The organism is Streptomyces sp. NRRL S-37, from assembly GCF_000721605.1.
Lineage (GTDB): Bacteria > Actinomycetota > Actinomycetes > Streptomycetales > Streptomycetaceae > Streptomyces.
This window is the reverse complement of the sequence record NZ_JOIZ01000017.1, coordinates 230,687-288,357: the sequence shown is the minus strand read 5'-3', so window position 1 is coordinate 288,357 and position 57,671 is coordinate 230,687. Positions and strand designations below refer to the sequence as shown.

General features: G+C 73.3%; 27 protein-coding genes (2 of these 27 running past the window's edge). 23 read left to right on the top strand and 4 right to left on the bottom strand.

The annotated features are described in order from the left end of the window. The 8 genes from IH50_RS0125090 to IH50_RS0125055 form a co-directional block, all read left to right on the top strand. Nucleotides 1–782 carry the 3' portion of a L,D-transpeptidase gene (locus IH50_RS0125090; protein ID WP_030866527.1) on the top strand. Its footprint begins 460 nt before the window's first position, so only the last 782 of its 1,242 coding nucleotides appear in the window; its start codon lies off the left edge, out of view; the stop codon is at nt 780–782. Nucleotides 783–933: 151 nt separating this feature from the next. Then, on the top strand, nt 934–2,184 hold the full coding sequence (locus IH50_RS0125085) for a L,D-transpeptidase (RefSeq protein WP_030866525.1): 1,251 nt from the start codon (nt 934–936) through the stop codon (nt 2,182–2,184). A gap of 589 nt (nt 2,185–2,773) precedes the next feature. Continuing rightward, nucleotides 2,774–3,385 carry a TetR/AcrR family transcriptional regulator gene (locus IH50_RS0125080; protein WP_030866522.1) on the top strand — a complete coding sequence of 204 codons (612 nt, stop codon included), beginning with the start codon at nt 2,774–2,776 and terminating at the stop codon, nt 3,383–3,385. After that, nucleotides 3,382–3,825: a DUF6069 family protein gene (locus IH50_RS37975; protein ID WP_234328237.1), complete on the top strand. Its 444-nt coding sequence runs from the start codon at nt 3,382–3,384 to the stop codon at nt 3,823–3,825. The genes IH50_RS0125080 and IH50_RS37975 overlap by 4 nt, the downstream gene beginning before the upstream one ends. 10 nt (nt 3,826–3,835) lie before the next feature. Beyond that, nucleotides 3,836–4,603, top strand: a complete 768-nt coding sequence (locus IH50_RS0125070) for an enoyl-CoA hydratase/isomerase family protein (RefSeq protein ID WP_030866515.1) — start codon at nt 3,836–3,838, stop codon at nt 4,601–4,603. A 169-nt stretch (nt 4,604–4,772) separates the two neighbouring features. After that, the gene (locus IH50_RS0125065; protein WP_078914089.1) at nt 4,773–5,381 is read left to right on the top strand and encodes an ATP-binding protein; all 609 of its coding nucleotides are present in this window, start codon (nt 4,773–4,775) and stop codon (nt 5,379–5,381) included. A 157-nt stretch (nt 5,382–5,538) separates the two neighbouring features. Beyond that, nucleotides 5,539–5,751, top strand: coding sequence for an EF-hand domain-containing protein (locus tag IH50_RS0125060; protein WP_030866509.1), 213 nt, complete (start codon nt 5,539–5,541; stop codon nt 5,749–5,751). Between the two features lie 75 nt (nt 5,752–5,826). After that, the gene (locus IH50_RS0125055; RefSeq protein ID WP_420709110.1) at nt 5,827–6,516 is read left to right on the top strand and encodes an NADPH-dependent F420 reductase; all 690 of its coding nucleotides are present in this window, start codon (nt 5,827–5,829) and stop codon (nt 6,514–6,516) included. Nucleotides 6,517–6,540: 24 nt separating this feature from the next. On the opposite strand, the gene IH50_RS0125050 is transcribed toward IH50_RS0125055, so the two are convergent. Next, nucleotides 6,541–7,098: a glycoside hydrolase family 25 protein gene (locus IH50_RS0125050; RefSeq protein WP_030866503.1), complete on the bottom strand. Its 558-nt coding sequence runs from the start codon at nt 7,096–7,098 to the stop codon at nt 6,541–6,543. A gap of 225 nt (nt 7,099–7,323) precedes the next feature. Between IH50_RS0125050 and IH50_RS0125045 the strand changes: the two genes are divergently transcribed. The 4 genes from IH50_RS0125045 to IH50_RS41730 all read left to right on the top strand — a co-directional run bounded on the left by IH50_RS0125045 (nt 7,324) and on the right by IH50_RS41730 (nt 13,875). Continuing rightward, nucleotides 7,324–8,373, top strand: a complete 1,050-nt coding sequence (locus IH50_RS0125045; protein ID WP_051767440.1) for a sugar-binding transcriptional regulator — start codon at nt 7,324–7,326, stop codon at nt 8,371–8,373. A gap of 8 nt (nt 8,374–8,381) precedes the next feature. Continuing rightward, nucleotides 8,382–9,044: a type VII secretion system-associated protein gene (locus IH50_RS0125040; RefSeq protein WP_051767439.1), complete on the top strand. Its 663-nt coding sequence runs from the start codon at nt 8,382–8,384 to the stop codon at nt 9,042–9,044. A 92-nt stretch (nt 9,045–9,136) separates the two neighbouring features. Next, entirely contained in the window at nt 9,137–12,526 is a 3,390-nt protein-coding gene (locus IH50_RS0125035; protein WP_051767438.1) for a hypothetical protein, read from the top strand. Between the two features lie 65 nt (nt 12,527–12,591). After that, entirely contained in the window at nt 12,592–13,875 is a 1,284-nt protein-coding gene (locus IH50_RS41730) for a hypothetical protein (protein ID WP_051767437.1), read from the top strand. Between the two features lie 66 nt (nt 13,876–13,941). On the opposite strand, the gene IH50_RS0125025 is transcribed toward IH50_RS41730, so the two are convergent. After that, on the bottom strand, nt 13,942–17,274 hold the full coding sequence (locus IH50_RS0125025; protein ID WP_030866488.1) for a right-handed parallel beta-helix repeat-containing protein: 3,333 nt from the start codon (nt 17,272–17,274) through the stop codon (nt 13,942–13,944). A gap of 73 nt (nt 17,275–17,347) precedes the next feature. On the opposite strand from IH50_RS0125025, the gene IH50_RS0125020 reads away from it, so the two are divergent. Continuing rightward, nucleotides 17,348–18,568 (top strand): S8 family serine peptidase, encoded by a 1,221-nt coding sequence (locus tag IH50_RS0125020; protein WP_234328236.1) that lies wholly within the window; start codon nt 17,348–17,350, stop codon nt 18,566–18,568. Between the two features lie 218 nt (nt 18,569–18,786). Here IH50_RS0125020 and IH50_RS0125015 read toward each other — a convergent pair whose 3' ends face one another. After that, entirely contained in the window at nt 18,787–22,773 is a 3,987-nt protein-coding gene (locus IH50_RS0125015; protein WP_037872829.1) for a type VII secretion protein EccC, read from the bottom strand. A 300-nt stretch (nt 22,774–23,073) separates the two neighbouring features. On the opposite strand from IH50_RS0125015, the gene eccD reads away from it, so the two are divergent. The 10 genes from eccD to IH50_RS0124960 all read left to right on the top strand — a co-directional run bounded on the left by eccD (nt 23,074) and on the right by IH50_RS0124960 (nt 57,024). Continuing rightward, a complete protein-coding gene (eccD, locus tag IH50_RS0125010) occupies nt 23,074–24,471 on the top strand; it encodes a type VII secretion integral membrane protein EccD (RefSeq protein WP_030866482.1) in 1,398 nt (465 codons plus the stop codon). Between the two features lie 18 nt (nt 24,472–24,489). After that, nucleotides 24,490–25,962: a type VII secretion protein EccB gene (gene eccB / locus IH50_RS0125005; RefSeq protein WP_030866481.1), complete on the top strand. Its 1,473-nt coding sequence runs from the start codon at nt 24,490–24,492 to the stop codon at nt 25,960–25,962. A 358-nt stretch (nt 25,963–26,320) separates the two neighbouring features. Next, nucleotides 26,321–26,671 (top strand): hypothetical protein, encoded by a 351-nt coding sequence (locus IH50_RS0125000; protein WP_030866478.1) that lies wholly within the window; start codon nt 26,321–26,323, stop codon nt 26,669–26,671. 68 nt (nt 26,672–26,739) lie between these two features. After that, entirely contained in the window at nt 26,740–27,060 is a 321-nt protein-coding gene (locus IH50_RS0124995) for a WXG100 family type VII secretion target (protein WP_030866475.1), read from the top strand. A 28-nt stretch (nt 27,061–27,088) separates the two neighbouring features. Beyond that, the gene (locus tag IH50_RS38865) at nt 27,089–27,535 is read left to right on the top strand and encodes a type VII secretion system-associated protein (protein WP_051767436.1); all 447 of its coding nucleotides are present in this window, start codon (nt 27,089–27,091) and stop codon (nt 27,533–27,535) included. A 12-nt stretch (nt 27,536–27,547) separates the two neighbouring features. Then, the gene (locus tag IH50_RS41725; RefSeq protein ID WP_051767435.1) at nt 27,548–30,937 is read left to right on the top strand and encodes an AAWKG family protein; all 3,390 of its coding nucleotides are present in this window, start codon (nt 27,548–27,550) and stop codon (nt 30,935–30,937) included. A gap of 19 nt (nt 30,938–30,956) precedes the next feature. Then, nucleotides 30,957–31,433, top strand: a complete 477-nt coding sequence (locus tag IH50_RS0124975) for a YbaB/EbfC family nucleoid-associated protein (RefSeq protein WP_030866469.1) — start codon at nt 30,957–30,959, stop codon at nt 31,431–31,433. A 2-nt stretch (nt 31,434–31,435) separates the two neighbouring features. Beyond that, nucleotides 31,436–31,783, top strand: coding sequence for a hypothetical protein (locus IH50_RS37960; RefSeq protein ID WP_037872826.1), 348 nt, complete (start codon nt 31,436–31,438; stop codon nt 31,781–31,783). Next, nucleotides 31,784–56,401 carry a lonely Cys domain-containing protein gene (locus IH50_RS0124965; RefSeq protein ID WP_030866466.1) on the top strand — a complete coding sequence of 8,206 codons (24,618 nt, stop codon included), beginning with the start codon at nt 31,784–31,786 and terminating at the stop codon, nt 56,399–56,401. Between the two features lie 32 nt (nt 56,402–56,433). After that, complete coding sequence (locus IH50_RS0124960) at nt 56,434–57,024, top strand: type VII secretion system-associated protein (protein ID WP_234328235.1); 591 nt, start codon at nt 56,434–56,436, stop codon at nt 57,022–57,024. Nucleotides 57,025–57,159: 135 nt separating this feature from the next. Here the strand turns inward: IH50_RS0124960 and IH50_RS0124955 are convergent, their stop codons facing one another. Then, nucleotides 57,160–57,671: the final stretch of an L-serine ammonia-lyase gene (locus tag IH50_RS0124955; RefSeq protein WP_030866460.1), read on the bottom strand. Its footprint extends 856 nt past the window's final position; 512 of the gene's 1,368 nt are visible here — the last part of the coding sequence; its start codon lies beyond the right edge, outside the window; it ends in the stop codon at nt 57,160–57,162.

The window sequence follows — 57,671 nt, the reverse complement described above, 5'->3', positions numbered from 1 at the left end:
AGGACCGCTCCACCGTCGGCACCGGGATGATCGTCTCCCTGGAGTTCAACCGGAAGATCACCCGCCGCGCGGCCGTGGAACGCGCCGTCCGCGTCACCGCCCGCCCGCCCGTAGAGATCCGCCCCCATTGGTTCGGCGGCACCCGCCTCGACTTCCGCCCCGAGCACTACTGGAAACCCGGCACCAAGGTCACCGTCGACCTGAACCTGCGCGACGTCGAGGGAGCGCGGGGCGTCTACGGCCTCCAGCACCGCACCTTCACCTTCACCGTCGGCCGCAGCCAGGTGTCGGTGGTCGACGCCGCCGCGCACACCATGCGCGTACGACGGGACGGGGAGCTGCTGACCACCGTGCCGATCACGGCGGGCGCGCGGAAGACACCCACGTACAACGGCAAAATGGTGATCAGCGAGATGCTCGAGGTCACCCGCATGAACGGCGCCACGGTCGGCTTCACCGACGACGACGGCAAGGGCGAGTACGACATCCCCGACGTCCCGCACGCCATCCGCCTGACCAGCTCCGGCACCTTCCTGCACGGCAACTACTGGGCCGACACCGACGTCTTCGGCGACTCCAACGTCAGCCACGGCTGCGTCGGACTGCGCGACGTGAAGGGCGGCGGGGCGGACACCCCGGCGGGCTGGTTCTTCGACCGCAGCCTCGTCGGCGACGTCGTCGAGGTCGTCAACAGCGAGGACAAGAAGGTCGCCCCCGACAACGGCCTCGGCGGCTGGAACATGGACTGGAAGGAGTGGAAGGCGGGCAGCGCGTTGAAGTGACTCCTCCGGCGGGCCGTTGAACTTGGAACGGAACGGTGACAAACCCGTCGCCTCGAACCCCTCTGGCCTGTGGTTACTATGCCCGAGCGCGCGAGGGGCGCGCGGGGGCGCGGGTCCGGCTGGGACTGGGCCCGCCGAGGGGAGAAAACAAGTGAACGTGGGGCCCATATCGGGGGCGGCGCCGGTCGGCGCCCGGGGGCGTGGCGGCCGGAAGCTGGCGGCACTGGCGCTCGGCGTGATGCTGGCGGTGACCGCCTGTGGCGGCGGAGGCTCGGACTCGGGCACCGGCCCGGGTGACGGCAAGGGCAAGGGCAAGGACTCCACCGCGGCGCAGAGCAAGCAGTCCGAGGCCGTGGTCGCCATCGCGCCCGAGGACGGCAAGAAGTCCGTCGAGACCAGCGGCGCGCTGAAGGTGAGCGCGAGCAACGGCAAGCTGACCGAGGTCGTCGTCAAGAACCCGGACGGGGACAAGGTCGAGGGCGAGATATCCGGCGACGGCGCCACCTGGACGCCGTCCACCCATCTGGCCGCCTCCACCAAGTACACGGTGCACGCGGTCGCCAAGGACTCCGAGGGCCGCACCGCGGCCGAGGACTCCAGCTTCACCACCCTGACGCCGAAGAACACCTTCATCGGGCACTTCACCCCCGAGGACGGCTCCAAGGTCGGCGTCGGCATGCCGTTCTCGCTGCGCTTCACCCGGGGCATCACCAACCCCGAGGACGTCGAGAAGGCCATCCGCATCACCACCGAGCCGGCCGTCGAGGTCGAGGGCCACTGGTTCGGCAACGACCGCCTCGACTTCCGCCCGGAGAAGTACTGGAAGGCCGGCACCAAGGTCACCGTCGACCTCAACCTCGACGGGGTCGAGGGCCGCGACGGCGTCTACGGCGAACAGTCCAAGAAGGTCTCCTTCACCATCGGCCGCGAGCAGGTCTCCGTCGTCGACGCCAAGAAGCTCACGATGAAGGTCATGCGCGACGGCAAGCTCCTCAAGACCGTCCCGGTCACCACCGGCGCCCCCGGCTACGAGACCTGGAACGGCAAGATGGTCATCAGCGAGAAGCTGACGGTCACCCGGATGAACGGCGAGACGGTCGGCTACGGCGGCGAGTACGACATCAAGGACGTCCCGCACGCCATGCGCCTGTCCACCTCCGGCACCTTCCTGCACGGCAACTACTGGGGCGGCGACGCCTTCGGCAACCGCAACGCCAGCCACGGCTGCGTCGGCCTGCGCGACGTCCGCGGCGGCTGGGACAAGGAGGCCCCGGCCGCCTGGTTCTTCAACCAGTCCCTGATCGGCGACGTCGTGGTCGTCAAGAACTCCAACGACGCCACTATCGCCCCGGACAACGGCCTCAACGGCTGGAACATGTCCTGGGAGAAGTGGAAGGCGTAAGCCCCACACGAACAGCCCCGCGCCCCGTCAGGGGTGCGGGGCTGTTCGCGCCGTGCGGCTTTACCTGGGACTGTTCCCGGGCTCGGATGCCGACTACGGGACTATCCCCGCAGGTGCGGGGAGCGGACTGGGCCGGCAAGGCCCCCTTGCACGACGAGAGAAGCAGGCCGGGGGTCGGCAGCCTGGCCAGGGACACGACCCGGTGCTGCGCTGGGAATGCCGCCTCGACTGAACTGCGCGGCAGGTCCCGCAAGCCCTCGGCTGGGTGGCCGGGGGCTTGTCGTTTGTGATCACGCGGCAGCCTTCCTCGCTCCAGATCTCTTGGTGCCGGTGAGGCGGAATCACAGAAAGCGCCCGAAAACCGCCTCCGCTCCCGATAAATTGCAGGTCGCTCAGCCTGCTCCCCGCACCTGCGGGGATGGCCCCGGCTTTCCTGCGGGCACGTCCGCCACGATCCGCTGCTCCCCGCACCCGCGGGGATGCTCTCATGCGGCCCCGCCGTCGCCTTTTCCCCTGCCGACCGCGAAAAGGGGCGGAGTGAGTGCTCACTCATTGACGGAGTGAGTGCTCACTCCGTACTCTCGGGGGCATGACAGAACCCAAGGAGAACCAGACCACCCGCCGTCGCGCCGCCGCCATGTCGCCGGAGCGGCGCCGCGAAATGATCATCCAGACCGCGATCCCGCTGATCGCCGAGTACGGCGCCGCGGTGACGACCGCGAAGATCGCCCGTGCCGCGGGCATCGGCGAGGGCACGATCTTCCGGGTCTTCGCCGACAAGGACGAACTGCTGCAGGCCTGCGTGGCCGAGGCGCTCTCCCCCGAGCACGCGGTCCGCGAGCTCGACGCGATCGACGTGTCCCAGCCGCTGCCCGACCGGCTCGCGGAGGCCGCCGAGGCGCTACAGGCGCACATGTCCAGGATGGGCGCGATCATGGGCTCGCTGGGGCATCGCGGCGGCAAGCACCCCGGCACGGTGCGCGGCGCGGGCCGCGACGAGTCGACGGCCCGTATCCGCGCGGCCCTCGCGGAGCTGCTGGAGCCCGAGAAGGCCGCCCTGCGCCGGCCGCCGGAGCAGATCGCGGCCCTCTTCTTCGGGCTGCTCTTCGTCCAGCCGCGTACGCAGGACGAGCCCGACCTGACCCCGCGGGAGCTGGTGGAGGTCTTCCTGCACGGGGCGCTCTCGGGAAGCGCCGAGTGAGCGCGCGCAGAAGGCGCCTGAGGGTCACGGCCCTGGCCGTTCTGGCTCCCGTCCTGGTGTGGCTGGTCACGGACCCGCTGCTGGGGCACCGGCTGCGGATCGCCGACGGCGAGCGGACGCTCGACATCGGCGCCGTGCCCGTGGCGGTCGTCGCCCTGCTCGCGTCGCTCTCCGGCTGGGGACTGCTGGCCGTCCTGGAGCGGTCCGGGGTGCGGCGCGCCCGCGCCGTCTGGACCGGGATCGCCGGTGCCGTACTGGCCGTGTCCTTCCTGCCGCTCACCGGCGACGGCATGGACGGCGGCACCCGGGCCGCGCTGGCCCTGATGCACCTGGCGGTGGCGGCGGTGCTGATCCCCGGCCTGACCGGCAGGGCCTTCGGGGTGGGATCCGGCGCGGAGGCCGGGCGGCCGGAGGTGTCCCCGGGTGTGAACGCCCGCTAACCTGCGGGGCATGACCGTACATCTCGAAGTCGCCGAAGGCGTCGGCACGCTGCGGCTGGAGCGGCCGCCCATGAACGCGCTGGACGTCGCCACGCAGGACCGGTTGAAGGAGCTCGCCGAGGAGGCCGCGCGGCGCGAGGACGTGCGCGCCGTGGTGATCTACGGCGGGGAGAAGGTGTTCGCGGCGGGCGCGGACATCAAGGAGATGCAGGCCATGGATCATGCGGCCATGGTGCTGCGGGCCCGCGCTCTTCAGGACTCCTTCACAGCCGTGGCCCGTATCCCCAAGCCGGTCGTGGCCGCCGTCACCGGGTACGCGCTCGGCGGGGGCTGTGAGCTGGCGCTCTGCGCCGACTACCGGATCGCCGGGGAGAACGCCAAGCTGGGGCAGCCCGAGATCCTGCTCGGGCTCATTCCCGGCGCGGGCGGCACCCAGCGGCTGGCCCGGCTGATCGGTCCCTCCAAGGCCAAGGACCTCATCTTTACGGGCCGCCAGGTGCGGGCCGACGAGGCGCTGGCGCTCGGTCTGGTGGACCGGGTGGTGCCCGCCGACGAGGTCTACGCGCAGGCGCACGCGTGGGCCGCGAAGCTGGCCCAGGGGCCGGCGATCGCGCTGCGCGCGGCCAAGGAGTCGGTCGACACCGGCCTCGAGACGGACATCGACACCGGCCTGGCCGTCGAACGCAACTGGTTCGCGGGCCTGTTCGCCACCGAGGACCGCGAGCGGGGGATGCGCAGCTTCGTGGAGGAAGGGCCGGGCAAGGCGAAGTTCCTGTGAAATCCCGTACGCAACCTTGCAATTGACGAGATGTCTGATTACGGGTCCCTCGATGGGGCGGTTTATGGGAGCCTTAGAGCACCCTTAAGCCGTTCGTGTCGAGGGAGTCCGTCGATTGCCTGATTGCGAGCCGTTTCCCCAGGTCGGGCGGGATTCCGGGGGCTCCGAAATGCCATCGGCATATGCCGAAGGCCCCCTGCCGGACAGGGGCGTACGGGGGGCGTATTCCCCCGGAACGGCCCCCGAGGGTCCCTCGGACGGCCATGATGGGGGCATGGCGGGGCTGGATGGCAGGGAACAGCCGCGGGGAGACGGACGTGCGACCGCGTCGCACTGGTCGCCGACGGTCGAGGACGAACGCGCGCTGAAGGCGCTGGAGTTGTTCGGCAACCCGACGGAGGCCGAAGTTCCGCTCCCGTCCCGTCCCGAGTCCGCCGCCACCGCCCGCCGGCTCGCCCAGGTGGTCATCCTGCGGGAGTGGGGCCTCACCGCCAGGACCGCCGAGGACGCCGTCCTGCTCGTCTCCGAACTGGTCGGCAACGCCGTACGGCACACCGGCGCCCGCGTCTTCGGCCTCCGCATGCGCCACCGGCGCGGCTGGATCCGGATCGAGGTCCGCGACCCGTCCCGAGGACTGCCCTGTCTCATGCCCGTCCAGCCCATGGACACCAGCGGCCGGGGCCTCTTCCTCGTCGACAAGCTCGCCGACCGCTGGGGCGTGGACCTGCTGCCCCGCGGCAAGACCACCTGGTTCGAGATGCGCGTGATGGACCGCTGAGGGTTCCTGCGGGTGTCCGTCCGTCACCCGCGATCCTCGGGCCTCCCCACCGGCGGGAAGGCCCGTCGGTGGGTGGTCGCCGCACTGGAGTCCCAGGTGGCCCGATAATCTGACCTGCGTCAGTGAGACGGCAAAGCACGAGATGAGGGGCGGACCGGTGGCGGACATCGAGGAAGCGCGCAAGCAGTTCGAGCGGATCGACACGGACGGGGACGGGTTCGTCACCGCTGCCGAGTTCAAGACCGCCCTCGCCCAGGGCGGGGACTGGAACGTCACCGAGGCGGTCGCCGAGGCCGTGATCAAGTCCCGGGACCTGAACGGCGACAAGCTCCTGTCCTTCGACGAGTTCTGGGCGCACCTGAGCAAGTAGGTCCGGAACAGCCCGCCCGTTCCGGGGGTTGACGCCGGTCATGGTGGTTCCCGCGGGGAACCGGAGCGGACATCGATCCCCGGAAGGGCGAGGCGAGCGGACATGAGGATCGGCATCATCGGGGCGGGCAACATCGGGGGCAACCTCACGCGGCGGCTCACCGCCCTCGGCCACGACGTCTCCGTCGCCAATTCCCGCGGCCCCGAGACGCTCACGGAGCTGGCCGAGGAGACCGGCGCGACGCCCGTACGGGCCGAGGACGCGGCACGCGGCGCCGAGATCGTCGTCGTCACCGTCCCGCTGAAGGCCGTACCGGACCTGCCGTCCGGCCTGTTCGACGAGGCCGCCGACGATGTGGCCGTCATCGAGACCGGCAACTACTATCCGCGGCGGCGCGACGGCAGGATCGCCGGCATCGAGGACGAGGGCCTCACCGAGAGCCGCTGGACGGAACGGCAGCTCGGCCACCCCGTGATCAAGGCCTTCAACGGTACGTACGCCCAGGACATTCTGGACCGCCACCGCCCCGCCGGCGACCCCGACCGCCAGGCGCTGCCCGTCGCCGGCGACGACGAGGCGGCCAAGCGGAAGGTGCGGGCCCTGATCGACGAGCTCGGCTTCGACACCGTGGACGCCGGCGGCATCGACGACTCCTGGCGCCAGCAGCCCGGCACCCCGGTCTACGGCCTGCGCGCGGGCGTCGAGGCCGTCACCAAGGCGCTGGCGGAAGCCTCCCCGGAGCGCAAGCCGGAGTTCCGCGGCTAGGCGTCCGGGGCCGGGCGTCCGCGGCTAGGCGTCCTCGGCCCACTCCTTCAGCGCCGACCTGCTGGGGAAGTCCGCGACGTTCTTGTCCAGCGGGTCGTCGGTGTACTGGTGGAAGCGCCACTCCGCCTGGATGCGGGGCTTTCCGGCGGTGACGTAGTCGGCGATCCAGAGGCCGTCGCCGTCGTAGGACGTCGTGTCGACGTTCAGCCAGAAATTCCGGTTGCAGTACAGGATCACCCTGTGGTGCGGGCGCAGCTCCTTCACCTTCTTGATGAAGCGGTCCTTCTCCGCGTTGCTCGCATGCGTGCCCTCGCCCGTGGTCTCCCAGTCGACCGCGAGGATGTCGCCCCGCTTCTCCGGGGTTCTGCGCACGAAGTACTCCGCCTGGGCCGTGAGGTTGCCCGGCCAGAGGAAGTGGTAGAAGCCGACGACCAGGCCGGCGTCGCGGGCCCGCTCCGTCTGGGCCGAGAGCTTGGGGTTGGTGTACGAGCGGCCCTCCGTCGCCTTGATGAAGACGAAGGACAGGCCGTCGGTGTCGTACGAGGACGGCTGGTACGCACTCACGTCGATGCCGCGCAGCATGGGGCTCCCTGAGGTGCTGGTGGGGGGAGGGGAGTCGGAATGATGTCTTCCCCACCCTGGCACGGGCGACCCGTCCGGCGGGCGGAAAGTCCGGTCCCGGCGGCCACTCACGCCCCTGGTGTCACTCCGATGTCGGTTTCCCGTCATGTTCCGCTCACTTCGCACAGATGAACTAGCCGGAGAAGTGACGTGAGTCGACGGACGATGAGAGCGCGGAGAGACGACATGGCCGAACCGGCCGAGGTGACGGCGTTACCCGCGCCGATCGACACGCTTCTCGCCGCCGCCGTCGCCCGGCGCTTCTACCTGGAACAGCGGTCGAAGGTGGAGATCGCCAAGGAGCTCGGCATCAGCCGGTTCAAGGTGGCCCGCCTCCTCGACGCGGCCGTGGCCCACGACATCGTGCGCATCGACATCACCGTCCCGGCCGAGATCGACGTCCCGCTCGGACGGGCGCTGGCCGAGCGGTTCGGGCTCCGGCACGGCATCGTCGTCAACCTGGGGCGCGGCGAGGGCGGTACGGCGGCGCCGGACCCGTGGCGGAGCGGGCGCTGGCTCGGCACGGCGGCGGCCCGGCTGATCTCGGAGATCGTGGAGGAGGGCGACGTCCTCGGGCTGGACGGCAGTCAGGCGGTGGACGCGCTCAGTGAGGCGGTCACCCGGCTGCCGCCGTGCGACGTGGTCCAGCTCACCGGGGTGCGCGGGCGGGACCTCGCCCATGACGCCGCGATCACCGCGGTCCGCCGTACGGCCGCGGCGGGCGGGGGCCGGGCGTTCCCGCTCCACACCCCGTTCCTGCTGCCCGACGCGGTGACGGCCGCCGTCCTGCGCAGCCAGCCCGCCACCGCCGAGACACTGGACCGGTTCGGCCGGGTCACCAAGGCCGTCGTCGGCATCGCGGCGTGGGACGCCCCGCACTCCGCGGTGTACGGCGCCCTGTCCGAGCGGGAGCGGGAGACGCTCCGGGAGGCGGGGGCGTGCGCCGAGGTGGCCGGCCACGTCCTGGACGCCGCGGGCCGGGTGATCCCCACCGAGCTGAACGCCCGCACGATCGCCGTCAGCGCCGCCGAACTCCGTGGCGTCACCGAGCTGATCGGCGTCACGGCCGGTGAACGCGGCACCGGGGCGGTCCGTGCCGTACTGGGCTCCGGACTGCTCACGGGAGTCGTCACGGACGCCACGACCGCGCGCCGCCTCCTCTGGCGCGACGACCCGGACGACCCGGACGCACTGATACGGACCGCACCCGCGCCGTCGTCCCGATCCACCGAATGAGGACAGCGATGAGCCAGCAGGACGAGGCGCTTCCGCCCGTTCCGGACGACATCCGCGAGGCGGGCCGCCTCGCCCCGGACCACTGGCTGGGGGTGGTCGACCCGATGTGGTCCGGGGAGGGGAAGCCCCCGGAGTGGGCGATGACCGGCCGGTGGCGCTCCGGACTCGACGGCGAGATCGTCGAGTGGGAGGACAACCCCGACTACCGGCCGTCCCCGCGCGCGCTCGGCTGGCCCGAACCGGAGGACGAGGTGGACCGCGCCGTCCAGCTCGCGTCCACCGGATACGGGCCCGGCGAGGCGGTGCCGGCCGCGCTGGCGGGGCGTGAGGTGGCCGTGCTGACCGCGCCGGGCGGCGGTCCGCTGAGTGCGACGGCGCCGGACGGGACGCCGGTCGTGCCGGTGTTCACCTCGTCGGTGTTCCTGCACACGGCGGGGCGGTTCGGCTTCGAACTCGTCGGCGTCGACGACCTCGTGACGCGTGTCCCCGAGGGGCACGCGCTGTATCTGAACCCCTCGGCCGCGGTGGGCATGCTGCTGGACCTCGACGCCGTACGCGACGCGGTCCGGGGCGGCGCGGGGGAGCGGCCCGTCGCCGCCGCCGCGCCCGCGGGCCGTACCGCGCGGGTGCTGACCGAGGCCGTTCACCCGGTGCGGGAGACGGACGCGTGAGCCGCTGGTCGTCCGTGATGCGGGGGCGTGGGCGCAGGTCAGGATCCGGCAGGGGCGTTACGGCGAACCCGGCCGGCGGTGCGAACGGCACTGTGGCCCGAAGCGTCGGCGGGCCGCCGGTCGAGGACGTCGACGGCGTGCTGCTGGTGCGCTCGGTCGAGGACGACTCGTTCCCGCTGGACGTCGTGGCCGAGGTGGCGGGCGCCGTCGGGCGGGAGGAGGACGTCGTCACGGTGATCGTGGGCTCCGCCGCCGGGGGCGGGGCGCCCGACGCGGACCACTGGGCGCGGCTGGGCGCGCTCCTCGACTCCCTCCGCGCGCGGGGCACCGGCCGGGTCCGGCTCGTGATGTCCGGCGCCGGTGCCGACCGGCCGGACCGGCCCGGTGTCGCCCGCAGGATCGCGGACGCCTGGGAACTGGAGGTGACGGCCCCGGACGGGGCCGTCCTGATCACGCCCGGGGGCACGCTCTTCGTCCACGGCGACGGCCGGACCTGGTGGCGGTTCGCACCCGGCGCGGAGCCCCGGAAGGCGGGCCGGCGCGCACCGGCCCCCGCCTGGGAGGAGGCGCTGGACGGGGTGCCCGCGCGCACGGCCGGCGGCTGTGTCGTGGACCGTGTCCCGGCGGGCGTGGTGATCCGCCCGGCCGAGGCGCCCGGACCGGCCCCCGACGACCTGTGCTTCTCCGTGCCCGTCGACATCGAGCGGCTGACGGTGGTGGTCGGTGCCCCGCAGGCGGAGGACGTCGGCGCCGACGAGGTCGCCGCCGTGCTCGCGGGGCTGCCGGAGGCGGAGCGCGCCCGCGCACGGCTCGCGCCCGGCGGCCGGCGCGACCTGCTGCGGCTCGGGCAGTCGGTCGCCGACCGGCTGGGCTCCGAGGTGGAGGTGCTCACCGGCCTGCCGCTGCTCGACGACCACGCACCGCCCGGAACTCCTCCCCGGCCCACACTGGTCGGGCTGGACGGGAGGCCGAGCTGGCGGCCGTTCGTGTCGTCCGTGGTCTGCGGACCGGTCGACTCCGAGGGGCGGGCCCCCGTACCCAGGCCGGTGGGGCTGCACCCGCCCGACTGGATCCTCGGCGGCGGCGAACGGGGGACGGTACGGCTGACGGACCACTGGCAGGCGACGGTGACCCGGGCCGGTCTCGCCCTGTGGGCACCGGGCGGGCCCCGTCCCGGGCCGCTCGGACCGGCCGTCGACCCGGAGGCGTGCGCCATCGAACTGGGCATGCCGGGGCAGCCGTTGGACGACTCCCTGCTGCCCGCGCTGTCCCGTCTGGTGCGTGGTCTCGGCACCGACGTCCGCGCACGCACCACCCTCCTGGTCCGCGGCAGACTCCTGGCGGGCGACGGCGCCCTCCGCCGCCTGGCCGCCGAACACGGCATACCGAACATCCGTTACGTCACCTCCGGCCGCCCCGCACGCCCCGCCCCGGCGGGCGGCCGGCCGGCCACGGTCACGGAATCCGGCCGTGTACCGCCGCCGTCCGCCGGGGCCGGCGCGGGCAGGGCCGCCGCCGGCCCGTCGGCTGCCGGGTCCGGTGGGGCTTCGCCGACCGTGGCCCACGGGCCCGGTACGGCCACCGCCGCTCCGGCCGCTGGAACTGCCGCCGGGGTGAGGCGTGGGCCCGGCAAGACCGCTGGTGGCGAGTCCGGTGGGGTGGCTCATGGGCCGGGTACGGCCGCTGCCGGGTCGGGTGCTCCCGGTGGGGCCGGTGCCGGCCCGCGGGTCGGTGGGGCCGGCCGTGCTGTGGCGCCTGGTGTTTTGGGCCGGGGGCCGGGTGCTGGTGCCGAGTCCGGTGGGGCTTTGTCGTCCGGTGGGGTGGCCCATGGATCGGATACGGCCGCTGCCGTCCGGTCTGCCGGGCCGGGCGCCGGGGCGGCGCGTAAGCCTGGGACGGCTGAGGGCGGCCCTTCGGCCGCTGAGCCCGGCCGGGTGCTGCCGCCCGGTGAGGCGGGTGCGGCCGCTGCCCGGTCGACTGCCCGCCCTGACGGTGAGGCTGCCGTCGAGCCCGGGGCGCCGGAGGCCGCGTCCGGTGCGTCCCCGGAGGCTCCCCAGAGCGGTGGGGCCGGTGCGGCCGTTGTCCGGCCGACTGCCGGTCCTGACGGTGGGGCCGCCGAAGCGACTGGTTCTTCGGCCGCCGGGTCCGCCGCGTCCCCGGATGTCCGGGTGGACGCGGACGCGCCCGGCCGTCCGGCCACCGGTGCCGGGGGAGCGGGGGGGGCGCCGTCGGGTTTCCCGCCGGAGGGTGCCGAACCCGAGGAAGCGGAGCGCGGGGCGTCCGTGCCTGCCGTGTCCTCGGAGCCCCGCCCGGAGGGGCGGCCCGCCGAGAGGACCGCGACTGCCGTGTCGCCGGAGGCCGGGGCCGGTGCCGGGAGCGAACCGGAGGCTTCCCGGCCCGGCGCGGCACCGGACGGCGGGGCGGGTTCGGGGACCGTGGGGTCCCGGTCCGCCTCCTCGGCCGGGGCGCGCCCCGGAGCCGACGATGCCGTCGGTGGGGCGGGGCACGCCGCCGATGAGCGGGGCGGTGCGAGGCCGGCCGGCGACCGGGCCGTACGCGCCGAGGCGTCAGAAGGTCCGCGAGGCCGGAGCGGTGAGGCGTCGGCGGGTCCGCGGGGCCGGAGTGCCGAGGCGCCAGGAGGTCCGCGAGGCCGGAGCGGTGAGGCGTCGGCGGGTTCGCGAGGCCGGAGTGGTGAGGCGTTCGTGCCGGGCCGTGTCGCCCTTCCGTTCGTGCCCGGGCATGTCAGCGGGGCCGCCGAGCGTGCCGCGTTCCGGGACGCCGCGGCCGGTGACTGGGAGGGGCACGCAGCCGCCGTGTCGCGGGTGCTCACCCGGATGCCCGCCCTGCGCGGTCATGAACTGGAGGCCGCGCGGACCGACCTCGTCGCCGCGCACGCCTACCTCACCGCCGGGGAAGGACCCCTGCACCACCGTGAGGTGATCCGGGACCTGCGCACCGGCGAGGGACGCCTGCTGCCCTACGCCGGGTGTCTCGCGTCCGCGCTGCGCCGGCTGCCCTCCTACCGGGGCGTGGCCCTGCGCGGCGGGGACGCCGACGGCCCCGTACCGGCGGCCGGCACGCTGCTGCACGACCCCGCCCCGGTCAGCGCCCTGACCGGAGCCTCGGCGCTCCCCTCCGGGGCCCCCGTCCGCTACGCGATCTGGTCCGTCACCGGACGCAAGGTACGGCAACTGATCGACCGGCCGGGCGGGCCCCCCGAGGCGTACGAGGAGATCATCTTCGTGCCGGGGACCGGCTTCCGGGTGCTGGGGGTACGGACCGTGCCCGCGGGCCCCTCCGTCGTCCTGCTGCGGGAGCTCCCCGGGAACGCGACCGCCTACATGGACGGGGCGGAGGAGCTGAGCGGGCTGGACCTCAAGGCCCTCACCCACCTCGAGGAGGCGCTGGCCAAGGGCTTCCGCCCCGGTGACGGCCCGCAGTGGCCGGAACGCTGTTCCGGGCCCGTGGGCCAGGACGGATAGCGAGCGGGGCGCGCCGCACGACCACCTGTCACCCACAGTCCCTATCGATCAGATCGAGGAGAACGATGGCACGTCAGAACAGACCGCCCGCTCCCGACGGGCCCGACGGCACGGGCGGTTCGTCCGTCCGCAGGGCCGTCTCCCTCGGGTCGGCGTCGGCCGACCCCGGCCCGATGCTGGCACCGGCCGCACGGCGTACGGCCGCACCGGAACCCGGCGAGGGCGACACCGGGGGAACCGGGGAGGCGGCGGAGACGGCCCGGCCGGCCCCGGAAACCCCCGACACCTCCGGACAGCCCGCCACCACGGCCGCCGCGACCGGGGAACCGGACACGGCGGCCCCCGCGTCCGCCTCGCGGGAGCGGCCGGAAGCGGAGAGCGGGAGCGCCGCCGAGCCGGCCGCCACGGCCGCCACGGCCGCCGGGGCCACCGGGGTGGGCGGAACCGCCGCGGTCGCCGCGGCCCGGGCCGACGGAACGGGCGCGACCGCCGCTGCCGCCGCCGGTGCGGACGGGCCGCCGTCCGGGAACCCGAAGAAGCCCCTGCTCGCCGCCGCCGGCATCGCGGGCGTCGTCCTCCTCGCCGTGCCGCTGCTGATCTGGGCCACGGACGACTCGCGGCAGCAGAAGAAGGAGAACGTGGCGGTGGCCGCCGGGTCCGACACGCTGCTGGAGGAGGAGCCCCTGGAAGTACCGAAGGGCGACTACGCCCCGGCGGAGCCCACCCCGGAGCCCTCGACGAAGAAGCCGTCCGCCGAGCCGAAACGCGTCGTCGAGAAGGCGCCGCCGGTGGTGAGTTCGGCGCCCCCGGTCAGCGAGTCGCCGAAGGCGGAGAAGAAGAAGACGGAGAAGAAGAAGGAGGAGGCCCGGACCGAGAAGCGCGAGGCCCCCGTGGTCCCGCCGAACACCGCCGCCTACGCCGTCCAGCGGCTGGCCGCCTCGGATCCCGGCCGGCACATCTGCTACCGGGTGTACAGGAAGGGCGCCGGCTGGACCACCCCGAGGTGCGACGGGGCCATGTCGGGCCAGGGGCTGCCGATCACGGCCATCAACATCGCGGTGGTCGGCGTCAAGAGGGTGTCCGCCAACGAGTTCGTCCAGAAGGACGGCTGGACGACCCCGTGGTCGGGTGCGGCCGACGGGACGGACCTGACGCTGGGCAGCGCGGCCTCGAACGCGCCGAACCTCAGCGGTTACGCCATCGGTGTCGAGGACGGCAACGTCTGCCACCACCACAAGCTCGGCGGGCACGACTGGGGCGCCTACATGTGCGAGTCGTCCGAGGGCTGGAGGTTCGGCGGGTCGCTGGACCCGAAGGTGTGGCTGGAGTCCGTCAAGTTCAACGTCTGAGGGGCGCGACAGCGCGGTGGACGCCCGCCGGCACCGGCCGGCGGGCGTCCGTCCGTCCTCAGCGCGTCACAGCGCGGCCTGCTGCCGCCGGGCCGGCGGCAGGTCCTCCGGCAGCAGCGTCGTGAGGTCGGCGAGACTGGGCGACGCCAGCCCGCCCAGCCGGCGGGCCTGGCTCGTCATCATCGTCTCCAGCAGTTGCCGGGCGAGCCGCGCGTTGCCGAAGGACCGGTCGCGCGGGATGGCGTCCACATGGGCGCGCAGCGCCTCGACGGTGGCGTCGGCGCACTCGTACCCGGAGGCGGCGGCATGCTTGGACACGATGGTGACCAGTTCGTCCGTGCTGTAGTCCTCGAACGTCACGAACTTGGAGAACCGGGACGTCAGACCGGGGTTGGAGGCGAGGAAGCGCTCCATCTCCTCGGTGTATCCGGCGACGACGACCACGATCTCGTCGCGGTGGTCCTCCATCAGCTTCAGCAGGGTGTCGACGGCCTCGCGGCCGAAGTCGTTGGAGGAGCCCTCGGGGGTCAGGGTGTAGGCCTCGTCGATGAAGAGCACCCCGCCCAGCGCGCTGGTGAAGACGTCCTTGGTGCGCTGGGCGGTGTGGCCGACGTACTGGCCCACCAGGTCCGCCCGCGCGACCTCCACCAGGGAATCGCGGGGGAGTACCCCCAGCGAGTGCAGGAGCCTGGCGTACAGCCGGGCGACGGTGGTCTTGCCGGTGCCGGGCGGCCCGCTGAAGACCAGGTGGTTGCTGATCCGGGGGGCGGGCAGCCCGGCGGCGATCCGCTGCCGGGCGTTGGTGAGGAGACTGACCAGGTCGGCGACCTCCCGCTTCACGGCGGCGAGCCCCACCATGGCGGTGAGTTCGGCCATCGGGTCGGAGGCGTCGGAGGTGTCGCCGGCGTCCTGTGCCGTCCCGCCGACGGCCGCCGCCTCCGCGTCGCCGACGTCCTGCGGCAGCAGCAGCGTCAGATCGCTCTCCGCCGGGTCGGTCATGGCCGCGAGCCGGAACGCCTGCCGGTCCACCATGTCCTCGAACACGCCGCGGGCCGCACGGCCGTTGCCGAAGGTCGCGTCGCGCGTCATCTGCTCGAAGCGTACGGCGAGGGCCTCCCGGGTCAGCGGCCCGAGCTCGAACTGGTGGCGCCGGCAGAGGCTTTCGGTGATCGTCACCAGCTCCTCCACCGCGTAGTTGCCGAACTCGATGGTGCGGGTGAACCGGGAGGCGAGGCCGGGGTTGGCGGTCAGGAACGACTCCATCTGCTCGGAGTAGCCGGCCGCCACCACGACCACGTCGTCGCGGTGGTCCTCCATCAGTTTCAGCAGGGTGTCGACGGCCTCGCGGCCGAAGTCGTTGGACGTTCCCTCGACGGTGAGCGTGTAGGCCTCGTCGATGAACAGCACGCCGCCCAGCGCGCTGTTGAACGCCTCGGTGGTCTTGATGGCCGTACCGCCGATGACCTGCGCGACGAGATCGGCGCGGGCGACCTCGACCAGGTGTCCGCTCCTGAGCACGCCCAGCTCCGCGAGGATGCTGCCGTAGAGGCGGGCGACGGTGGTCTTGCCGGTGCCGGGCGGCCCCGCGAAGATCAGGTGCCGGCTCATCGAGGGGACCGGCATGCCGAGCCGGCGCCGCCGCTCCGCGAGCTGGTTCAGGTTGACCAGCGTGCTCACCTGGTGCTTGACGTTGTCCAGGCCGACGAGCGCCTGCAGTTCGGCCAGCGGGCCCTCGGGTTCCTCCTTCGTGCCGGGGCCGCCCGGGGCGCCGTCCTCGCCGGCGATGTCGGCCGACTCGCCCCAGCTGTCCGGGAGTCCGTTGTCCGCGCTGGTCAGCAGTTCGACCGTGAGCCGCTCGCTCGCACGGCTCTGGCGCAGTCCCGCACCGCGGTTGTCGCGTACGACGCACCGGGTGACGTCGACCGGTTCGGCGCTGTCGATCCGTACGCCGTCGCCCGTGCTGCCGGTGATCTCACAGGAGTTGAGGGCGGCCCGGCCGCCGCGCGACACCTGGACGCCGTGCGCCCTCGAGCCGTGCACCCGGACCCGCTCCAGGGTGATCTCCGCGCCGTCCCGCACCCCGACACCGGCGTCGGCGCTGTCGCCGATCTCGCAGTCCCGCAGGGTGCCCCGGCCGCGTTCGCCGACGAGGAGGCCCGAGCGGGCGGCGGAGGTGAGGACGGTGTCGCTGATCTCGGGGTCGGAGTCGTCGTCGATGTGCAGCGCGCAGCCGCCGGCGGACTCGATCTCGCAGTGCTCGAGCCGGCCGCGGGCGTCGTCGGTGAACTCGACGCCGTGGCCGCCGGAGCCGGTGACCCTGGCGCGGCGCAGCAGGGGGTTGGCGGCGGAGCGCACCGAGACGCCGACGCCGGCCGCGTCCAGGACCTCCAGGTGCTCGAACTCGGCGGTGGAGTCGTCCCAGAGCTGCACCGCCCCGCCGGTGTCGGCGCAGTCGCTCACCACGGTGTCCCGCAGCAGCGGGGCGCCGCCCTCGACGACCCGTACGGCGGCCTCGGTGGAGCCGTGGAACGAGCAGCCCTCCAGGGTTCCGCGCGAGCGGTCCAGGACGAGCAGCCCGCTGGTCTTGGTGCGCCGGGTGACGCACCCGCGCAGCACCGGGTCGGCCCCGCCGGAGATGACGATGCCGCTCTGCGCGATCGACTCGAAGGAGGTCTCCTCGATCTCCGGGCGGGACATGCTGGTCACCAGCAGGCCCACCGAGGTGTGGTGCACGGCGCAGCGCAGCACGCGCGTCGAGCTGTGGCCCTCCAGGGCGATGGCCGGCTTGTCGGTGCCGGAGATGTCGCAGCCCTCCACGGTGCCGCGGGCCTCGCCGCTCGCCAGGACGCCGTTGGCCCGCGCGCCCCGGATGCGGCAGTCGCGCACCAGGGGCCCGGCGCTCTCGCCGATGACCACCGCGGAGGTGCCGAAGTTCTCGAACACGCAGTCCTCGACGATGCTCTCGGACTCCGAGGAGTCGACGAGGCCGGCGCCGCCGGGGTTGCCGATCCGGCAGCCGCGGGCGGCCAGCGAGCCCTTGCCGCGGACCAGCAGCGCCGTCCACCCGGAACCGGTCACGGTGCAGTCGTCGAGGGCGGCCTGGCCGGCCGGTACGTCCACGACCGCGGCCTCCTTGTCGCGGCCCCGCAGGGTCAGGGCGCTGAGCATCACGGCGTCGGCCATGAGGGTGACGGCGGTGCCGTCCCGCGGGCAGAGCTCCACGGTGCCCGGCTCGCCCTCGCCGACGATCGTCACCCGGTGCCGGATGACGAGGTTCTCGGCGTAGCGGCCGGGACGGACCCGGATCACCGCCCCGGTGCGGGCCTGGGCCAGTGCCTCACCGATCGTCTGGAAGCCGTCCGACCGTTCCGGGCCGACCGTGAGTATTTGCCGTGCCACGCCTCGAACCTCCTTGTGCTGTCGCCTGGTTGGCGTTGTGCGCCGTACATCTTGTGTGCTTATCATGCGGCTCATGCGGAATGTCATGAAACGTCGGGGCGCGGGCCTCGTGCTGGCGGTCGCCGTGGTCCTGCCGGTCACGGGCGGGCCGGCCCTCGCCGTCCCCGCCGCGCCGTCGGCGGGCCCCGGTGCCGGCGATCCGGGGGCCACGCTGCTGCCCCCGCTGCCCGTCCGGCTCGGCGAGGACAACCCGTGCACCGGGGCCTCGGAGCAGACGGCCACCGGGGCGGCGTGGTCGCAGACGGCGCTCGGGCTGTCCCGGGCCCAGCGGATCTCCCGGGGGGAGGGGGTGACCGTCGCGGTGGTCGACAGCGGGGTCGCCACCGGCGTCCCCGGCCTGTCCGGCAGGGTCGAGTCCCTCGACGGGGCGGCCGAGGACTGCGTGGGCCACGGCACGTTCGCCGCCGGCCTGATCGCCGCCGCACCGCAGACGGGCAGCGGCATCACCGGGGTCGCCCCGCAGGCGGAGATCCTCGCCCTGCCCGGCACCGACGACCGGGGGGTGCCCTCCGTGGAACGCGTGGCCGCCGGCATACGGACGGCGGCGGACCGCGGCGCCCAGGTCATCTACGTCGGCCAGACGCTGCGCACCGGCAGGTCCGAACTCACCGCCGCCGTCGCCTACGCCACCCGGCGTGACGCGCTCGTCGTCGCCCCGGCCGCTCCCGACGCCGTGGCCCGTGAGGAGAAGGGGCCCGACGGCGAGATGCCCGAGGGGCCGTACTGGCCGGCCGCCGCACCCGACGTGCTCGCCGTCGTGGACTTCGGCCCCAGTGGCGTACGGCAGAAGAACGCGCCGCCCGCTTACGAGCCCGACCTGTCCGCGCCCGGCAGCGAGATGGTCAGCGTCGGCCCGGAAGGCTCCGGCCACTACATCGGCTCCGGCGCCTCGCTGGCCGCGGCGGGCGTCGCCGGCGCCGCCGCCCTCGTCCGCGCCTACCACCCCGACCTCAAGGTGTTCGAGGTCGCCCGCCGCCTCGTCGACACCGCCTACCCCTCGGACACCCCCCGCCTGGACCCGTACGCGGCCCTGTCCCTGGTCCAGGACCACGCGAAGCCGTCCGCGCAGGCTCCCGCCCCCGCCCGGATGCCGGCGCCCGCCGACCCCACTCCCCGCACCCGGGCCCTGACGATCGCGGCCGTGGGTCTGACCACGGTCCTCCTCCTGGCCGCCCTGGCCGTGGTCATCCCCCGAGGCCGCACCCGCAACTGGCGCCCCCCGACAACTCCCTAGCCACCACGCGACCGCGGACAGCTCCACCGCTGCCGCGACCGCGGACAGCTCCACCGCTGCCGCTCCCGCGGGCAGTCGTGCCGCTGGGGCGGCACGGGTGGGCGCGACGGCACCCCGCAAACGCCGGGTCGCGTAAACACCCCCCGGCCGGCACCCACACCGGGCACCCCGCGAACCCCGCCCCACCCCGCACGGACGCCTCACGGCGCAGGGGCGCCTCACGACGCGCCCCCCACAAGCCCCGTCTGCACCTGCAAGGTCTTCCGCCGGGCGATCCGGATCGCCCGCCCCGGAATCAGCTCCCGACCCTTCACGCTCCCGAACAGATACCCCTCGCTCGGCGGACACGACATCAGCAGCCCCGGCGTGTTGACCTCCTGCAGCCGCCGCAGCAACGACTCGTTCAGCCCCCGCCCGGCCCCCGCCGAGGACCGCGCCACCACCAGGTGCAACCCCACCTCGTGCCCCAGCGCCAGATGGTCGAGGAGCGGAGCGAACGGCTGCGTCATCGGCCCGCCGCCCACCATGTCGTAGTCGTCGACCAGGATGAACAGCCGCGGCCCCTGCCACCAGTCGCACAACCGCATCCGCGACGGCGCGATGTCCTCCCCCGGCACCCGCTGCTTGACCGCCCGCGCCGCCCCGTCCACCAGGTCCCGCAGCATGTCCAGCGACACCGCGTGCCCCAGCCGGTACGCCTCGGGCACGCTCTCCACCAGCTCCCGCCGGTAGTCCACCGTCATGATCCGCGCCTCGGCCGGCGTGTACCGCTCGGTGATGCCGCGCGCGACCAGCTTCAGCAGGTTCGTCTTGCCGCTCTCCGTGTCGCCCACCACGATCAGATGCGGGTTCTCGGCGAAGTCGTGCCACACCGGCGCCAGTTCGTTCTCGTCCAGGCCGATCGCGATCCGCAGCCCGTTCTCGCCCTCCGGCTCCGGCAGCTCCTCCACCGGCAGCGTCGAAGGCAGCATCCGCACCCGCGGCGCGGCGGGCCCCGTCCAGTTCTCGGCGATCGCGGCGACCAGCCCCGCGACCCCGTCCGCGAGGTCGTCGGCGTCCTCGACCCCGTCGACGCGCGGCAGCGCCGACAGGTAGTGCAGCTTGTCGGAGGTCAGCCCCCGCCCCGCGCTGCGCGGGATCGCCGCCGCCTTCCGGGAGTCGATCTGCGAGTCCATCGGATCGCCCATCCGCAGCTCCAGCCGGGTCCCGGTCTGGTCGCGCACCGACGACGACAGCTCCACCCAGCGGGCGGTGGTGACGATCAGGTGGACGCCGTAGTTGAGCCCGCGGGCGGCCAGCGCGTTGAAGGTGGGGATGTGCCGGTCGAAGTCCTGGCGCACGGTCGCCCAGCCGTCGATGACCAGGAAGACGTCCCCGTGCGGCTCGTCGGGGAACTCACCCGCCGCGCGCCGCTTGCGGTACGTCGCCATGGAGTCGACACCCTGCTCCAGGAAGAACCGCTCCCGCCGGGCGAGCAGGGTGGTGACCTCCGCGATCGTACGGCCCACCCGCTCGGTGTCCACCCGCGCCGCGACCCCGCTCATATGGGGCAGCCCGTCCAGTGAGGCCAGCGTGCCGCCGCCGAAGTCCAGGCAGTAGAACTGCACCTCGCGCGGGGTGTGGGTGAGGGCCAGCGCGGTGATGAGGGTCCGCAGCAGCGTGCTCTTGCCGCTCTGCGGCCCCCCGGCGATGGCCACGTGGCCCCCGGCCGCCGACAGGTCCACGGTCAGCAGGTCGCGCAACTGGTCGAAGGGCCGGTCGACCACCCCCACCGGCACCGTGAGCCGTCCCCGCAGCGGCCAGTCGGCCGTGGTCAGGCCGTACCGCGGGTCGGGTGCCAGCGGCGGCAGGATCTGGTCCAGGGTGGCCGGCCGGCCCAGCGGCGGCAGCCACACCTGGTGGGCGGGCGGCCCCGCCCCGCGCAGCCGGTCGAGCGCCACCGACAGCAGCGTCTCCTCGCCGTCGTCCCCCTCGCCCTCCGGCTCGGGCCCGGTCCCGTCGGGCTCGCCCGCCAGGTCCGGGTCCGCGGGGGCGCGCGGCACCACCCACTCCGCCGTCCACGGCACCACCTGCCGCGCCACCTGCGCCTGCACCACGGCCCGGCGCCGCTGGTACGGCCCCGAGACGTACGCGGCCCGGAACCGGGTCAGCGCGTCGACACCGCTCTTGAGGAAGCCGGCACCCGGCTGCGCGGGCAGCTCGTAGGCGTCCGGCACACCGAGCACGCCCCGGCTCTCCATCGCGGAGAACGTCCGCAGACCGATCCGGTACGACAGATGGCTCTCCAGCTGGTGCATACGGCCCTCGTCCAGCCGCTGCGAGGCCAGCAGCAGATGGACGCCGAGGCTGCGCCCGAGCCGGCCGATCATCACGAACAGCTCCATGAAGTCGCGGTGCGAGGCGAGCAGTTCGCTGAACTCGTCGACCACCACGAACAGGCTGGGCAGCGGCTGCAGCGGCGTCCCGGACTGCCGCGCCTTCTCGTACTCCAGCGCGGAGGTGTAGTTGCCCGCGGCGCGCAGCAGCTCCTGCCGCCGGATCAGCTCCCCGTGCAGGGCGTCCTGCATGCGGGCGACCAGCGCCACCTCGTCGGCGAGGTTGGTGATGACCGCCGAGGTGTGCGGGAGTTCGTCGAGGCCGAGGAAGGTGGCGCCGCCCTTGAAGTCGACGAGGACGAAGTTCAGCGTCTCGGAGGAGTTGGTCAGCGCGAGGCCCAGCACCAGGGTGCGCAGCAGCTCGCTCTTGCCGGAGCCGGTCGCGCCGATCAGCATGCCGTGCGGTCCCGTGCCGCCCTGCGCGGACTCCTTGATGTCCAGTTCCACGGGCCTGCCCTCACCGCTCACCGCGATCGGCACCCGCAGCCGGGCGCTGCCGGTCGCCTTCTCCCACAGCGTGGCCGGGTCGTGCCGGTGCAGGTCGGGGATGTTCAGCAGCGAGGTCAGCTCGACGTCGTCGGCGAGCGGCTTGGAGTCGTCGCCGCCCACGCTCATCCGGTACGGCGCCAGCAGCCGGGCCAGCGCCAGCGCGCCCACCGTGCCCAGCCGGTCGGGCCGGCCGAGCACCGTCGACTGCTCCTTGCGGTCGCGGTCGGTGCGCACCAGCGCGACCCCGGCCTCGTCCACCTCCAGGCGCAGCGTGGTCCGGCCGGGCTTCCACGCGAGCGCACCGGTGAGGTCGAGCACCACCGCGTTGCGGAACCCGTGCCCGTCGAAGCGGTGCCCGGCCGGCACCGTGCAGCCGTCGATCACGACGACCGTGTACGGCTCCTCACGTCCCGGGACCGCGTCGGGGTCGGCGCCCGGCCGCTCCAGGAACTCCGCGCCGAGCAGGTTCTCCAGCTCGGTGAAGGCCGAGGCGATCAGGCGGGCCGGTCCGGCGCCGTCCTCCTCGTGCCGGTGCAGGCTGTGCGGCAGCCACTTCGCCCACTCCCACTCCGCGCGCCGCTCGTCCGAGACGCACAGCGCGATCCACAGGTCGTCGGGGGAGTGGAACACCGCCAACTGCGCGAGCAGGGCCCGCGCCTGGGCCCGTATCCGCTCCTCGTCCCCGCGGAACAGCACCTTCGACCAGGCCCGCAGATAGATCGCGATGGGCTGGTCGCGGACGGTGGAGTAGGCGCGGGTGAAGCTGCGCAGCGCGTGCGCGCTCAGCGGCTCCAGGTCCTCGACGGGCTTGGTCGACAGCGGCGTCAGCTTCATCGCCAGGCGCTGGTCGCCCACGCCCATCCGCACCTCGGCGAAGTCCTCGTCCGACGTCCGCCGTTCCCACAGCCGGGTGCTGCGCACCAGCGACGACAGCGCGTCGGGCTCCGGGTGGCGCCAGGCGAGGGCACGCTGCTGCTCCACGATGGACGTCCGCACGATGCGCCGGGTCTGCCGCAGATAGCGCAGGTAGTCGCGGCGCTCGCCCTTCATCCGCTGCTTGCGCTCGCCGTTGCGCCGCATGACCTGGCCGAGCATCATGCCCGCCGACGCGATCACCATCACACCGAGCGCGATGTAGATGAATCCGCCGCTGCTCCGGCTCATCCCCGGCCGCATGAACATCAGCATCATGGAGACCGACATCAGCGCCATCGGCAGATACGTCCACACCGCGGAACTGTCCGGCACGACTTCCGGAAGCGTGGGCGGCTCCTGGAGACTCAGCTCCCCCGACGGCATTTCCGGCCCTTTGCGGCGGGCCGGCCGGCGGAACAGGATCACGCTCAACGAACGTCCTCCTCAATGATTTCGGAAGGAATTCCGGGGGGACTCCGCGAGAACGTCGCGGGTTTTACCGTAAAGATTCAGAGTCCCGCGCGGCGGCGTCGGGAAAATGGCCGGGCGGCGCCGTGAAGCTGAACTCCCGGAGTGGTGTTGCGAAAAGCCCGGCGTACGGTCAAACTCGTCGGCGCATGCCCCGTCCGACTTTTCCGTCGCGTTCGGCGACCGACCGGTGTGCCGCTGCCACCTTCCAGCCACCGCGTATCCCGTGGTCCGCCAGAAAGTGTGAACCCCGAAGCCATGACCGACATTCAGACGGCAAGCCTGTGCCGCGTCACCGTACGTGCTCCGGCCAGGACCGTCGACCTGGCCGTGCCCTCCGACGTCCCCGTCGCCGATCTGCTGCCCACAGTGATCGGCTACGGAGGGGACGACCTGGAGGAAACCGGTCTGGAGCACGGAGGTTGGGTGCTCCAGCGGCTCGGCGGTCCACCGCTCGACCCCGAGAGTACCTTGGACTCCCTCGGCCTGCGGGACGGAGAGGAGCTTTATCTGCGCCCGCGCACCGAGGCGCTGCCCGAGGTGCACATCGACGACCTGGTCGACGGCATCGCCGACGGCATGAGCCGCAGACCGCACGGCTGGAGTCCGGAGGCCGGCCGGCGGCTGCTGCGCGGGCTGGCCGCGGCCACCCTCGCGCTGGGCATCGTGCTGCTGGCCATGCCCGGCACGGCGGGCTGGATACGGGCGGTCGCCGCCTCGGCCGCCGGACTGCTGCTGATCGCCGGGGCGGGCTCCGCCTCCCGTGCCGTCGGGGACGCCGGAGCCGGTTCGGTGCTCGGCCTGATGGCGGCCCCCTACTTCGCCCTGGCGGGCTGGCTGCTGCCCGGCGGCGACCTGGGCGGCGCCGACGGCGAGGCCGTCCTCGGCGCACGGCTGCTGGCGGCGTCCGCGGCCGGCGGCGCGGGCACGATCCTCGCCCTGGCGGCGGTCGGCGTGTACCCGGCGCTGTTCATCGGCGCGGCCTGTGTCGCGGCGGCGGGCGCGCTCGGCGCCGCCCTGATCACCCTGGGCCTGGAGCCGCAGCAGGCGGCCGGTGTGGTGGCCGTCGTGGTGGTGCTCTTCGGCGGGTTCGTCCCGTCGCTGTCGTTCCGGCTGGCCGGCATGCGGATGCCGCCCCTGCCCACCAACGTCCAGCAGCTTCAGCAGGGCATCGACCCGTACTCCTCCTCGGACGTCGACGCGCGCTCCGCGCTGGCGGACGGCTGGATGACCGCCCTCTACGGCGCCATCGGCCTGGTCTGCCTGCCCTGTCTGGCGGCCCTCATGGCCGCGCCGGGCCTCGCCGAGATCCTCACCGTCGTGGCCTTCTCCCTGCTCCTGCTGCTGCACAGCCGGGGGCTGGGCAACGTCTGGCAGCGGCTGGCGCTGACCTGCGCCGGGGCCTGGGGCGTGGTCCTGCTGCTGTCCGTGTCCGCGCGCTCCCTCGCCCCGGCGGACCGGCTGACCCTGACGGCCGGGCTGATGGGGCTGGCCGCCGCGATCATCATCGCCTCGTGGACGGTGCCCGGACGGCGGCTCGTCCCGTACTGGGGACGCGCGGCCGAGCTGCTGCACTCACTCGCCGCCCTCAGCATCCTGCCGCTGACGCTCTGGTCGATGGGCGTCTACGGCTGGCTCCGCGGCATCAACGGCTGACCCGGGAGACACGGCGACATGCACAGCAAGCGCGACCAAGTACAGGCGCACCTCTTCATCATGGGCCGGCTGGCCTCGGCCATGCTGCGCTCGGAGCCCGACGCCCCGGAGAGCCCGCTGGGCCGGACCAACCGCGGCGCCGCGATCGGCGTGATCATCGCCGTGCTGGTGTGCGCCGGCGCCTTCGTCTTCGGGCTCATCCAGCCCGGCGGCAACGACTCGTGGCGATCGGGGGAGAACCTGATCGTCGACAAGGACACCGGCGCCCGCTACCTGTACCTGGACGGGCGGCTGCGCCCGGTGCGCAACCACGCGTCGGCCCGGCTGGTCACCGGCGGCGAGATCGGCGTGACGACGGTGGGCACGTCCTCACTGGCCGGCACCCCGCACGGAACGCCCCTCGGCATCCCCGACGGGCCCGAGGCGCTGCCGGGCACGGGCGACCTGGACCGCACCCCGTGGCTGGTGTGCTCCGACGTCCTGCCGCGGACGACGGGCGTCGTCACGACGACCACGACACTCGCCCTCGGCGCCGACGCCCCGCAGGACGTGCCCGGTGGCCGGCGGCTGGGTGAGGACGAGGGCCTGCTGGTCACCGGCCCGGACGACGCCGTGTACCTGCTGTGGCAGGGCAGCCGGCTGCGCCTGGACGAGCGGGCGAAGGCGGCCGAGGCCCTCGGGTACGGCGACGTCACCCCGCGTCCCGTCTCCGCGGCGTTCCTCGACGCCTTCCCGCTGGGACCGGACCTGGCCCCCGCCGACGTGCCCGGCCGGGGCGGGAAGGGCCCCGAGCTGGGCGGGCGGAGCACCAGGATCGGGCAGCTCTTCAAGGTCGACGTCCCCGGCTCCGCCGCCCGCTACCACCTGCTCACGCGGGAGGGCCTCGTCCCCCTCACCGACACCGGCGCGACCCTCCTGCTGGGCGACCCGCTCACGCGGGAGAAGGCGTACGGCGGTGAGGCCGCGACCGTGGTGACGCTTGGCGCGGACATCCTGGCCGGGCATCTCGCCCCGGACACGCGGGGCCCGGGGACGGAGAGGCTGCCCGCGAAGCCGCCGAGGGCGGTCGCCGTCGCCACCGGCTCCGTCTCCTGCGCGGAGGTCGACTCCACGGACTCCGGTGTGCGGGTGGGCGTTTCGGTGCTGCCCCGAGGCGCCCTGCCCCCGGCGGTGCAGGCGCCGGCGCCCGAGGTCGAACCGGGCTGTCTGAAGGTCGACTCCATCGCCGTACGAGCGGGGAAGGGCGCGCTGGTCAGAGCGTTGAGCGCGAGCGGCAGCGCACTGGGCGACACCACGTACCTGGTGACGGACGAGGGCGTGAAGTACCGGCTGCTGTCCCAGGAGGCGGTGGCGGCGCTGGGCTACGAGGGCGTCGAGGCGCGGACGATGCCGTCCCCGATGCTGGCCATGCTGCCCAGCGGCCCGGACCTGACCCCGGAGGCGGCGGCCGAGGGCGAGGCGAGGGTGACGCTGCGGTGCCCGCGGACATAGGGGGTGAGGACCCCCGCCGGGAAGCAGCCGTCAGGGAAATTCTTGGCGTCCCGCGGTCACCTCACGTTCAGCCGGGCGCTCGGCTCCACCCCGACGAGCGGCGCGGATGCCTGATCTGTCCGGCTGGATCCATCGCGCCGCTCACTTGAGCGGCATGAATTCCGGGTCATGGCTCAATTGAGCTTCCCAGTAAGGGACTTCGCGGTTCCGGGGGAAATTGCCAAACAAGTTGCGGCCTGCCTAGCATCTGGTCGTCCCATGGCCCCGAGAGCCAGTCGCGATCGCTGGGACGCCCTGTCTGCCCGCAGGGTGACATGGGGCCGCAGCCCGGTGAGTCTCGCCGAAAGGGAGTTTCCTCATGGCCATGCAGCAGTCCGAAGAAAATGCCACCCGTAATGGGATCATGGCGCTGGAACAGGCATTCTCCAGTATTCAGACCCGTCAGCAGGACGTCCGGACCACGATGGAAACGCTCGCCTCGAACTACGGCGGCGCGGACGGCGGCAAGTACAAGAAGCTTCTGGAGCAGTGGGACGGGCACGTCGACACCATCCTGATCAACCTGGACCGGATGGTCGACGAGCTCAACAACACCCTCACGGAGCACGGGCTGGTACAGGGGTCCACCAGCGACGCGATCGACAAGGAGTACTCGCGCTCCACGCAGGTGTTCGACGAGCTCAACGGCACCAGCACGTCGTCGAGCTGACCTTCGGCGCACCCACCAGGCGCTGACCCTTCCCCACTCGTCATTCCCCCGGTGAATCGAGGACTCTGATGGACTTCTCCGACGGCTACATCTACGTCGACTACAACCATGCCGAAGGTGCGGCGGACGACATGATCACCCAGTCCCAGGCGATCATGGAGATTCTGTCCAACCTGGAGATGGAACTGGCCGAACTCCGCAACAGCTGGATCGGTGACGACCGGGACGTCTACAGCGAGATCCAGAAGAAGTGGGACAACGCTGTCGAGAACATCAAGAACCTGCTCGCCAACCACTCCGGTCTGCTCACCGAAATCTCCGCCAACTACCGGTCCACGGAGCAGAACCTCTCGCAGCGGTGGGGCGACATCAGGATCGGCAGCCGCTGACGCCGGCCGGTGACGGAAGGATGATCACGTGGCCGTCACGGTCCTCGACAGCACGTTCCTGAAGAACTTCATCAACAACCAGGTCGACAGCTTCCGCACGACGCTGGAGAACATCCTCAAGGACAGTCCGACCGCCGGCCCGGCGATCTCGTTCATCGCGGACAGCATCTCGACCACGACGATCCTGTCCTCGAAGCCGCTCGTCATCGGCCCCATGGCCGAGGAGAACAGCGTGGTCGGCGGGGGAGCCCTGAACAAGGTCATCCGGCAGGGCGCGAGCGAGGTCGAGCGCATCCTGGAGGACCAGACGGTTCTCTTCGAGGACCTCGAACAGGCCTTGTGGGACACCATCAACGAGCTGGCCAAGAGCCAGGGCAAGAATCTCGAGAACATCACCGCGGACGAGTTCATGGACATCTTCGAGGATGTCGACAGTGATCTCGACAATCCGGGCGGTACCGAAGAGGAAGAGTAGCGGAGTTCGGCGATGGCCAACCCCGAGGACAACAACGACGACTACTGGAAGAAAGCAGTCGACCTGCTCACCGGCTACGTTCTGCCGGAGCGGAAGACGTTGTTCGACACCCTCAAGGGCAACGACGGCATCCCGATGATCCACGTCCGGGTGGAGGACGAGGGCGGCCCGGGTTATTCGTCGGGTTTCCTGTCCTCGGGCGGTTGGGGCACGCACAACACCAACTACACCATTCCGTACTACCAGCCGGCCGGAAACGGTACGGACGTCTCCGAAGGCAGCTACCTCTACCGGTACCGCGTGTACATCACCTTCCTCGCCACGCCCGCGGCCGCGCCGCCGAGCGGGGAGGACGTGATCGCGAAGTTCGAGAAGACGAGCAAGGTCCTGATGGACAAGGGCGGCTCGAACAGCGAGGGCGAGAAGCTCGACTGGGACACCAGCGCCCTGGTCCAGTACATCTACGGTTCCAAGGCCGCCCTCGATCAGCTGACGATGTGGCCCTACTCCACCCATGGATTCGAGAACCGCGGCATCAAGGTGGGCGACGGTACCTACGTCGATCTGCTCACCTTCACGAAGACGGCCCAGGCGTTCGACCGGGTCGTCAAGTTCTTCGAGGACAGCGCGGTCACCATCGGCAAGTGGGACACCGAGAACATCGGAGAGGGCAGCGACTCCTGGGACGGCACGTCGGCCGCCATCTTCAAGGAGCTCATCCACAAGCTGGCCCGGAACTACGAGGGGTACGCCGACCAGCTCGACGGCAAGGGCAGTGACGGCGCCGGGGTCACCATCGACACGGTGACGGTGAGGTCCGAGCCGGCCCGGGCGCTGGCCACGGCCCAGGGCGTCGTCCTCGAGCAGGCGCAGAATCTGCGCGACGCCTGGGTGGCGTGGAGGGCCGAGAGCAATCCGCAGCGCTGGCTCTACGACATGCTGCAGGACGCTCGGCTGAAGCTCTTCGACACCCAGTTCGACAAGACGGACATCGACACGGTGTCCAGCGGCGGCGGGCCGTACACCACCTGGAACAACTACGTGGTGTCGACCGCCGGCTTCCGGAACGAGATCGTCATCGGGGAGAAGTCGTACGGCAAGCCGAGCGACATGACCACGTGGAAGGCGATCGCCGACGAGGCGGTGCGCCGCTGGGAGCAGTCCGTGCAGGACTGGCTCAGCACGAAGGGCGCCGAGGCCATCGTGGCCATCAACAAGGCGTTCAAGGAAGCCGAGAAGGCGTTCGACACCAGCATCACCGACAGGGACGACCGCCCCCTCTCCGAGATCTCCGCCAAGGAAGAGGCCGACGCCGAGAAGAAGAAGGCGGAGGCCGAAGCGGCGGCCGCCAAGGCGGCGGCGGAGAAGGAGAAGGCGGAGGCCAAGGCCGAGCGGGACAAGGAGAAGGCCGAGGCCGAGAAGGAGAAGGCCGAAGCCAAGGCGGCGGCGGAGAAGGAGAAGGCCGAAGCGAAGGCCGAGCGGGACAAGGAGAAGGCCGAGGCCGAGAAGGAGAAGGCCGAGGCCAAGGCGGAAGCCGAGAAGGAGAAGGCCGAAGCGAAGGCCGAGCGGGACAAGGAGAAGGCCGAGGCCGAGAAGGAGAAGGCCGAGGCCAAGGCCGAGCAGGAGAAGGAGAAGGCGGAGGCCAAGGCCGAGCAGGAAGCGGCCAAGGCGGAAGCCGAGAAGGAGAAGGCCGAAGCCAAGGCCGAGCAGGAGAAGGAGAAGGCCGAGGCCAAGGCCGAACAGGAAGCGGCCAAGGAAGAGGCCGAGAAGGAGAAGGCCGAAGCCAAGCGGGAGGCCGAGCAGCAACAGCAGTTCATCCTCGCGCAGAACCAGAAGGCGCAGGACGAGGCGAAGAAGGAGCGGGAGCGGGCCGCGGCCCAGGCCGAAGCCGACCGCGCCGAGGCCAAGGCCGAGCAGGAGGCCGCCAAGGAAGAGGCGGCGAAGGAGAAGGCGCAGGCCAAGGCCGAGCAGGAGGCCGAGAAGGCCGAGGCCAAGCGCGAGCAGGAAGCGGCCAAGGCGGAGGCCGAGAAGGAGAAGGCCGAAGCGAAGGCCGAGCAGGAGGCCGAGAAGGCCGAGGCCAAGCGCGAGCAGGAGGCCGCCAAGGCGGAGGCCGAGAAGGAGAAGGCGGAGGCCAAGGCGGAGCAGGAGGCCGAGAAGGCCGAGGCGAAGCAGGAACAGGCGGCCGCCAGGGCCGAGGCGGAGCGCGAGCAGGAGGCCGCCAAGGCGGAGGCCGACGCCGAGCGGGAAGCCGCCAAACGGGAACAGGCCGACGCGCGGGCCGACGCGGAGGCCCGGCAGGAGGAGGCCCGCCGCGAGGCCCTGCAGGAGAAGCAGCAGGCCAGGCTGGACGCCGAGAACGCCAAGGCCGACGCGCAGGCCGACTACGAGCAGCAGAAGGCCGAGGCCCGCGCCGAGCGCGACGCCGCCCTCCAGGACGCCGACCGCCAGGAGGCGCAGGCACGCCAGGAGTACGAGCAGGAGAAGGCCGAGGCCCAGGAACAGCGGGACCAGGCGCGCCAGGACGCCGAACAGGAACGCGCCGAGGCACGCCAGGAGTACGAGCGCGAGATCGCCGCCGGCACCCCCGAGAACGAGGCCCGCGAGGAGTACGACCGGCGGATCGCGGAGATCGACGCCGCCGAACGGGAGGCCCTCGACCGGGCGGACGCCGCCGAGGCCGACGCCAGGGCCGAGTACGACCAGGCGAAGGCCGACGCCCAGGCGGAACGCGAAGAGGCGCGCACCGAGGCCGAACAGGCGCGCAAGGACGCCAAGGCCGAGTACGACCGGCGGATGGGCGACATCCAGGCCGAGTACGACCGGATCAACGCCGGCGACAAGGACATCGACGAGCTGATCCGGCAGCGCATCGCCGACCTGCCCGAGCCTCCCGACCTCTCCGCCTACAACGGGGGCGGCTCCACGGGCTCCGCCGGCTCCGCGTACTCCTCCGTGTTCGACGACAACCTCTACAACCAGGACGACCTCGCCTCGGCGCTCGGGCGTCCGCAGAGCGACGGCGCCCTGGCGGGCGCCTCCGCCGACGGCACCGGCACGGGATCGGGCTCGCCGGGGATGTACCCGCCGATGATGCGCGGCGCCGGCGGCGAGGCCGGCGGCAGCAGCGGCGAGCGCACCAGGACCGTCATCGAGCCCACGGTCGGCCGCTCCGGCCGGACGGTTGCCGCGCAGACCGTCGACGACGAGGAGCACCGCGTCGTCCCCCGGTCCACGCAGACCAGCAGCAGCACGCCCTTCATGCCGCCCATGGGAGGCATGGGCGGAGCGGGGGAGAGGCCGCAGACGGAGAGCGGGGACAGGGAACGGACCACATGGCTGGCCGAGGACGAGGACGTCTGGGGCACCGACGAGGGCGGCGCGCCGCAGGCCCTGGGGCGCTGAGGGGAAGGGGAGGACCGGGATGAGTCAGCCGATGGAGGACCGGGTGGCCCGGGCGATGGCCCACCTCAAGGCGGCGGAGGAGGCCGCGGCCTCGGCACGGGCCGAGCTGGACACGGCGTCGGCCACCGCGCGTTCGGCGGACCGGTCGGTGCGGGTCTCCGTCGGCGCGAAGGGCGAGCTGACCAGCCTGGAGTTCCTCGACGGCAAGTACCGGACCATGGCCGCCGCCCAGCTCTCCGCGGCGGTGCTGGAGGCCGCGAACACGGCGCGGGCCGAGATGGCCCGCCGGGTCGTCGACCTGCTCGACCCGATCACCAGGATGACCGCGCGCGGCGCCGCCCCGGAACGGATGGGCGTCGACTGGGAGTCCCTCTTCGGCTCGCTGATCGCCGAGACCTCCGTGGCGAAGGGGCCCACGGCGATGAGCAGGCTCCGCGACGAGATCGTCGAGGACGAGGACGAAGAAGACGACAAGGGACGGCAGGGGGGCGCGTAACCATGGCCGGCAACTACTCCGCCGACATCCAGGCGATTCTGCAGAGTTCCAGGTACCTCGCCGACGCCGTCCGCTACGGCGACGAGATGCTGCCCCGGTTCGAGAACGGCTGCGCGCAGTACTCGGGCTGGTGGGGCGAGGAGGGCGGCGACGACGACTTCGCCAACGCGGTCGGCGAGCAGGTCCGGCGCGAACAGCAGCAGGTGGCGGAGACGGTCCTGGCCGTCACCGGCGGGTTCATGACGCTGGTCGACGCGGTCGCCGCCGAGGCCGACCACGTGCAGCGGCCGCAGACCCAGGCGCTGGACGACATCCAGGCACAGGGCTCGGAGAGCGAGACCAGGCGCTGAATGGCGATCATGTTCTCGCCCGCCCTGCGGGAGTTCCTCGAGGTCTATGTGGGCGCGAACGTCGCCACCGGCAACGAGGACCTGGGCTTCGCCAGCCGCAACCCCTACAAGCGGCTGGCGGACGACGTCAGGGACCTGTCCGATGCGATGAAGGGAGCGATCTCCACCGTCGGGAACTCGCTCCCGCCGCGGATCGCCGACCAGTTCATCGCCGCGATGAAGCTCTTCGTCGACGACAACGGGCAGAACCATCTGCAGAAGTTCTCCGACGAGCTCCGGGAGATCGGCTCCCAGCAGATCGACCGCTCCATCAAGCTGTCCGAGGCGAAGTACCAGATCCTCATCGAGTTCATCCTGATGAACATCGAGCTGGCGCTGATCGCCGCGCTGGCGGTCTTCACCGGCGGTACGTCGCTCACCGAGATCGCCATCCAGAAGGCGCGCACCGCGCTCACCATCCTCCTGCTCCTCCAGCGGCTGGGACACGCCATCCCCACGCCGCTGTCGGTGCTGCTGGAGGCGATCCAGGAGGCGTTCGTCGCCTTCGCCTCGCAGCTGATCTCCATGACCGCGCCGGACGACCCGGAGCGCCGGCGTTACAAGTTCGACTGGAAGGACATCGGCCAGTCGGCGGTCGCGGGTGCCTTCGCCGGACTCTTCGGAGGCATCTTCGGTGAGATCGGCGGAAAGTTCATCAACAAGTACTTCAAGAACAACAACTTCTGGAAGGAAGCCTCCGAACTCCCGTTCAGCTTCCTCAACGAGGGGCAGGCGGAGACCTTCGCCGAGGCCTTCACCGGTCTCATCTTCCTGGGCTCGTTCACGCTCAACCCCGGCACGTTCCTGAGCGCCGGCCTCAGCGGCCTCATCTTCGAAGCGGCGTCCACGGGCGCGGAGTTCGGCGGCAAGTGGCTGAACAACAAGTTCTTCCAGAACCTCGACTTCGGCCCCGACGGCGTCAACGACCTGCCGGGCGGCGGCAACCGGTACGACCGCGACAGCGGAAGCGACCCCACGAACACGTACGGGAACCGGTACGGGAACAACCCGTACGAGAACAGCCCGTACGACAGCGCCTACGACGGCCCCGGCACGTACCAGGACACCTACGACGTCACGGACTCCCCCTCCGCCTCGCCGTACCGGCCGTACGACTCCGTCTCCTCCGCCGACGACATCAGCGACACCTCGTCGGTCTACAGCGACACCGCGTCGGTCTTCAGCGATGTCAGTGACATCAGTGACATCAGTGACGTCTCGTCCCTCTCCTCCCTCCCGGACCCGGACCCGGCCGGCGGCGTCACCAACCCCGCCACCAGCCCCGTCAACCCGTATCAACTCCCGGGCATAACCAACGCGTTCAAGCCGTCGTACGCCACCTCCGTGCCGAACGCGTACGACGACGCCTACCGGGACTCCTTCGCGGACACCCCGGGCATCGACACCGACACCGACACCGTCTTCTCCACCCTCAACCCGCCGGCGACCCGGACCCCGGAAACCGACCGGACCGACGACACGGACCGCTCGCTGCCGTTCAGCAGGCCCTCCACGGTCGGCTCCTCCGTCCCGGAGCCGTCGTCGACGCGGACGGGCAGCGGCGCCCTCACGGCGGACGGGACGGAGCGGCAGGACACCCCCGCGCCCCACGCGACCCCGGCCGCACCCGCTCCGTCGGGCACCGCGTCCCCCGGCGGCCACGCCTCGCCGAACGGCGCCACCCCGCAGCCACGGCCGCAGACCACACCCTCCGACGACCCGGCCGCCACCCCCGACCCGTCGCACGCGGACACCCTCGGCACGGACGACGTCCGTACCCCCGGGACCGAGGAGTCCGGGCGTTCCGGACCGTCCACCGCGGCGCCGAAGACCGAGCCGCACCGGGACACCTCCGACGTCCCCGAGCCCCACCGGACCGTCCGCACCGAGTCCGGGGACGTTCCGGCCACCCGGCCCGTCACCGTCGACGAGACGCCGCTCAGCTCCCCGGCGCCGGGCGGGCTCCCCGCGGACCTGTCCTCCGAGCCGGGGTCACCCGACTCGCTCGACATGATCATGGACTGGGAGGACGGCCAGGACGCGTCCGAGTCCGAGTCCGGGAGCGAACCCGGGCCGGACCCGGCCACCGAGGCGCTGTACGACCGGCTGCTGGCGGACGTGTTCGGCCCCGACATCGCGGCGAACCCCCTCCACCCCGCCCTCCGCGACACCCTCGCGCACCTCGACCAGCTCCGGCAGGCCGTTCCCGCGCTCCGCGGCGGCCCGCTCGACCTGGACGCCGTGACCCGTCAGGTACTGCTCCTGGACCCCGCCCATCCGGTGACCCACGCGCAGCGCGGCGAGCTGTTCCGGGTCGCGATGGACCCGGCGATGGAGTCGGCGGGCAGCCTGGCCGCCCTGGCCGCCTTCCACCTGGAACTGCGCGGCGTGCTGTCCCCCACCCAGGCGCTGACCGCCGACGACGGCGGCGTGTGGGGCCGCAACTGGACGAACGCCAGGATCCCCGACCTCGACCTCACCGAGGTGGGCAAGGTGGTCCGGCAGCCCGACGGCACCCTGGGCCGCGGCGACGTGCGGCCCGCGCCCTGGCACCGGCCCGGTGAGCCGAAGCCGTACGTCGTCATGGCGGAGGGCGACCACCGGCGGATCGTCGTACGCGGCCACGACGGCGCCCCGCGCCAGGTGCCGATCGACGTGTTCGCCGAACTGCTGGCCCGCGACCCCCGGCTCGCGGCGCTGCCCCCGGGCACCCCCGTGGTGCTGCTCGTCCCCGACGCCGGCGCCCGCGGCCTGGACCTCCCGCGCGAGGCGGCGGACCGGATCGGCAGGGACGTCTGGTCGGCCAACGGCGCCGTGAAGGTGTCCCCGCAACAGGACCCGTCACAGCCGCACGTCGTCTCCCTGCTGTTCGGGCAGGGGCTGCCGCACGCCGACTGGATCCGCAGCACCCCCGGCCAGGTGCTCGACCCGGCGGAGCGCGAGAACGCGCCGGAGTGGGAGCGCGAGGTGCTGTCGCACAGCGTCGTCGACGGGGGCGCGACCATCGGCAGGGGCGTGTTCGAGGACTCCGAGGCCCCGCGCCGGATCGCGGCGCTGAAGCTCGCGACCCAGTCGTCGGAGCTGTGGCACTACGACCCGGTCACCAAGGAGGAGGCCAAGGACGACGAGCCGGTGCCGTTCGCCGGCAAGCCGGTGTACGTCTTCGGCGGCCACGCCCGGTCGGGTGCGACCCGGGTGCCGACCACGACGGACCCGAGGCACCACACCCGCGGGCCGGCGACCGGCGGGATGCTCAGGCGGCGTGCGAGCCTGGCGCAGCTCCCCGAGGACCACAGCGTCCTGATGGAGGCGTGCTCGAGCGCCAAGCCGCCGGGGATCGTCCGCACCCGCAGGGGCGTCGACGACACCTTCGTCCCCGACCCGCTGGCGGTCCTCAGCGAGAGCCAGCACGTCGCCAACGAGACCGGGCGCACGGTGTACGGCGGCACCCACATGGTCAGCTTCGCGACACGACCGGACGGGACGTTCGTCCACCGCCTCTACACGGACTCGCGGGGGCGGCGCGGGAAGTGGGTGGAGCACCGGCCGGAACCCGTCGGCGAACTGCTCGACGACCGCGCCCGTGCGGCCGGCCTGCACACGGACCCCGAGCAGCCGGTCACGGACGCCACCCGCGAACGGACCCTGCGGCTGGTGCGCGCGCTGCGGCTGGCCTTCGGCGCGGCGATCGAGGACGACAGCCGCTACGGCGACCTCCTCGCCGGGATCGGCGCGCTGGAGACCATGCGGGCGGCCGACCCGGCCCTGCGCGACCTCGCCCCGTTCTCCATGGACCTGTTCGAACGCGCGGTCCACGCGGGCCGGCCGGGTGACACCGGCCCCGACGCCTACCGGGGCCTGCTCACCGATGCGGCCGACGCCATGCACCGTCGGCCGGGCGCCGTGCTCTCCGACTTCGTCACCCTGCCCCACGTCACCGCCGCCGCGCAGCGGCTGGGCGGTCCGACGGACCAGGACCTGGACACCGAGGCCGCCCGCGTCCTGCACCTGGACGACGGCCCCGCGGCCGTCGGGGAGCCCGAGCGGGCCCGGCTGTTCTGGGCGACGGTCAAGGCCCTGGAGTGGGAGAGCCGGACCCCCGACCCGGACGCCCTCACCGGCAGGGTGCTGCACCTGGACCGGCCCGACCCGGCCCGGCGGCCCGAACTGCTCGACCTGGTCGCCCAGGCGGCGGCCGTCGGCGTCGACGTGGACAACCCGGTCGAGCTGGGCGCGTTCCACCTGGAGACCCTGGGCGCCCTCGCGCCCCGGACCCAGTTGCTCGACCTCGACGGCGTGCCCACCGGGCGGCGCTGGGCTCCGGCCCCGCCGGACACGGTCACGACCACGGCCACCGACCGCGTCGTCGTCGCCGCCCCGAAGCAGGGCGGCGGCTACCAGGCGGTGGGCCAGGAACGCCCGCCGTGGAGCGTCCCCGGCGGATCGCCGGCCTACCTGGTGTGGGCGGGCGGCGGCCGGGACCACCTCCTCATGACGCTGCCCGGCGGCTTCCGCGCCCGGGTCCCCTACGACGAGGTCGCCGAACTGCTGGCCCGCGACCCGGTGCTCAACACCCGGCCGCAGGAGACCACGGACATCGTCCTGGCCGTCCCGAAGGCGGCCCCGGCGGCCTCCACCGCACCGGCCGGCGGCGGCACCCCGGGCCCCGATCCGCGGGCCGTCGTCAGCGCCGGGACCGGCCGTGCCGTGTGGGCCTCGCAGGGCAGTGTGAGCCTGGCCCCGACCGGACCGTCGCGGCCGTACGTCCCCTCCCTCCTGCCCAGCGCGCCGGGGCGTCCCGCGGCGGCCGACTGGGCGGCCGTCCGGCCCGGCGACCCCACCGCGCCCGGCGCCGGCGGCACCGGAGCGGACGACGTCACCTTCGCGGACCGCCCCGCGACCGAGGTCCCGGCCGAGCCGCCCGCCGCGCTCGCCGACCTCCTCGACCCCGGACCGGTCGGGGGCCTCGAGACCCCGTTGCCGAGCCTGGACGGCCTGCTGGAGGGTTTCGACGCGCCGCTGTCGGACCACCAGGACGACGACGTGGACGACGACCGGGCGCAGGAGCCGACCCCGGAGGAGGCCCGGCACCGGGAACTGCTGGTGGACATCTACGGCCCCGACGTCATGTCGAGCCCCCTGTACCCGGACATCCGCGACGGGCTCGCACGCCTCGACCGGCTCCGCCGGAACGACCCCCTGCTGGACTTCGGCCCGCTCGACCTGGACGCCGTGGCCCGCCGGGTGCTGCTCCTGGAGCCCGCCGATCCGGTGACCGACGTGCAGCGCGCCCGGCTGCTGGGGCTGGCCTCGGCACAGGAGGCACGGACGGCGGGCGGCCTGGCCGCCCTCGCCGCGCTCCACCTCCGGCGCCAGGGCGTGCTGTCGCCCACCCACGCCCTGACCACCGGACCCGACGGACGCCCCCGCGGCCGCGACTGGACCCGGGGCAAGGGCGGGCTCGACGACCTGGACCTCACCCGTACGGGAAGGACCGGGCCCCGGGCCGACGGCAGCCTGTCACGCGACGAGGTGGGAGCCGCGCCCTGGTACCGGCCCGGCGGCCCGGACCCCTACGTCGTGCGGGCGGACGGCGACCGTGACCAGGTCGTCGTCCGCGGCCACGACGGCGCCCCGCGCGAGGTCCCCCTCGACGTGTTCGCCGAACTCCTCGCCCTGGACGCCGAGTTGAACGGGCTCCCGGCGGACGTGCCGGTGCTGCTGCTCGTCTCCGACGCCGGCGGGGGCGGCCTGGAGCTGCCGCGACGGGCGGCGGACCGGACCGGCAGGGACGTCTGGGCGGCCAACGGGGACGTGGGCGTCGCCGAAGGCCCGGACGCCAACGCCTCCCACCCGTACGTCGTCCCCCTGCGGACTGCCTGGGGCAGCGACCGCACCGACTGGATCCGCAGCGTCCCCGGCCTGCTGCCCGACCCCGCGGAGTCCGCCCGCGCCCCCTTCTGGGAACAGGACCTGCTGTCCCACACCATCGTCACCGACCAGGGGGCGACCGGCAGGGCCGTCTTCAGGGACGGCGACCGCGCACGGCTGATGCGGGGGATCCGGCACGCGACGACGGCGACCGAGCTCTACCACGTCAACCGGCAGGACGGGACCTGGGTCAAGGACGACGAGCCGGTCCCGTTCGCCGGCGAGCCGGTGTACGTCTTCGCCGGGCACGGCTTCCTCGGCGAGACGGAGCTGCCGACCCGGTCGAACCCCCGCCACCGGAAACGGGACCGGGCGGTGGGCGGCATGCTCGGGCGCCGTCCGAGCCTGACGCGGCGCCCCAAGGACCACGCCGTCCTCATGCAGGAGTGCTTCGCCGCGACACCGCCGGGCATCACCCGCAGGCGCAAGCTGGTCACGGACACGTTCGTCCCCGACCCGCTGGCCGACACCAGCCAGAGCCAGCACGTCGCCAACGAGACCGGCCGCACCGTCTACGGCGCCACCCAGGAGGTCGGCTTCAAGTTCGGGAAGGACGGTGGGGTCGCCCACTACATCATCACGGATTCGCGGGGCCGGCGCGGGAAGTGGGTGAAGCACCGGCCGGAACCCGACGACGCCGCGCTCGACGACCGCGCCCGCGCGGCGGGCCTGCACACCGACCCGGTGGGACCGGCGTCGCAGGAGGTCCGCGAGCGGACGCTGCGGCTGGTGCGCGCGCTGCGGCTGACGTTCGGGGTGGCGATCGAGGACGACAGGCGCTACGGCGAACTCCTCGCGAACATCGGCGCACTGGAGTCCCTGCGCGCCGCCGACCCGGCGCTGCGCGACACCGTGCCCTTCTCCCTGGACCTGTTCGAGCGCGCGGCCCGCGAGATCCGCACGACGGAACACGGCGACCCGGACGGCGACCTGGGACCCGACGCCTACGAGGACCTGCTGGCCAGGGCCGCCGACGCCGTGCACCGGAACCCCGGCGCCGTGCTCACCGACCTCGTGACCCTGCCGCACGTGATCACCGTGGCGGAAGGGCTGGACGGCCTCACGGACGAGGAAGTGAACGAGGAGGCGGCCCAGTTCCTGGGGTTGGACCCGGACCAGGTGGTCATCGGGGCGTTCGAGCGGGCCCGGTTCTTCTGGGCGACCGTGAAGGCCCTGGAGTGGGAGAGCCGGACCCCCGACCCGGTCGCCCTCACCGGCAGGGTGCTGCACCTGGGCCGACCGGACCCGGACCGGCTGTCCGACCTCCTGGACCTGGTGGCGCGCGCGGCGGCCGTCGGCGTCGACGTGGACGACCCGGTCGCGCTGGGCGCGTTCCACCTGGAGACCCTGGGCGCCCTCGCGCCGGACACCCTGCTGTTCGACGACTCGGACGCCCCGGCCGGCCGGAGCTGGGCGCCGGGTCCGCCGGCCGCGGCGGTGGACGTCAACGCCGCCCTCGTCATGGCGGCGACCCCGGACGGCGGCCACCGTCCGCTGCGCCGGGCGAAGACGCCGTGGACCACCGACACCACCAAGCCCGCCCCGTACCTGGTGCGGGGCGAGGCCGGTCCTGACCACCTCACCATGGAGCTGCCCGGCGGATTCCGCGCCCAGGTCCCCTACGAGGAGGTCGCCGAACTGCTCGCGGTGGACCCGGCGCTGAACGACTTCCCGCGCACGGCCGACATCGTCCTCGCCTCCACGACCCCCACCCCGCCCCCGGCCCCGACGGATCCGCAGGTCACCGACCGGCGGGCCCTCCTCGGCGCCGGGACCGGCCGCGGCGTGTGGACCTCACCGGGGCCCGTGGGCCTGCTCGCACAGAGCGACCCGTCGCTGCCGCACGTCCTCTCCCTGCTGCCCCTGGCGGACGGCCGTCGTCAGCAGGCCGACGACTGGTCGGCCGCCCGGCCGGCCTCCGCGTCCCCGGCGGACGCCCACCTGTCACCCACCACGGCCACGGCCACGGCCGGCAACGAAACCGTCACTCCTCCCGGCCCGCCCCTGCCCCCGAAGCCGGACCCGACGACGGCCCTCGTCACACTGACCACCGAGCCGGTCCCGGCGTCTCCGGACGCCCCGCTCCTCGACCCCGCCATGGGACCTCCACCGGTACGCCGCACCCCGGCCCGGTTCCCGGACGGCCGGCGGATGCCCGCGTACGTCGACGACCTCCCGTCGCTGCTGCCGCCCGACCTGACCGCCGCCGAGGTCGACCAACTCCTCGCCAATCCGAGCACGTTCGGTCAGAGCACGGTCGCCCTGCGCGGTGTGGAAGAGGCCCTGGACACCGTCGACCGCGAACTGGAGCGCAGGCCGGACGCCCGGCCCGCGGACGGCGCAGGGCTGCTGGACGACGTCCGCAAGACGCTCCGGGAGAAGCCGAAGACGCTGGCGGACGGCCAGGGACGCCCCTTCCCCTACGTCACCGCGGACGGAAAGAAGCGCGTCCTGTGGGTCAGGGCGCGGCACTACGGCACCTGGGCCCCGTTCGACGACGGCATCGGCGACTCGACGAAGATCGACAGCATGCACCGGGCGGCCGCGACCTTCGGGCTGACCAAGAACATGCAGGCCAACTCCCAGTACGGCCTCGGCGGACCGATCGGCCCGGCGGGCACCGCGGCGTTCGGCGGCTTCGGCCGGCTCGCCCTGCGCTTCGGCTTCATCAACAAGGTCGGCTACACCCTGACCGACCAGCGCATGAACCAGATGGAGACCCGGACGCTGGACAAGTCGCGGGCGTTCCTGGACGACATCCACTACGAGTTCCGCGTCACCGACCTCGCCGGACGGGTCGTCACGGGCATCGACCCCGAACCCGGCACCACCCCCGATCCCGAGAGGGACCGGGCCGTACCCGCCCGGTTCTCCTTCGGTATCCGCAAGGGCCTCCTGGTCCGCCTGCCCGACAGCGTCACGAAGATCCCGAAGCCGGGCCGGATCCCCCGCTCCATCGACCTGGACCGCAACTCCCAGTACCGCTTCGTCCGCATCGAGGGGTTCGGCCCCGTCGCGGCGATCCGCGACTGGGCGGCCGGGCAGATCGGAGCCCTCCCCGGCAGTACCGCCTACACCGAACTGGACGTCTTCTTCTCGGCCGACAGCTTCCAGCGGCACGGCGGCACCATGGCGCGCGGCCGCATCACCACCCCGCCGCTGTTCGCCGACGACAAGAAGAAGTCACCGCTGGGCGTCTTCGTCGTGGAGGAGCTGATCCCGCAGAAGGCGATCCTCGTCGGCGAGACCGACCAGGCCGAGATGCGGGACATCAACACCTCGACGGTCCGCAGCGAGCGCAGCCGGGCCGACGGCAGGAGCCTGCTGCTGCAGGCCGTCGCCGGCCCCGCCTTCAACTTCTTCGACCCCGGCACGGCCCCCTTCGACCTGCGGCTCCAGTTCGGTCCGACCGTCCAGTACTCGTACGCGAAGACCTGGTCGGTCGGACTGGGCGCGGCCGGCACCCTCAAGTCGGCCGGACAGGTGAAGGGCCCCAGAACCGCCCTCTACCTGGTCGTGAAGTCGGTACGGGTACGGCGGGCCGGCGACGACGCGCCGCCGACGCGCTTCCTCACCTGGAGCCTGGACCGGATGACCAGTGCAGAGGCGCGGCGGCTGGCCGGCTGGGACGACGGGACCACCCTCGCCCTGCGCAACGGCGCCGCACCGCCGTTCGTGCCGCCCTACCTGACCGTGGACCGCCCGCGCACCCTGGGCATGCACCGGGTGAAGGAGTTCACCTTCGACGACGGCCTGCGCACCCGGGTCACCCCGGACGCCGCGGACGGCGTCGGCCGCACCCTGCTGGACCAGTTCGCCGACGGCGTCGTCGACGCCCTCGCGCACCTGAACCAGGATCTGGTGGTGCCCCTCGACCAGCTGCTGCCGCCGAACCTGCCGAAGGGCTGGCGCACCCGTTTCAACGACCTGCTGGGGCGCAGGCCCGACCAGGTGCTCCAAGCGGCCCGGAGCCTGCCCGTGCCGCCCCGGTGGACCGATCCCGTCAAGTACCGGATCGCGCTCCAGAACACCCTGCAGATCCTCGGTGTGCTGTCCCAGCAGAGCGTCACCGCGAACCTGGAGGCGCTCACCACGGTCGGCCTGCCGGTCAGGCTCACCGACCCCGACTCCGTCGGGACGGTCTACTACACCCTCCGCGTGCACGGGAGCCTGACCGGGCGCCGCTACGAGGGCAAGGACGTCGACGAGGGCATGCGCTTCAGCGCCCAGGGCGTCGACCGGATCGACGGCCAGACGAGCGTGAAACGAGGCGTGGACCTGGGCTTCGAGGGCACGTTCTCGGGCCGTGACAACATCGTCGACGAGACGGCGGGCCTGCGCCGGAACACGCTCGGGCTGACCCTCGGCGCCCGCCAGGGATGGCAGTGGGAGGCGGAGACCACCTTCGGCTCGACGGTCACCAACGAGCCGATGTCGGTGACCAACCAGCCCACCCACCTGTACCGCTACGACCTCGCCCTCACCGCGAGCCTGAGCGGCTACTGGCGGCCCCGCGGCCTGATCCGCGGTCTCGGCCTCGGTCTGCCGGGACTGCTGGTCCTGGACGAGCCGGTCAACGTGCTCTTCGGCCGGACGCCGCAGGGCCGGCTACGGGGTGGTGGCCCGATGACCGGGCAGGTGCTCATCGGCGTCCCCGTACAGCACACGCCCCAGGCGGACCCGCACGCGGACGGGGCGCTCAACCCGTACCTGTCCGACGAGCCCGCCCCCACGCCCATGAACACCGAGCGGGCCCTCGCCCTGGCGAAGGGCGACCTCGTCCTGCCCGCGGGCCCCGACGCGCAGCAGCCCGCCGGACGGCTCGCCGACCGCGGGACACCGCAGTTCAAGGAGTTCCGGCAGCACCCGTTCGTCATCGTGAACGTGGTGCTGTCGCCCACGCTGACCGCGGAGGTGGACCGGGTCCTGCGGGCGGCGTCGGGCAGCGCCTGGCAGCTGGTGAAGGAGGGCGCCCCCACCCGGGACGCCATCGTCCGCACCTTCACCCCCCAGCACCTGACGTCGGGCTTCGACCAGAGTTCGGGGCCGCTGGGCCTGGTGGGCAGCGGCCTGCTGGGCAAGGGGCCGTACGGCGAGCTGTGGGGAACCTTCCGCTACACCACGACGGTCGGGAATCTGCGCGCCCTCACCCCGCCGATGTCCATGGACACCGAGATGACGCTCGGCGGCACCCGCCAGGCGGCCGGCAAGACCAGCAACAGCACCAGTTTCGTCTTCGGCGGCCAGCTGGTCTACTCCGTCGCCCAGAACCCCGGACACGGACTCATGGGCGCGTACGGAATCGTCGCCAACCCCGTCTCGAGAACCGGCACGCACAGTCTCAGCGTCGTCCGCACCGTCGTCGCGGACATGAACCGCAAGGGCTTCACCCACCAGGTGCTCGTGGCCGGCGATGTGCAGCACTGGTTCGCGCTGTTCTCCAGCCGGCTGGGCACCGGCCGCGTCGGAACGGCCGCGGCGGGCAGCGCCCTCGTGCCGCGTTCCCTCGCCGGGGCCGCGGGGACCGCGCTGACCAGCCCGGGCGGTCTGCTGGGGCACCTGCCGGAGAAGAGCGCCCACCGGATGGGGCTGATCGACGACGGGCTGGGCGACGTCCCCCGCTACACGAGCCAGGCCTGGACACCGCAGCCCTGGATGCGCGGCACCGCCTTCGGCACGTACGCGGTGAACGCGCTGGACCCCACCGACGTACTGCTCGCGTTCGACAAGCGGATCGGGAGACTCGGGCTCGACGACGAGAGCCGGGAGCGGATCCGGCAGCTGGTGACCGGCCGCGCCACCCGGGCGCTCAAGGGGGAGATGACGACCACCGGCCCGTCGACCCTGGTCAAGGCCGGCGGCTGGGGCTGGGACAGCACCCGGATCGGCAGCCGGCGGGTACGGGTACGCGTCGAACTGATTCCCGGGACACCCGTGTTCGACGGACTCGACCACAGCGCCGAGATGGAGGAGAACCGGCGGGCGATCGAGACCGCCCAGCGGAACTCCGAGTTCTCGGCCGGCGCCGACCTGGGCCTCCTGACCAGCCAGATGGTGTACACCGGCAACCCCCAGGTCCCGGCCGCCGGACCCACGTACACCGAGGGCGGCTCGAACCGGAAGACGGTCGCCTCCAGCCACACGGTCACCACCGTCACCATCTACCGGGCGGCGTCCACCGAACCGCACGCGGAGGTCGTCACCCCGTACCGGATGCGCATCACCCTGGAGGCCGACGACACCCCCCACACCGGCGGGCCGGCCGACCCGGACCTCCAGGAGGCGGAGTCCACGGCCCTGGACCGCTTCCGGGGCCGGCTGACCATCGTCGAGGAGGACGACGCCGGCGAGCTGCGCGAGCACGTGCCGCTCAGCCTGATGGAGCCGGCGCCGTCACCGACGGGTGCGGACGGGACCGGCACCTCCGGGGCCGGCCGGCGGCTGCCCGCGCCCGACCCGGCGGCCGACCCCGCCCTGGCCGGCCCGCCCCGCCCGGTGCCGCTCTCCGAGGTGGAGGGGAAACTGACGGTCCGGGACGGGGACGGCGTCACCCGGACGTTCACCTTCCCCGAGAACGGCATGCACCCCCGCGGGATCATCGGCATCGAGAACATCCGCATGGCCGGCGACCTCCTCCTCACCAAGGCGTACGACGTCGGCTTCTCCCTGCGGGCCCTGGAGGCCGGGAACGACCCCGACGACGCCACCCTCACCGAACTCCTGCGCCACACCAGGGACACCGGGCTGACCCGCCTCGGCACCGGCTCGGCGCAGGCACTGGAGGACGGCACCAGCTCCACCGCGGTCACGGCGTTCTTCCCGCGCACCACCGAACCGGACGGCTACCAGGTGGCGGGGCTGACCGAGAAGTCCCTCGTGGGCACCGACACCGGGCAGCTGACGCTGCGCTCGGCGCCCGACTTCAGCCGCGCGCTGCTGCTGACGGTCGCCGACGGCAAGAAGCTGGAGGTGCTCAGACGGTACGGGGACAACGCCGGCACGTCGTCGTCCGTCGAGCACAGCCAGTCCTCGAGCCTCGGCGGCGGCTTCCTGTACGACTCGCCCGCCAACGCGGGCTTCAACCAGATCGGCGCCTTCGGCCCCGGCCCCAACGACCTCGACGGTGACGTCATGCCGGTCGGGGACGACCACCTGACCTCCCGCAACCTCAAGCCCAAGACGGGCCGGTCCTTCCTGTTCGCCGTCCCGGCCACCTGGATCGGCGTCGGCGACGTGCACCGCACCATCCTGGACTCGAAGCTCGCCAACCGGATCCGGGGCGGGACCTTCGCCAAGGCCCGGTCGGGCCCGCAGGCGATGGAGTCCGAGGCGTACGTCGTCACCTGGATCCGGGAGGACGTCGCCCGCGAGCTCAGGATCATCACCGACACGAACTTCCCCGAGCGCGTCGGGAAGGCGTGGGACGCGGTCGAGAGCGCGAGCAAGGCATGGGTCGACGCCGACAAGGCCTACTGGAAGAAGCGGCGCGCCTCCGCCGGGCTGCGCGCCGACCTCGACGCCGCGCAGGCCGCCCTCGACGAGGCCGCCGGGGTCGCCCGCGCGGCCACGCGCCCGGTCGACCTCGCCCGGAAGGGCGTCGAGGACGCGGACCGGGCCCTGGCCCAGGCCGAGGCCGACGCCCGCCGGGACCACGGCATCGCGGACGCGAACGTGGCCGCCGCGCAGGCCGAGGCCGACGCGTTCGCCGATGACGAGTACGCCCAGCCCGAGCACGACGGCTGGGCGGAGATCCTGCGGGACGAGCGGGACGCCGCTCTGGCCCGCCTGGCCGCCGCGCAGGAGGCCGCCGGGACACTGCGGAAGGCGGCCGACCTGCGGCTGGAGACCGCGCGCACCGAGAAGACGCTGGCCGACGGGCGGCTCGACGCGGCCCTGCTGTCCGCGAAAGCACCCGGCCGGGCCCTCGACGAGGCCACCGCCCGCCGGGACACGGCACGCGACGCCTTCGACACCCGGCGCGCCGAACTCGACGCGCTCAGGGACACGGCGGAGAAGGCCGCGGCGGAGTACCACCGGGTACGGTCCGGGACGGACCAGCTCACCCGCTGGCACCGGCTCGCGGCCACCGCGGAGGGCCGGGCGGAACTGGACGGTCTCCCCGAGCCGCCCGCGGTGACCTACCAGGCCCCGCCCAAGGCGCCCAAGCCCAAGCCCCCGGCACCGCCCCGCTACACCAGGACCGCCACTGGTCTCACCTCGCCGACGGGTCGGACGTACACGCTCCACGACGTACCGAGGGACGGCGACGCGTTCTTCCGCGCGCTCGCCCAGGGCCTCGAGCGTGCCGCGCCGGGCCTGCTGGCCGCGCAGGGCATCGACCCCGCCGATCCACGGGCCGTGTCCGACCTGCGCCGCAGGATGGCCTCCTGGCTCACCGACCACGCCGACGACGAGCTGCTGGCCGCCGTCGCTCCCGACCACACCGACGCGTTCACCGCGGAGGAGATCGCGGCGGCGGGCCTGGACCTCGGCACGGACACCCCCGCACGCCGTGAGTTCGACGGCCTCGGCGGTCTGATCCCGCACGCCGCCGACCTGACGCCCGAGGTGCGGGCCGAACTGGCGATCACCCAGCTCCTCCGCCGGGGCGACGCCCCGTCCGAGGCCGGCTGGAACCACGCCGCGTCCGACCTGCTCCCGCTGCTCGCCGCCCGCACCTTCGGCGTACACGTCACGGTGGTCGGCGGCGACGGCACCTTCCAGGACTTCACCCCCGTGAACCCGGCGGGGAACCCGGCCCTCACCCCGCTCGTCGGCACCTCCCCCCACGCCGGCGCACAGGTGGTCCTGAGCCTCGACGACCGCCACTACCAACTGGCCCTGCCGACAGAACCGACACCCCCGAAGCCGGCACCGCTGCCGAAGGGCACGGATCCCCTTACGAAGGGCACGGCTCCCCTCGGGACGGGCACGGATCCCCTCGCGAAGGGGACGGACCTTCTGGGGACGGGGACGGACCCTCTGGGGGAGGGCACGGGCCCACTCGGGACGGGCACGGCTCCCCTCGGGACGGGCACGGCTCCCCTCGGGACGGGCACGGATCCCCTCGCGAAGGGGAAGGAGCCGCTCGCGAAGGGGAAGGACCCCCTGCCGAAGGGGGTCGAACCCCCGCCCAAGGGCACGGAAGTCCCGGAGCCGGGTGCGAAGTCGACGGCGTCGAAGCAGAAGGGCGCCGGAACGTTCTCCGAGCCGGAGAGCGACAACGGTCCGGCCAGGGGCCGGCGCGTGCCGGTGCCCCGTACGGGGGAGTGCCTCCTGTACTCCTTCATGGCCGGCGACCCCGTGCACATCCGGAGCCGGCTGCCCGGACTCGCCGCCACCGACCGCGCCGCGTACGACTGGCTCGGGAACCCCGGCGCGGTGCGCGGCGAACTGCTCCAACGGGCCGTGTACGGCGCCGGTCGCGGTCCCTCCCGGGTCGTCCTGCGGGCCATGCGGTCCTACGTGGAGGGCTACGTGGGCCGCAGCGGCGGACGGCTGCACCCGCAGATCGTCGGACAGTTCCGGCAGACGGTCGCCGACGAGTTCGCCGCCCGCGTCCAGAGGATGGACCGGGCCGGGATGCTGGCGCTCCTCGCCCACCACGGCATCCGGCGTGTCCCCGTGGCCGAGGCCCTCGACCCCGCCGACCTGGCGAGACGGTACGTGGACGCCCGTATGGCCGCCCGCCCCGCCGACCCGAGAACGTCCCCGGAGGACGCCCGGGCCGTACTGGCGGCGGAGGCCGAGGACCTCAGCCCGCGCCAGATGTTCGACCACCTCGCGCGGCACGACCTGCTGCCGACCCCCGACGACCTCGACGACACCGCCCTGGCCCGTCTCCTCCGTACCGCCTACACCCAGAGCACCGCGCCGCTGGACGACACGGAATCGGCCAGGCTCATGGACGCCGTCGCCAACTGGGAAAGCCGCTGGGGGACCCCGGAGGGAGAGATCTTCCTGCCCCTGCTCGCGCACGCGTTCGATCTGCGGGTCGACGTGGTGCGTTCCTTCCCGTCCGGTGCCCGCCGGATCAGCGGCGCGGGACCCGACAACGCCACCCGGCAGACGGAGGTCTACTACAACGGCGTCGACCACTACGACGGCAGCGACGCCGGCGCCCGCGACCGGTTCGGCGACCCGGTCCTCCCGAAGCGGATCAAGGACGAGGAACGCGACCAGGACGGCGACGTACGGCTGAACCCGCTGTGGGTGCCGCTCGACGAGGTGGACTCGGACCTGCTGATCACCGGCAACCGGGACGCCGTATGGCTGTACACGGTCACCGATGACGGGCGGGTGATCCTGGGCACGGAGGCCCTGAGCGGCATCATCACGCCGGAGCAGTTCGACGCGCTGCTGGCGGGCATGCGGGAGAAGAACCCCGACCTCACGGCGGAGTCGCTGCGCGACGCGCTGGACGGGCTGGGCCACACCGGCATCGCCGCCGGCCACGTCGCCGCCGGCGAGGAGGGCGCCGGCCGGACGCTGCCGGGGCGCAGCCGGGTGTCCGGCGAGTTCCGCTGGAGCGCGGAGCTGCGTTCCTGGGTGGTGAACGACAAGTCGGGCCGCTACATGAGCGAGACGGTCCGCCCCGGCCTGGACGCGGCGGAGGCCGCCGGCTGGCTGACCAACGTGGCGGCCCTGTTCAGCGCCCGGCTGGGCGTCGTCGTACGGACCGACCAGGTGAAGACCGCCGCGGCCGTCCCCGCCCCGCCTCCGCCGAAGGACCCCCCGCCCGCGCCCCCGCCCCCGCCGTCGGCCCCCACGGCCACCCCGGCCGTCCCGTCGGCCGACGACACCGGCAGGCTGGACGTCGCCCGCCGGGTCGGCACCGTACTGCACGGCCTCGGTCACCCCGTGGTGCTGGCCGGAGCCGCCCGCGGCCGGGTGCAGTTCGGGCAGACCCGGCCGTTGGGCGCCGTGGAGTTCCACCTGCCCGCCCCCGCCCTGCCCTCCGCCGCCGGGATCCGCGCGGCGCTGGAGCGGGAGCTGCCCGGAGCGCAGGTGCGGATCCGGGCCGTCAGAGACGCCGGCCGGGTCCTCGACCTGTCGGTGGACGGCGTCGACCTCACCCTGACCACGGTGGACCGCCCGTCCACCGGCACGGTCACCGTCGACGGCTTCACCGTGCCGGCCCCCGCGGACTCCCTCGCCGACGCCGCCCTCGCCCTCGCCGCCGGAACCGACCCGGAACTGCGCGCACGCGACCTCCTCGACCTGCTGTGGGCGCTGCACCGCACCCCCGCCGACGGCGGCCCCCGTACGGTCGCGCCGGTCCTCGCGCACGCGGACGCCTACCGCGCCGCACACCCCGCCGGCGCCGCCGACTCCCTCGCCGTACGGCTCAGCGAACTGCTCGACTCCGCCGCCCTCGACCCCGAAGCCCTCGCACGTCACGAGGAGACCTGGCGCGCCCTCGGCATCACCGACGCGGAACTCACCGACCTGAAAGCCGAGTTGACCGCGCTCGCCGATGAGCTGCGGGTCCTTCCGGAGGTGACCGCGGACCCGGTCCGGGCGCTCGCCGCACGGCTGCCCGGCCTGTCCACCGCCGACCGCGCGGCGGCGCTGGCGTCGCTGCCGCCCGCGCACCGCGAGCGGCTGGCCACCGACCCCGTACTGGTGGACGCCCTGCGCGACGGGCTCGACCCGGCCGAGTTCGCCACGGTCGCGGCGCGCCTGATGACGCAGGTGCCCGACGGGGTCGAGCAGCCCGTCTCCGCCGGAGACCGGGCCCGCGCCCAGATCGCCCGGATGCTGCGGGACCCCGAGGTCGCCGCGCGGCTGCTCAAGCGCGGCTCACGGGTCGTGGTGGTGCCCAAGGGCGAGGCCCTGACCTCGCTGGACGCCTTCCGCTTCCTGCGGGGCGCCGTCTCCGGCGACGGCCGCCCCTGGGACGACGTCCGCGGCGTCGGCACGCGCACCGCGGCCGTCACCGAGGAGAACCTGCTCGGCGAACGCACCACCGTCGGCACCGGCGAGTCCGCCTATCCCGACGGCTACTCGACCACCCTGCACGAATTCGCCCACACCATCCACCAGTACGGTCTGGACCCCGTCGACCGGCAGCGCATCACCAACACCTTCCGCACCACCACCCGGGCCGGCGAGGCGGGCAACTGGCCCGACGGCCCCCTCTACAGCCGTGACGCCGACGGCCGCCGCAGCGCCCCCAACTACAGCAGCCGCAACGAGCTCGAGTTCTTCGCCCAGCTCACCAACGTCTACCTCATGGCCAACGGCGGCGACGACCCCTACACCGGGCTGCCCCGCACCAACGCAGGACCGGAGTGGGTGCGCACCCGCCAGCCCGCCCTGTACCCCCTGCTGCGCCGGCTGTACGGCGAGGGCCCCAAGCCCCGCCCCCGTCATCCGCGCAGTGTCGAACCCGCCCGTCCGCGCGGAGTGCGCGCCGCGGAGGTCAACCCCGTCGACGCCACCGACGTCGAGAACGAGGCGCTGGCCCGCGCCCGCGCCCTGTGGGACGTCGCCGAGGGCGGCCCGGGCGACGGCAGCGACTCCTCCGTGGCCGTGCGCGCCCTGTGGGACGGCACCACCGGTACGTACACGCCCCAGCCGCACACCCCCGCGCCGTTGCCGTCGCCGTCCCCCGACCCGGCGCCGCAGGCACGGTCCGCCGCCGCACCGCCGCCCACCGACGGCGCGGTCCAGCAGCGCCTCCAGGAACTGCGGGCGCTGGTCGACACCACCTTCGGCTCCCAGCCGCTCACGCAGGAACTGCGCGACGGGCTGTTCCACTCGCTGCGCGTGATCGAGGCCGCGCGCACCCGGCACCCGCGCCTGGGCCGCGGCCCGCTGGACCTGGCCGGCATCACCCGGACGCTGCTGCACCTGCCGTCCGACGCGCCGGTGGACGCGGCCCTGCACTACGACGCCCTCACCCTCGCGAGCAGCGCCCACCGCCGGGGCCGCGGCGGCAGCCTGGACGCCATCGCCGCCTACGGGCTGACCCGGCGGCACGGCTACCCGCAGCAGACCCTGCTCAGCGGCGACGACAACACGCCGTACGGCAGGAACTGGACCGGACGTTCCGGCATCCGCCTGAACACGGACGTCGTCGCCGACCCCCGCGGCGTCCACCCCGCGCCCTGGAGGCCGGACGCCCACACGGTGCTGGCCCAGCGGAACGACGAGGGACTGCTGCTGGCGGACGGAACACCGGTGTCGGACGAGGAGTTCGCCGAACTGGTGCTGCACGACCCGGCGCGCCGGCCGGGCGCGCCCGTGGTGATCCTGCTCGCCGACGAGGACGGCCGCAACGAGACCCTCGCCCGGATCGTCGCCGACCGCACCGGCACCCGCGCCTGGTTCAGCTACGGCGACCTGCGGCTGGAAACGGCCCCGGACGGCCGCCGGGTGCCGGTCCTGGCCCCGCCCGCCTCCGGCGAGCCGGCCGGAGCCTGGATCCCCGCCGACCCCGGACTGGTCCCGGACGACCCGGAGGCCACCGTCAGGGCCGCGAACGGCACCCTCTTCCCCGACACCGACATCCACTCGTATCCGCTGGTCACGGTCGACGGACAGACCCTGACCGGGCGGGTGTTCCTCGACGCGCACGACATGGCGATGCGCGACGAGGCCATGCGGGTGGTGTCCGCCATCCGGCACCACACCCTCGTCATGGAAGGGCTGCCCGGCGTCTACGCCGGGAAGCAGAGCGGCCTGCTGCCCCTGCCCCGGAGCCTGGCCGACGCGTACATCGCCGTCGGCCACGGCGACAGCGGACGCACCACCCTGGCCCGCCGCAGCACCCACGCCAACCAGGCCGTGCACCCCAAGCAGCTGGGCCGGGTGCTGGCGCGGCGCAAGAGCCTCCAGGCGCTGGCTCCCGACCGGCCGGTGTGGCTGCTGATCTGCGAACTGTCCATGACGCGCCCCGACCAGGACCTGCTCACCCACCCCTCCTCCGCCCAGTACGTCGCCAACGAGGTCCGCCGCACCGTCTTCACCGTCGACCGGCAGATCACACCGAGCGAGGCCGACGGCGGCCTGCCGCCCCACCTGATCGTGTACGACGACCCCGACAACCCCGCCGGTCACATAGGGGAGTTCCCGCCCGAGCCCAGGACCGCCGCCCTGGACGCCCTGGCGGACCTGGGCGGACTGCCCGACGGCCTGCCGGGCCGCACCGACCGCGCCCTGCACTGGGTGCGGGCCCTGCGGCTGACCCACGGTGTGCACATCGACTCCGACCCCGCCCGGGAGGCGGAGTTCCACGAACTGATCGAGGGCTTCGGCGCCCTCGAAAGGCTCCGGTTCCGGGCGGCCGGCAACGCCGATCCCGGCCTGCTCACCTGGGGCGGGCTCCAGCACATCGCCGGCCGGTACGCCACCCGGCAGGGCTGGGACCGGACACTGACCGCCGGCCTGCTGGCCCACCTGCTGCACGCCGCCCGCACCGGCCGGCTGCACCCCTCCGACGCCGCGGCCCCCACCGCCCCCGCCGCGCCACCGGCCGCCACCGTCCCCCCGGCCCCGACGCACACGGTGCCGCTGTCGGGCCCCGACCCCGACAGCGACCTCGCCTCCGATGCCGGCCTCGACGACGCCTCCGACGACGACCTCGCCTCCGATGCCGGCCTCGACGACGACGAGGCCGGGAGCACGGCGGTACCGGACGGCGCCCGCCCCGTCGAGCCCGCCCCGGCGCCGTCCTCCTCCCGGTCCCGGGTCGCCTTCGAGCACCGTCACCGGGACATCACCGACCCGGACCAGCGCCGTCGGCTCGCCGGCCTGGCCGAGCAGATCGTGGTGTCCGGTCTGCGGGACCTCAGGGCGGGACTCCGGCTCCCCACGATCACGGTCACCGGCTACAGCAACGGCCCGCGTTTCGCCCTGTCCGGTGGCGCCGTCGAGCACGCCGAGACGGTCGGCCGGCAACGGGCGGACGCCGTACGCGCCTTCCTCCTCGACGAGATCCGGCGTCAGCTGGAGCTCAACGAACAGGCCGTGCGCGACGTCGCGGACGTACGCGGCGGCACGGTCCGGGCCGAGGACTTCACGGTCGTCACGGAGAGCGGCGGCCGGGACATCAGCGCCGTCGGCCCGATCGACGGCGCCACCGGGCGGGCGGCACGGCGGCAGGCGGTCGTCACGGTCGACCGCTCCCCCCTGTCGGAGGCCGTAGCCCGGCTTGCGGAACTGAGCCCGGAGGACTTCGGCCGGCCGGACTACTCCACCGGCCCGGACCGGCTCGCCGGGAAGCTCCTGCACCTCGACGACAACCCCGGGGACGACCCCGACTCGGACGACGACTCGGACAGCGATACGGACAGTGATACGGACGGCGGGTCCACGGACTCCCCTCCCGCCCCGGTGCGCTTCGACGTCGACGACCTGTCGCACCGCGTACGCATGCTGTACGAGCTGACGGCCGAGGCGATGGCCGCCGGCCGGGCGACCAACACGGCGTCACTGGCCGCGTACCACCTCGGCCGGCAGGGCCTGCTGTCCGACACCACCCGCCTGACCGCACCCGACGGCACCCCGCTGGGCCGGAACTGGACGGGCCGGCCCGCCCAGGACGTGGACACCTCCTCGTACGACGTGGTGGACGGTGACGACCGGGACCCCCGCCCGTCCCCGTGGACACGCCGCCCCGGCGCCCCCCTCCCGTACGTGATCGGGACGAAGGCCGGCGACCACACCGAGATCCGGTTGGTCCTGCCGGACGGCAGCAAACGGTGGCGGCTGTCACCGGAGGAGTTCGCCGAACTGCTGGCACAGGACGGGGAGCTGGCGGGCCGTGAGGACGCCGCCGAGGTGGTGCTCGTCTCGCCGCACGCCGGTGCCATGGGACTGGACCTGCCGCGCAGGGCCGCGGCCCGGGTACGCAGGACGCTGTGGTCGCACAGCGGCGAGGCCGCCCTGAAGCCGCACCCCGACACCGGCCGGCACCGCGTCGAGGTGACCGACGACCGGTACATGGGCGACGAGTCGGCGGGCGAGCCGGCGGACACGATGATGGGCGAGCCGGTGGGCGAGTGGATCGCCAGTGACCCCGACGACCTGGGTCCGGACGGGGGACGGCCGGACCCCGGGGAAGGCGTCCTGCACACGAGCGCGGGGAAGACCCTCCCGGACGCGGACGTCATGTCGGTCACCCTCACCGACGAGGGCCGGCCCGTCGGCCGCGCGGTGCTCAACGAGACCGACCTGCTCCGGTTCGAGCCGTGGTTCCAGGACCTGGTCCGGTCGACGGAGTGGTCCGTCTACGACCCGGTCACCGGTGAGCCGGTCGGCGACCCCCGGCCGGTGCCGTGGCAGGGCCGGAAGCCCTACTTCCTCGTGGTCCACGGCGTGCCGGGACAGACCCTCATGGTCGAGCGGATGTTCCAGAACAACGTCCCGGTCCCGGGTTCGGAGACCGGTGGTTACCTCCGGCGGCGCCCGAGCGTGTCCCGGCTGGACCGGGACACCCCGATCGTGCTCCTGTCCTGCTGGGGGAGCGGACCGGAGGGACACACCGAGGCCGCCCTGAAGCGGAGCGCCCCGTTCGTCCCCGACCCGCTCGCCGTCTCGTCGGCGGCCCAGGACGTCTCCAACGTGACACGGCGCGAGGTCTACGCCCCCGACAGGCAGCACCTGAGCCGCTACACGAGGGGGAAGAAGGGGAGGCTGCACGACCACGGGATCGGCACCACACCGGCGAACGAGCCGGTGGACATGAGGAAGCTGCGCCCCGAACCGCTCCCCGGCGAACTCGACGCCCTGGCCGAGCGGGCCGGCCTGGGGGCGATCCCGGATCTCACCACGGCGACGGCCCGGGACACGGCGCTGCGACTGGTCCGCGCCCTGCGGGCCACGTTCGGCGTCGACGTGGAGAACGACAAGGACGATCCGGCCGGCACGTACGTCCGGCTGCTGCGCGGCATCGGCGCCCTGGAGGTCATGCGCCGCGGGGACGGGAACCTGCGGGAGTACGGGGAGCTGACGCTCGACCTGCTCGACCGGGTCACCCGCGCGCACCACGGCCTGACGACCGCCCCCGGTACCCGGCCCGCGCCGCCCGGCCCCGACGCCGTACGGACGATGCTGGAGGCCGCGTCGGCGCGCCTGTCCACCGACCCCCGTTCCGCGCTGCCCGACTTCGTCCCCCTGCCCTCCGTGGACCGGGCCCGCGAACTGATCGGCCGCCACGACCCGGACCGGTGGACCCGACGGGTGCTGGGACTGCACCCGTCGGCGGACATCACCGCGGCCGACCGGCAGAACGCGCTGTGGGCCACGGTCCAGGCCGTGGAGAGCGTGGAGAACCACCCCGACCCCGACGCCCTGACGGCGAAGGCGCTCCACCTGTCCACCGGCGAGGACCCGCGGGACGAGGAGGCCCGGCGGACGGACCTGCTCCTGCTGGCGGCCACGGCGGCGGCCCTCGGCCGCGACGCCTACGACCCCACCGCGCTCGCCGCGTACGACCTCGAACGCCACGGAGCGCTGGACGGCCGCACCCTCATCACCTCCGCGAACGGCACGAAGGCCGGCCGCAGTTGGACGGGGAAGCCCGCACCGAGCCGCATGTGGGCGGACCGCTACGTGCTCTCACCCGACGGCGGCCTGGGCAACAGCCGCGGGGTCCTGGCTCCCTGGCACCGCAAGGGCGCAGGGAAGAGCGGCCATCCCGGTGGATACGTACTGGACATGAGCGGCACCACCCCGGGGCGGGTCGACATGCCCTGGCCGGACGGCACCACCCGCCCGGTGCCCTACGAGGAGATCGCCGAACTGCTCTCCCACGACCCCGTCCTGGCGCAACTGGACCGGGACGTCACGGTCGTCCCCGTCGGGGTGGGGACAGGCGACACCGCCCTGGCCGAGGCGATCGCCGCCCGGACGGGGGCCGCCCGGACGGTGTGGCTGCCGACGCGGCCCCTCCGGATTCTCGACCGGCGGCCGGCGGTGAACGAGAGCCTCCTCGTACTGACCTCACCCCAGGACGACCCGGCAACCCACTGGTCACAGACCCACCCACCCGCGCCCGCACCCACGGCCCAGCCCTCCGCTCCCGCCCTCGACGTCATCGCGGCCGGCGGCGACCCCCCGCTCCAGGCGCCGCCGTCCGAGGAGGCCCGACGCCGGTGGATCGCCGGCCAGGTGAAGGCGGACGACCTGCCGGGCGGCTCGCCGGGGTTCACCGGCGCCGACCTCGTCACCCTGGACGAACTGAGGGACGCGGGCATCGAGATCACCCCCGGAATGGACGTCGAGGCGCAACTCGGCGGAGGCGTCCGGGGCAGCGGACTGCCACCGCTCGACCAGGTGCGGCTGCTGCTGACCCGTCCCGGCCCGTGGCCGGACGCCTTCGACGCCGTCACGGCCGCGGTGTCGCGCCGGATCTGGCGCTCGGCGTTCACGGCCTTCGAGACCGCGACCCCGGCCCCGGACGCCGTCCGGGCGTGGGACACGGCCCTCGGGCTGCTTCTGCCGGGCGACGCGGACTCCGTGCTCGCGGACTGGCGGTACGCGGCGGAGGCGTACCGGGACGCGGTGCGCCGGCTCGCCGACCTGCTGGCGGCGGAGGGAACGGACCCCCGCACGGTCGAGCGCCTCGCCGCCCGGTTCCGGGAGATCCTCGGACTGCCGCCCCTCGGGACGGCGAACACGGACGAAGGCGAACACGGGTGAACGAGATGAGTGACCGGAGCGGGACGACGACGATGCCCACACCCCCCGACGACATCGTCGAGGCCGCACGGCTCGTGCCGGACCACTGGATCAGCATGATCGACCCCGGCTGGGACGGCGAAGGCGTGCCGCCGGACCGGGTCGTGGTCGGCCGCTGGCGCACGGGAGCGGCCGGCGAGATCGAGGAGTGGGAGGACAACGAGGCGTACCGCCCCTCCCCGGAAGCGCTCGGCTGGCCCGAGCCCACCGACGACGTCGACGCTGCCCTCCAGCTCGCGGTCACCGGGTACGGACCGGTCGAGGACGCCCTGCGCGCCCTGGCCACCGCAGAGGTGGCGGTGCCGACCCTGCCGGACGGCACACCGGTGACCGCCTCCGTCGGGGACGGCAGACTCGTCGTCCCGGTCTTCACCGCCCCGCCCCACCTCGACGCGGCAGGCGGTTTCGCCTCCGAACGCGTCACCGTCCCGGCCCTCCTGGACCGCCTCCCACCCGGCCACGCCCTCTACGTCAACCCGGCCGGCCCGGCGGGCACGGTACTGGAGCCCGATCAGCTCGCGGAGACGATCACGGACAGAACACGACCGGACGACACACCCGGCCCTCCTGATGCCCTCGGGTAACGGTCCCCTTGCCCGGCGCGACGCACATCACGCCGTGCCCGCGCGCAGGCGGAGCCCGCCGAGGGCATGAACCTCACCGACACCGCTCGGTCCCGGCACCCGGGACTCGACGCACAGGGGCCGGGGCCTGCCCCTTCAGCACTCGATGATGTTCACCGCGAGCCCGCCCCGGGCCGTCTCCTTGTACTTGACCGACATGTCCGCGCCGGTGTCCTTCATCGTCTTGATGACCTTGTCCAGGGACACCTTGTGCGAGCCGTCGCCGCGCATCGCCATCCGGGCCGCCGTGACCGCCTTCACCGCGGCCATGCCGTTGCGCTCGATGCACGGGATCTGCACCAGACCCCCGACGGGGTCGCAGGTCAGGCCGAGGTTGTGTTCCATGCCGATCTCGGCGGCGTTCTCCACCTGCTCGGGGGAGCCGCCCAGCACCTCCGCCAGCGCGCCCGCCGCCATCGAGCAGGCGGAGCCGACCTCGCCCTGGCAGCCGACCTCGGCGCCGGAGATCGAGGCGTTCTCCTTGAAGAGCATGCCGATCGCGCCGGCCGCCAGCAGGAAGCGGACCACGCCCTCCTCGTCGGCGCCGGGCACGAAGTTCATGTAGTAGTGCAGGACGGCGGGGATGATCCCGGCCGCGCCGTTCGTCG

Coding starts and splice junctions, on each gene's coding strand:
- IH50_RS0125080 (WP_030866522.1), top strand. CDS start 2,774: ATGACAGAACCCAAGGAGAACCAGACCACCCGCCGTCGCGCCGCCGCC.
- IH50_RS0125070 (WP_030866515.1), top strand. CDS start 3,836: ATGACCGTACATCTCGAAGTCGCCGAAGGCGTCGGCACGCTGCGGCTG.
- IH50_RS0125065 (WP_078914089.1), top strand. CDS start 4,773: ATGCCATCGGCATATGCCGAAGGCCCCCTGCCGGACAGGGGCGTACGG.
- IH50_RS0125050 (WP_030866503.1), bottom strand. CDS start 7,098: ATGCTGCGCGGCATCGACGTGAGTGCGTACCAGCCGTCCTCGTACGAC.
- IH50_RS0125045 (WP_051767440.1), top strand. CDS start 7,324: ATGGCCGAACCGGCCGAGGTGACGGCGTTACCCGCGCCGATCGACACG.
- IH50_RS0125040 (WP_051767439.1), top strand. CDS start 8,382: ATGAGCCAGCAGGACGAGGCGCTTCCGCCCGTTCCGGACGACATCCGC.
- IH50_RS41730 (WP_051767437.1), top strand. CDS start 12,592: ATGGCACGTCAGAACAGACCGCCCGCTCCCGACGGGCCCGACGGCACG.
- IH50_RS0125020 (WP_234328236.1), top strand. CDS start 17,348: ATGCGGAATGTCATGAAACGTCGGGGCGCGGGCCTCGTGCTGGCGGTC.
- eccD (WP_030866482.1), top strand. CDS start 23,074: ATGACCGACATTCAGACGGCAAGCCTGTGCCGCGTCACCGTACGTGCT.
- eccB (WP_030866481.1), top strand. CDS start 24,490: ATGCACAGCAAGCGCGACCAAGTACAGGCGCACCTCTTCATCATGGGC.
- IH50_RS0125000 (WP_030866478.1), top strand. CDS start 26,321: ATGGCCATGCAGCAGTCCGAAGAAAATGCCACCCGTAATGGGATCATG.
- IH50_RS0124995 (WP_030866475.1), top strand. CDS start 26,740: ATGGACTTCTCCGACGGCTACATCTACGTCGACTACAACCATGCCGAA.
- IH50_RS41725 (WP_051767435.1), top strand. CDS start 27,548: ATGGCCAACCCCGAGGACAACAACGACGACTACTGGAAGAAAGCAGTC.
- IH50_RS0124975 (WP_030866469.1), top strand. CDS start 30,957: ATGAGTCAGCCGATGGAGGACCGGGTGGCCCGGGCGATGGCCCACCTC.
- IH50_RS37960 (WP_037872826.1), top strand. CDS start 31,436: ATGGCCGGCAACTACTCCGCCGACATCCAGGCGATTCTGCAGAGTTCC.
- IH50_RS0124965 (WP_030866466.1), top strand. CDS start 31,784: ATGGCGATCATGTTCTCGCCCGCCCTGCGGGAGTTCCTCGAGGTCTAT.
- IH50_RS0124960 (WP_234328235.1), top strand. CDS start 56,434: ATGCCCACACCCCCCGACGACATCGTCGAGGCCGCACGGCTCGTGCCG.